Here is a 52,070-nt window from a genome sequence, read left to right as displayed (position 1 = left end):
GTCCATTAGCGACTACCTTCTACTTTTTAGCATGAATTTTGTCCATTACACCTAAATTTCTTATTAAATCAAAAATAATTGTTGCAATCATTATCAAACCCTCTATAATACTGCACCTATGGAGTCGTGGCAGAGCGGTTGAATGCACCGGTCTTGAAAACCGGCAAGGGTTCATAGCCCTTCGAGAGTTCGAATCTCTCCGACTCCGCCAGATACAATAAAAACCAACTAAGTAATTAGTTGGTTTTTTTTGCCTAAAATATAAGAAATATATTTATTATTTCATCGTTAAAAGGCTTTCTATATATTCTCAATAAGTTACCCTTGCATTCATTCAAAAAATGATTATAATAGTCAACCTATTGGAGTCGTGGCAGAGCGGTTGAATGCACCGGTCTTGAAAACCGGCAAGGGTTCATAGCCCTTCGAGAGTTCGAATCTCTCCGACTCCGCCAAATTTAAAAAAGGTCAACTTAATATTAAGTTGACCTTTTTTTTGGTTTTACGGTTGCTATATTTTATTAATTTTGATGCCTATAACCGTTACCACTAATAAACTGTTACTACTAATATTTGTATTAAAAGCCTTTATAACTAATCCGCTCAATAAAAAATTAAAAGACTTGTATTTTCAAGCTTTATTTTGTTTGTTGTAGATACAGACACATGTCTAATAAGCGATTGGCATAACCCCATTCATTGTCATACCATGCAAAAACTTTCACTTGTGCCCCAACCTGCATTAATTGCTCACCATCAATGATAAGCGACTCAGGCTGGTGGATAAAGTCACTTGATACTAAAGGCATGTCGGTATAACCCATGATGCCGTACAAAGAGCTACTCGGCTCGCAGGCTGCCTTTAGCACAGCTCTAACTTGCTCTATAGTGACGCTCTTCTCAAATACAAAGTTAACATCGATAGCAGCCACATCAATGGTCGGTACTCTTATCGAATGGCCATTAATTTTGCCCAACATATTTGGTAGGGTTCGCTCAGTAGCTGCAATACTACTTGAAGTAGTAGGAATAATATTATGCCCCGAAGCTCGCGCTCTACGTTTGTCACGGTGTGGTTGATCCAGCACGTTTTGGTCTGCGGTAACTGCATGAATCTCGGTCATCATCACTGATTGAGTACCAAAAGCCTTGTCTAATACATAAATTAAAGGCACTAAAGCTTGAGTCGTACAAGATACACTGGAAATAATAGGAAGGTCTCGAGTTAACAAATTGTCATTAACGCCCATTACAATACTGGCATCTACTTTATCAAAAGGTGCAGCACCAATAATGACCTGTTTTGCGCCTGCTTTAAGATGCTGGCTGGCATCGTCATACGAACGGAAATGACCGGTGCATTCCAATACCACATCTACGTTTAATGTATGCCATGGCAACTGCTCAGGAGAGTCTATCGCTATTAAATTTATACAATATACCTCCCCTTCTTTGGCCAAACAGAGTTGATCACGACCTGAAGCATTTGTTTTGATAGTGGCCTCTACTCCGATTCTACTTAATCTGCCGTGAGTACTATCAAAATTTAATAAATGCAGTAAAGTATCAGCATCTGCAACATCATTGATCGCCACAATATGTACTACGCTGCCTAACACTTCAAAACGCTCAATCAAAGCCCGCAGTACGTTGCGCCCGATACGACCAAATCCATTAATAGCTATCCGTAAAGGGATATGGGATTGCTGCGTTTGTTTGACAGCGGATATAGAAGAGAAAGACATAGACACAACTTAAAATCGAATGAGGAATAAATAGCAAAAGTGACACTACTTAGTGAAAAATAAAACTATTAGACTTTGACTAATCAATAAATATTAGCGCCAATCGTATAGTATTATAGTCTATTTCCTCTTTCAAATATTCAAATATAGGACGAAGCTTGATTCTGTCTTTAGTAAAGGGTTGATCCGCATGAATAGTATCCTCTGCTGTTTTAATGCCAGATGACTCAGCTTGGAAGTTGTTCGGATCTGATTCTGCCACTATCGATTCAACGGCTTGACTAACTTTATCCAAAGTTAATACATCAGGACGAAGATGCTCAAAGTTTAAGCTTGGGTCCTGACGCTTAAGAAGAGACACATGTCCCATAATCGTAGCCTGTGCTAAGCCACGACTCTGCGCAATTTCAGCAATGGTTAAACTTTCCTCTAATAGCAATTTGGTAGTCATTAAAGTGCTATCTGATTGATCACTTAACTGATTACTAAGTTTGTCTTTTTTAGCCAATATTTGAGCTTGTTTCTTTTTAAGACTCTTTGAGCTTTTTTCAAAAGCATCTATATGCGCTTTACTAAGTGTTCCTCCTGACGTTAGGATAAAACGGTCATGCGTCTCTTTTAATACCTCATTTTCTAAAGATTCAAAAACCTGCTGTGCTTCAGTTGACAATACTTGGAATCTTGAATCGGCCCCACGTGCCAATGGATCTAGTCTTAAGCTTAAATCGTTCATCCCCAGTAGCTTAAGCCCTTGTAAAGATTTAAGACGAGATAATGCAACATAGCCTTGACCTAACTCAAATGTTTTGGATAAGTCAATTTCAGCGGCTTCTAACGTCATACCTTGTGACTTATGAATGGTAATGGCCCATGCTAGGGTAAGAGGAATTTGAGTATAACTGGCTAAAACCTCTCCATTTTCATCTTCAACGACCCACTCTTCACCCTCAGCAATAACTTGCCGGCCTGAATTGAGCTTAATTATGGGATATCTATCGGTTGAGACTAGCGACTTATTATCTTGAGAATCCGACTCTACCGAAAGCTGCGCCACATTACTGTCGTCATCTGTATCAGCATCAAGTACTCGCTTACTGTCTGCATCAACATTAGGTGTATCATCACTATCTTCATTAACTTCATCGTTAGGATTTTGCACTTTGTCACTTGCATTACTAGCAGATTTTAAAGGTTTAATGGTGGTAAAGCCTATCAATTCGCCCATAGTACCGTTAGAGACACCAAGCTCATTATTATTCTTAATAAACATCACTTTAGCCCCAACTTTTAGGGTCAACTCATCACTGGTACGTACAGACTTTTTTAGGGTTTCAACCAATTTATTGTCACCATGGGCAATGGCATTATAGATAACAGTCTCGCCATTTAATAAGGCCAATTCGTGCTCATTGATTTTATTAACATTGACATTATGCGTAAATAAGCGGGTTCTATTAATATCAACATTCTGATAAAAGGTACTTTGCAGCGCTTCAATTGCCTCTGCGGTTACCCCATCTTCTCCCCGTATTTGGTTGAGAATGCTGTCTAAATTAATAGATTGATCTTCAATATCGGTATTCTGACGATGTTGCTCAGTTAAATAGCAAATTTTAAATCCTGCTTCCAACCAGGCATCTGACATGAATGCAAACTTCTCACGGTTGCTCTCACCTCGATTACCCACTGGAGGCAACTGAAAGAAATCACCTGCCACCACCACTTGAATACCGCCAAATGGATCGTCACTTTGACGCATATGCTTTAAAACTTGATTGACTGCATTCAATTGCTTAGCATGAAGCATAGATATTTCATCTATGATAAGAACAGCAGTTTCTCTAAGACGATCTTTGAGTATTTTCTTTCTAGATAAGTTAGTAAGATCCCGTTCCGTAATCTCATCTTTGATACCGATGCCTGACCAGCTGTGAATAGTTATACCATTCATATGAGTGGCTGCAATTCCAGTACTTGCAGTAGTTGCCACTGGGACACGTCGAGCACGTAAATAGTGGATATATTGATTTAAGGTATAAGTTTTGCCTGAGCCTGCTGAGCCAGTTAGGAATACATTATTACCCGTTTTTAAGATGTCCAGTGCGGTCGCTTGTTTCATCAGTTAAGTCTTATATTGTAGAGTATTTGAAATTTGTCATTAAATCAGAACGGTTAATGCACAATAAAACAAAGCCACATCAAGTTATGTGGCTTTTGTATTTAATTTGATTGCTTTATGAATCACGCGCTTGTGAAAATCTTAGCCAATAATCTTTAGCAGATTATCGCATATTTAAGGCAATAATTGCTTAAAGCTTAAAAAGCAATTGTTAGCCTCACCATCAGTACACCATCTCATTTTGTTTTTTTGAGGTTGATAATCAACATAAGCAATGATAGCTTCGCCTTTTTGATCAATTTGGATACCAGAGCAGTCAGGCTGGTTGTTATCATAAGTTGTGGTAATGGCTATGATAGGTAAACCTTCATCAGGATAATGGTAAATGTACTTACCGTAGGTCCATTCTTCACCACTTGTCGTTCGCACCACATTGTCAGCGCCAAAATTATAACGCTCCCGGCAATCTGGACTTCGAACAGCAGCTTTGATAGGTTCAACATTCGTTTCTATCTTATCACTGCTACTATCGGCTGAATTGTCAACTTGATCGGCAGCTGCCTGTGCTTCATTAGACAAACGGCTAGATGCTTCCACTGCTAAAATTAAGTTTTCTAAATCTTTATCCCTAGCACCGCCTACTCTCTGGCTACCCTTAACTTTAGTACTTGGTAAAGCAAAATCAGGCGTCTCTTGATAATCCAACTCCCAAACGCCTGCTATTTCGGGACTCACATGTGTGCCAATCTTAGCTTCCTCGATAATGCCACTATTCGTTGAAAACGATGATAACACTGAAGCCAAAGTCATAGGTATAAATGAAAGTAATTCCATAATTTAACCTTTTCTAATTTCTACTTTATAATATTTAGTCACTTATTATCATCAGGTTAAGCAATTTACTTTCAGTTAACAAGAGAGCATTCGTTAACTTTGGTTTGTTTACGTCAAGTACTGTCGTTAGTAAAATTCAGTAATTTTAAAATTTTTAATGAAATTAGTTAATTTTTTTGCTTAGGCTATTTACATAGACTTATCGATAATTTAAAACATGATTAAAAAAATTCATTTATAAACGATACTAGCCCATACCCAATTCAATGAGACTAGCATTGCCACCAATGGCAGTAGTATTCACCGTTTTGACACGCTCAGTGCAATATCGCTCAAGGTAGCCAGGTTGGAACATTTCACTACATCCCTCCAAGTCTGTTACAGCAACTAATTGGGTCAAAATGCCATCGGTTTCAGCCATATCTTTACCGATAGACATCAGCTCTTGAGTCGTTCCTACAGCACCAATAACGGCCAAACGACTAATGTTAAGTAACGTTGTCAACTCAGAATCATTCGTAATGCTCATCACACCTGCATAAACGCCAGACTGATTAAGAGCAGCCATAGCATCTTCACAAAGCTGTTGTTGACTTGGGAAACGAATAAACACTTCGTTACCTGCCAGTAAGGCTGCAATTAACTGCCCTAAAAATGCAATACGATTGGCTGATTGAGTTCCTAATATCATTGCTTTACCACGAGGTGCTAGGTACAACTGGTTTGACTCACCCGTTGCCCCCTCTAAGTTAATGATTTGATCCAACCTTTCGGCTTGAGCCAACAAATAATTGAACAAGCGCTGTGCTTGCTCAGTATTGGAACTGATAGCAGCTAATTTCACACTGGCTTCAGCTAGGTGTATACTGCGATGTACTGCGCCTAGTTGTGCCCAAGCTTGACACTGCTGCGCTTGATTCTGTTTAAATACTTTGGTCATTAGCTATCCTTTATATCATGTCTAAGTAGAATTTTATTGGTTTCAGATTTCAGGCATTAAACTTGGTCTAATACTCAATTTTAAACCTATTGCCACTTGGTCAATCTGGCCACATAATGAGGACCACCGGCTTTTGGTCCGGTTCCTGACAATCCACATCCCCCAAAAGGTTGTTCACCAACTACCGCCCCGATTTGGTTACGGTTGATATAGGTATTGCCCACCTTTGTACGGCGCTCAATATGATCAGCAACTGTTTCAATCCTACTGTGAATACCTAATGTTAAGCCATAACCTGTAGCATTAATCTCGTCGATAAGCTCATCAAGCTTACCTGCTCTATAGCGTATAATGTGTAAGATAGGTCCAAAATGTTCACCGCCAATAACATCAATACTGTCAACTTCGATAGCAGTGGGTAATACAAAGGTGCTATTGCTTAAATAGTGGGCAGACTCTGAACTGATAGGCGTCTGCGCAACAATACGAGCACGTTTACTTTTACGCATCTCCTCAAGGTGTGAACGCAATCCTTTTTGTGCATCTACATCAATTACTGGTCCCACATCTGTTGTCACATTTGAAGGATTACCCACCACCAACTGCGCCATATTTCCCTTAAGCAATTCGATAACCGAATCTGCAACGTCTTGCTGCAAACAAAGGACACGACACGCTGAACAACGCTGACCTGCAGATCCAAAAGCAGATAACACTGCATCTTTTACCACTTGTTCTGGCAGTGCCGTTGAATCTACAATCATAGCGTTCTGACCGCCCGTTTCAGCTATCAATAAAGGTAGATCTTTAGATAGGTTAACCGCAGTATTGGTTTGAGCGGTTCTATCTGCGCTATAAAGAGATTTATTAATGGCCTGCGCTGTCTGAGTGGAGCCTGTGAATACTACCCCATCAATCAATGGCGATGAAGTTAAGGCACCACCAACTTCACCCGCTCCCGTCACAAACTGTAATGCATAATCAGGTACGCCTGCTTGATACATAAGTTGTGCACCAAGATAAGCAATTAAACTAGTCTGTTCCGCAGGTTTAGCTACCACTGTATTACCCGCGGCTAAAGAACCGACAATCTGTCCGGTATAAATAGCCAATGGGAAGTTCCATGGACTGATACACACTATGGTGCCGCGTGCCACGCGATTTTGGGTTACTTCTTGACCCGCTAAATCGGTAAACGTATTGATCTGCATGCTAAGACGTTCAGCTTCATTGGCATAAAATCGACAGAAATCTACTGCTTCACGAATCTCATCTATACTGTCTTGAAGTGTTTTACCGGCTTCTTTATGACATAAAGCCACCAATTGCGCGAAATTTAGCTCATAAAGATCAGCAATCCGCTTCAATATAGCTGCACGTTCCTTAACGGTTACTTGCTGCCACAGGCTCTGACCGGCTACTGCCGCTTCAATGGCTTTACTAGCAAGCTCTGCATCTGCATATACTACTTCGCCAGCTACAACCTCATGGTTCCAAGGCGCCACAACCTTATTGACTTGTAAGCTACTCACAGTTGACGTATCAATTTGCTTAGCATTTATAACTGGGTTAGCAGTCCAAGTATTATTAAGATATTTATCGACTTCTGTCTTAAAAGGTTGCCACTGAGAGTCAACATAAATGTTTGGACCAAAGGAGGCCAATCTATCTTCATAGATTTCAAGCGGCATTGGAATAAGCGGATTATGTAGCGTCTCATGTTCGGTAAGCTTGTCATAGGGATGCACAGTCAACTGCTCAACAGGATGGCTCTTATCCAACAGTTGATGTACAAACGAGCTATTGGCGCCGTTTTCAAGTAAACGTCGTACTAAGTACGGCAGTAAATCTTTATGGGCTCCAACTGGCGCATAGATACGTACTGGAATGTTGTAAGCCTGCAAGATATGATCATAAAGCGCATCGCCCATGCCATGCAATCTTTGAAATTCAAAATCTTTATGTGCACTCATAATCATTATTGAGGATAAAGTATGGGCGTTGTGCGTAGCAAACTGAGGCCATAGTACACCGCGAATCTGTTCAGTTAATAAAAATCTTGCACAGGCCAGATAAGCCACATCGGTTCCCTCTTTACGGGTCCATACTGGGTAGCCAGTAATGCCTTTTTGCTGAGCCAGTTTAATTTCATAATCCCAGTAAGCGCCTTTTACTAAACGTACTGGGACACGGTCACCGACTTCTTTGGCCAAGCTTGCCAACCAAGCTAATACCGCCAAAGCACGCTTTGAGTACCCTTGTACTACCAAGCCTAACCCGTCCCAATCTTGAGTCATGGTATCGCGGTATAAGGATTCAAATAACTTCAAAGATACCTCAAGACGATCCGCCTCTTCAGCATCAATACTAATATCAACATCCACCTCACGAGCCGCCTCAATTAATAAAACACAGCGTTGACGAAGTAGACCCAAGACTTGATTTATTTGGGTAGCTTCATAGCGAGGATGCAATGCAGAAAGTTTGATTGAAACCGAAGGCTTAGGCATACCGTCTTTAACTTTTACGTGAGCGGCAGAACGAATAGCATGTAAGTAATCACTAAAGTATTTTTCAGCATCATTATGAGTGACCGCAGCCTCACCTAGCATATCAAATGAATAGGTATAGCCTTTATTACGATACGGCTGACTATTGCGATTGGCTTCCTCAATGGTCTCACCTAGTACAAACTGATGACCCATAATTTTCATCGCGCGCTGCATAGCACTACGAATCACAGGCTCACCCATTCTTTTGGTCATGCGGTCCAAAATGCCTGCTGCACTGGTAGCACTATCGATACTGACCACACGGCCTGTCATCATCAGCCCCCAAGTAGAGGCATTTACGATAAAACCATTGTCATCTTTTAAATGCTTTTTCCAATCCGCTACACTCATTTTATCGCGAATCAGCGCATCTGCTGTGGCGTTGTCTGGCACACGAATCAAAGCTTCAGCCAAACTCATTAATAAGATACCTTCTTGAGTATCTAAGCTATATTCTAATAATAAGGAGTCAACCATTTTCACAGCTTTATCATTGCTGCGTACATGCTCAACCAAGCTTTTGGTCTGATCACTAATGGCTTGTCGCTCACTTCCCTCATTATTCGTCTTAGGCTGAGCTAATGGAAGTAACTGACTTAACCACTCGTCTTCATCAGCACTATAAAGAGGCGAAATTAATTTGAATAACTCTTTAGAAGGTCGATTGATAAACTCTGGGTTTAATACGTCCTGAGCTGAGAACTGAATAGGGTTTTGGGGGTAAAAAGGGTTTAGCATACTCATACCTACTCCATTGAGACTAAAAAAATTAAAATTTAAGGCAATATGCCTATTGAACCGCCTAATAGCTACTTTAGTGAGTTTTTCAAATACAAAAAAAACACCGCCTTACCCATAGATTAATATGCAGTAAGACGGCTATAGTTAGTTCGAGCTAAATAAGACTATAAATAAAAATTTAAGAATATCGAGGCTTAGTAAACTCAAGCTGTCTTACTTTTTGACCAGTTGCTGATGATCGATCGATCAATAAATAGTAATAAGTATTAAGCAATTATCAATGACCACAGACAACGCAGGTTTAAGTAATAACAAACTCACTAATGCCTTCTTCTTTTGATAGGATTAATATTTTGATAGGGTTAACTATTAACAGTACCCGATAACTCACCTAAAAGAAAAACCTCTACGGCGTTGCTTGAGGTTATGAGCTTGATTAATAAATGTTATCATAGTTATTAAGCCCATTGTTAAACAATTCTACAGATTTTAAAATTGTGATTTAAACAAATAAATGTTTAAGCGAATAAATGATTTAAGCGAATAAATTTAAGACTATGTGTATAGCATTAGAATTTAAAGGTATATAACTTCTGCAAATAACTCAATAATATTTAACTAATATCTTAAAAATCAAAAATTTATACTTTCTAAATTATCTAATACTTATTACTTGGGCGTGTCCCTACTTGGATTATGAGGCTAAAAATGAGATAGATTTTTGTCAAACACGAATAATTCCGAAGATAATATAGGCATATTAGCTAGAAATTAGACACAGTTTGGCGAAAATATAGCCATTTTTAGACCATAACTTATTTAAGTTGTAAATAGGGACACGCCCTAACTAGATAACTAATTAATAACAACGATTTTTTAATGACTAACTGCTATGATATCTACACATTAACCTCAACTATTGCCAAAATTTTGGCTTAACATTGAAATAGTAGAACCACCTTAGGTTCAGGTATAATGTAGCGCTGTTAGCGTAAATATCATCCAAATTTTTGCCAATTTTATTTTTTGCTTGTTTTAATTCCCTTTTATATTTAGTGTTTTATCTCATTGAGTGAGTCATTCATGTCAGAGTTGCCAGATTCAATAAACCTTATTAGCCTTATTAGTCATGCTAGCCTACTCGTTCAGATTGTTATGGGGATTTTGTTGTTAGCCTCAATAATTTGTTGGGTGCTAATTTTTCGTTTAAGCGCTCGATTGGGCACAGCCAAACGTCAAGATCAACACTTTGAAAACTGGTTTTGGTCAGGTGAGGATTTGGCAAAGCTTTATCAAGGCATCCAAAATTCCCCTGATCGTCATGGATTGGCCAATATATTCTACGTGGGTTTTTCAGAATTTTTACGAATGAATAAAAAGCGTCAGCCAAAAGACCATATCATTGATGGTGTTGAACGTAAACTTCGTGTAGGACTGGGCCGTCAACAACAGACTTTAGAGTCAGGTTTGGCAGTATTGGCAAGTATAGGTTCAGTATCGCCTTATATCGGTCTATTTGGTACAGTTTGGGGGATCATGAATGCTTTTATCGGTCTATCTAAAGCCTCTCAAGTTAGCTTATCTGCCGTGGCGCCTGGTATCGCTGAAGCCTTAATTGCCACCGCAATGGGTCTATTTGCAGCTATTCCTGCTGTCTTAGCTTATAACCATTTCACTGCAAAAGCGGCGGGTATCTATGACAGTCGTGCCTTATTTTGTGATGAGATGACAGGTATGCTACAGCGTGAGACCCATGAAACAGTAGCCACATCAGCAGATGACACCCTGATTGGCAGTCAGAACGTTCGGTCGCCACTGGTATAAAAGGAGCACTGTATGAAAGCTAGCCCCTTTTCTCGTCATAAAAAAGAGCTTAATGCCTCTATGAACGTGGTGCCCTATATTGATGTAATGCTGGTACTGTTGGTTATCTTTATGGTCACTACGCCTATGCTAACTACTGGGGTAGATGTCGATTTACCTAAAGCAAGCACTGAGAATATTGCTTCAGGGGCTCAAATGCCTGTCATCGTTTCGCTAAAGAGTAATGGTGAAATCTATATGAGCTATGAAAACAATATAGATATGCCAGTGCTTGAAGAAGCTTTAATTGAAAACTTAATTGCTTTACAAAAGAACTCAAATGGCAATGATGTTCAGGTGATGATAAATGCAGACCAAAATAATCAGTATGGCAAGATTATGCAGCTCATGGCCAATTTACAGAAAGCAGGGGTCAAAAAAGTAGGCTTATTAACTGGCCAACCCCTACCTTCTGATATCAATCAATAGTAAGTGAGACTAGTACCGTGTTAAATCGAGCGCCCAGCGTATATGTACCTGTAGAGCCAGAGGACAATGGTATCGCAATGCCGGCCATTTTAAGCTTAATTGTACATGGAGCTGTCTTGGCTTTGATATATTTTACCTATCAAGTTCCTGAGATTGATAATAAAGCTATCGAAACCACTATTATAACCCCAGAGGAGCTTGCAAGTCTCGAGGCTAATATTAAAGCTAAACGTGAGACTATAGCTGCTGGCGGGGTTCCTGAAACACCTGAAATCAGTACTGAAACTGTACCATCTACAAGCAATGATTCATCCTCCAGTGCTGATGACTCCGTATTTTCTAGAAGCCTCTCATCTGTCTTTGGTCGTACGCCTGATAGGCCTGAAGCCGCTTCAACCAACAGCATAGACAATGAACCAGTTTACGAACAAACAATTGAACCAGATGTTTCACCTGCAACAGAAGAGGCGCCAACGCCTTCTTTAGCATCAGATAATACAGAGAATCCGCAGACCAATAAAAGCCCTTCTAACAGTACTACAGAGAGCGCTAAAGTAGGTCAACTTGAAGCTCAATTTCCGGCCACTTCGGTAGATAAAGGCGCAAAAGGTTCAGCTTCAACCAAAAGCAAGGGTCAAATCGCCTCTGACCTGCTAAACTACATTTCCCCCAGATGGAATCCTGATCAAAAATTTGTTGGTACTAAAATTACAGCCTATATTAAGGTTGATGATAATGGTAATGTACTTTCAGTGACTACCAATGCAAAAGATAAGGACCTTGGGGATTCGCTTATTGAAGCGATTAAACAAGCCAGTCCATTAACGCCTATTGCTGGATCAGGATATACAAAGCTAGAGCCAGTATTTGTCGTTACTAGAAAATAAAAACCAAGCTGTTATTTTTCTTCATAGCGTTATCTACAAGCTTAAAAAGCTTAATTTATTAAAATAAACTTAGAATCTATTGGACTTTTATAATGATTTCACTTTATCAAAGACGCGCATTTTCAAATAAACTTTCAGCTATATCTGCGATAAGTATTGTTATAAGTAGCTTAACCCTGCCAGTAATTGCACTTGCAGCAGATGAAGATGATGACGTTATTCGTTTTACAGTAGAGAAGCAAGTAGAAGTTGCGAATACCCAAGTGGCTTTCGTACCTTTTGCTGGCGATCGCAATGTCTCCAACATTATTCAGTCTGATTTACAAGCATCGCCTTTACGAGTCACAAGTGAAGGCTTAATTGGTCAGCCCCATAGCCGAGATGAATTGGCCGCTACACTACCTGCATGGCAACAATTGGGTATTCCTTTCATGGTTATCGGTAGAAGTAACACTGTTGGAGACAATACAACCCTTACTTTTGAAGTTATTGAAGTATCAAAAGGCAGAATCATTAAAGGCACCCAAACCGTTACTGATGCCGATAGCAAGACTGCCGCCCGTAAAGCTTCTGGTCGTATCTATGAATTAATTACTGGTAAAAAATTAGATTTAAATGCGCGTATTATCTATGTCGAAGAGAACGGTACCGGTAAATCCAGAACTTCATCCCTCATATTAATGGATGCTGATGGCAGTAACAAACGTGTGCTCGCAAAAGTGGTTGATGCTATAATTTATAGCCCTTCGGTGTCACCTGATGGCCGCTTTGTAGCCTATTCTGTACAGTTAAAAGACAATACGGCCAATTTATGGAAACAAGACCTTAAGACTAACCAACTGACTCATCTTGTAGACCTAAAAGGCAGTAGCCTCAATCCTAGCTTCTCTTCAGATGGCAGTAAAATTCTTTTTTCAAGTACAATAAGTGGTGATGCAGATATTTACCGCATCAATAGCACTGGAGGTAAGCCTGAGTTGGTAATGTCTGGCCCATATGACCAAGTTACCCCAACTTATGCGCCTAACGGTAGCTTTGTTTATGCCTCAGATCATGCCAGCCCTAATCGTCCTAGCTTATACCGCTATAATTTCTCCGGTTCTCCAGTACAAATTTCACGTGGTGGTTACTCAACCAATCCGAATTATAGCCCCGATGGTACTAAAATTGGTTTTTTAAGTGGACGAAGTGCGGCGATTATGAGTAGCAACGGCGATATTATTGCAAATTATGGAGCAACGGGGCTAGATGAAGCCCCTAAATTCTCACCTACTGGAGAACGCGTGGTTTACTCTCAAGGTGCCAAGAAAGGCAATATCGTAATTCGATATATAGACGGTGGAAAGACTATAACGCTACCTATTGACGGTATTGCCAAGTCGCCTACCTGGGTACCAAGTGGACAATAGCCTTAACTTTTTAATTGTTTAAGAAACACTTATACTCTAATGATATGAAACAACCTTGGTTCAAACTAAAGTTGTTTCATAGTTTTATTATTCATTGTTTTAAGCTTTAGCTTGCCGCTGTTCTTTGGCAATGTGAGTGGTTTGAGATAATGTTAGCTTTTTATCTATTTAATAAGAGATTGACTATGTATTTAACGGCTAAGAATTCTTTATTTATAATAGTCATATCTTGCTTAGGCATTATTTTATCAGGTTGCCAAAACATTCAACTGGCAGAAAGCCCAATTCCTGTAACCGCAGAATTTAAGACCTTCACTACTTATAATGCTACTTCTAACTCATATATTTCATATAACGCTAATGCTTCAAAGTAAGTAAAACCAAACTGTCAAACATGCCTTAAGCCATAAACTTAGGAGGCTGGTTTATTAATGTTTGTGCCAAGTGCTCCCCAAATAACTTTGCGGTATTGATATCCCCCTCTCCTGGCGTAATCTCAGGGGGTGCGTCACCGGATTGGGTCATTAAACCTAAGAAACTTGACAGACGATTTATGTCATTTTCTGTATGGCCGGTTGGCATTACCGGTAATCCTGCCCAGTTCATACCGTGCTGCATGCTGAACAAACAAATTTGCTGAAGTACTGCTAGCTTGTCCCCACTTAGACCGCCAGAGTTGGCAAAACCTGCCGCCCACTTGCCATGCCATTTACGGTGATACCAACGTTTAGAAGTACTGTCCATAAAAGTCTTAAATTCAGCGGTAATACTTCCCATATATACCGCACTACCAAATATTATCATTTGCGCAGCATCAGCAAACTCCCAATCCATGTCATCAATATCCAGTGCTCGGACCTCAACTTTATCCATAGCATACTCTTGAACACCTTTCTCAATAGCATGGGCTACTTTGCGGGTATGCCCAAAATTACTGTGATAAATAATAGCAATCTTTAAGGCCTCAACTGGCGTGCTCGAATTTATAGAACTTGAGTTATCAGTCATGAGTGGGATACATCCTATTTTGATATAAAGGGCCGTGTTAAAGCAAATAATGTGCTTTTTGACCTAACTTAATGATATAAGGCGCTATTTAACCTAACCTGAGCTGATATTGCAAATTTAGCTAACAATCTACTACACAGCTAACTTAGAGCTAGCTTTAACCCGTTCAGGCGAATTTGATAATCAATAAGGCCATCCGACCAGTATTATTTTCACCCAAATGAGTTTTTCTACGATATGAGTAATAGCGGCTGTCTGCATAGCTACAAGCCAATGCAGAACTTAACTCTTGTCCGTCTTTCTTTTCATCAAATGATGCCTCAGCTGATGAACCAATTGGAGCTTCAACTTGTATACCCAACTGGTTTAGCTGTAATTTAGCAAGCTTCGGCAGATCTAGCCATGCTTTATTGGGGTCATCATGATTGCCAACAATTTTGTGTCGAACCATTTCAATGTCCATGCCCAATTTTTCGCATCCCATCACTAACTTATCAACCACTTCTTGGGAGACTTCATAACAAGCTTGACTAATACAAGCACCTATCCAAGCTTGCGGTGTAGTTTTAAGTAGGCAAATGCTAGATGTAGCGGAGTTAGAGGTGCTAGTATTTAATTCCTCAAGAGCTGAAGTTTGCTTATTACAACTGATCTTATGTTTATTAAGCTCATAAAAAGTTTCAAAGATAACGCCGTTTGCCAACCCTTGCCAGCCGGCGTGAATTGCAGCGGTTTGTCCTGATTTTGGGTCATAAATCACAATAGGCACACAGTCAGCAGTCATAATGGCCAAAGCTTGGTTGACATGATTTATGATCATTGCATCAGCTTCAGGTGCACTTAATGACCCTTTATATGGCTCATTTTTATCAATGCGAATAACTTTATTGCTATGGATCTGACTCAGCCAATGTATCACTTCAACGGTTGACTTATGATGACTTGTTGCTAAGTACTCATTAATTAACTGCAATAGTTGAGCTCTATTATGCAGCACATTTATAGGATCATCATGGACATGCAGACCCAAATTAAAAAGTCCATAACTATTACTTTTCGCAGTAGCATCGGATGCCAACTGTACGCCTGCATTGGTCTGAATAATCAAAACCTTATCACTGTGAGCTAGTATTTGAAAAGGCTCTTTATGAGTTAAAATTGGCATAGTCATCACCAGTTAATATAGTCAATAAGCATCACACTCTACTATCGCCTACTCACGTAGGATTTCTGCTAATTTAAGGATATCTTCGGGTAAGGGCGCCGTTACCTCAATATCCTCACCTGTCTCTGGATGCACGAACCCTAGCTGATACGCATGCAAAGCTTGACGGGGAAAACTTAAAATCGCTTCACGCTGTTCTTGTGTCAGACCTGCTCTTAACTGCTGACGGTTACCATAGACATTATCACCAATAATAGGATGACCAATATGGCTTAAATGCACACGTATTTGATGGGTGCGACCTGTCTCTAGCTGTACATCTAGCAAGCTATAATTATCATTTAATGGCGTGATGGTCATAATATGAGTTATGGCGGGTTTGCCCACACTGGTAACTGTCATTTTGGTGCGCTGATTGCGATGACGTCCTATCGGAGCATCAATAGTACGTTGCCTTTTCAAACTCGCAGCATCGCCAGCCACGATACATTGATAATGACGATAAACTGTTTTATCTCTTAATTGATCCTGCAACTTCAGTTGCGCCGCTTTGGTCTTACCTATTACCAGTAACCCAGAGGTGTTTTTATCAATGCGATGCACCAAACCTGCTCTGGGTAGATGAGCTTGATGTGGATAATGATATAATAACCCATTCACTAAGGTACCAGTCCAGTTACCAGCGCCAGGATGCACCACCATACCCACGGGCTTATTAATCACTAGCACACTGTCATCTTCATAAATGATATCTAAAGCTATATCTTCAGGTTGATCGGAGCCATGTTGCTCAAGTTTCGCCTTTAGTAAAATATGGTCGCCTTCTTTCACTCGATACTTTGGTTTCTCAACTTTGCCATTAATAGTCAAATTGCCTGATTTCATCCACTCTTGAAGTTGAGAGCGAGAATGATCAGCAAATAGGTCTGCCCCAAGCTTATCAATGCGCTGACCTGCCTCTTCATTAATGACCATATGTTCAGCATGTACGTCTACTATTAGATTCTCAATGGTACTTAGATTTGATTGTTCATCTTGGCTGTCTATATCCTCTAATTCATCATCTAATTCGTCCTCTAATTCATAATCAAAGTCTTCCGCTTCAAAATCTTCCTCCTCTACGTCCAGATCCGATTCACAGTCTTTATCCAATAGTAAATCTGCTCGGTCTAAGGCTTCATCCTTTGAAGGTGGCACAGTTTCTGAAGCTATTGTATTTGACGAATTAGTTTGTGAAGACATTGAATTGGAAGAATTAGTAATTGAAGACATAGCAAATGGGACCAAATTAAGTGATATATTAATGTGCTAAGTGTAGCATGATTTGGACTTTTCTTACTGCTTTACCTTTAATGCTTAAACCATTTAGAAAAGCTAAAATAAATGTTTTCAAATGAATTAAACCTTTAAGTTCGTCATTGTTAAAGTTTTATCATGTCATATACTTATTGACTAACAACAATACAAACACCATTGAGATAGCAATAGCTTTATAATGCTATACCAAAATATTATGGTAGCGTGCTACACTAGACCCACTAAAATTTGACTAAAATATTCTGCGGAGATTTCCATGCAGCGTTCTTCAACTTATTTGATTACTGCATTAACCCCTAATACCCCTTATTCTTTTCGTAAGACAAAGCTAACTTTGGCATTATTAACTGCTGGTATGTTGAGCTTATCGGGGTGCCAAACGCTAAAAAATATTACTGGCAAAGACTCGGATGCGGTCGCTTCTGCACAAAAAACAGATGCTCAGTATTATAAAGAAGCGGTTGATTCGATAGACAAAGGACGCTACCTTTATGCATCAGAGCAGTTAACAGAACTACGTACTTTTTATCCAACTGGTCCCTATGCCGAGCAAGCGTTACTAGATTTGATGTATAGCCAATTTAATACAAAGGAATATGCGTTGGCGGCAACCAGTGCTGAACAATTTATTAAACTATATCCTCGTAACTCACAAGTTGATTATGCCTACTATGTACGCGGCGTGGCTAATATGCAGGAAGGTACCAGTAGTTTATTAAGTATCGCTAAATTACAACAAGCGCATCGTGATACCTCTTATTATCGTTTAGCATTTAGCAATTTCCAAGAATTATTGGCACGTTTTCCTAATAGTAGCTATGCCCCAGATGCTGCTCAACGTATGATATACATATATAATCAATTTGCCGAAAGTGAACTATCAGCAGCTCGTTGGTATATCAAGCGTGAAGCATATGTGGCTGCAGTGAACCGTGCAAGATGGGTGTTTCAGTATTATCCTCAAAGCCAACAAGTTCCTGAAGCAATCGCCATCTTAGCTTATAGTAATGAACAGCTTGGTCTAAATGATTTGGCACAGCAATATAAGACTTTATTACAAATTAACTATCCTGAATGGCTCACACGTGATGGTAAAGTACGTATAACCAATAACCGTGCCGGTAGCTTATTAAACAGAATAACTTATGGTAAATTAGGGCGTTCTGATAAAAATAATGTTTCTGACACAGCTCAAAACTCTGAGTACACCGGAGCTACCAAACTCCAAGTCATTGAGCAAGCTGCTCAGTTACAGCTTCCGTCAGACAATGCAGCATTAACTAACCGAAGCTTACCTACTGTAGATACTAACCGTCAGGGCGTTAAACTTGGTCTTGGTTTACCTCAAGATACAGCTACTGGTCCTGGTACAGGAAATGCAACGATGCCACAGACCCGCATTGCTAGTCCTAAAGATATGTACCCTGAAAACATTAATAATCAATAAACTGGCGTCTGACTAACCCTTGAACGCCACGCTGTAAAATTAATACTTATAAGCCACTTTATAGGCATATCCTTTAAAGTGGCTTATCTGTTTAAAAAATTGCAATTTAACTTTATTCATCCAACTTTTTTGCAAATCAGTTTTATCAAGTAAGGCCAAACATAGTTATGAGCATCCCTAATCATATTCTTGATCAATTAAATAGCCAAGCCGATCTGGTAGGGATTATTGCTAAACACACCACTTTAAAACGTGCTGGTAAAGAATTTAAAGGTAACTGTCCTTTCCATGGTGAAAAGACACCTTCTTTTTATGTTAATCCGCAAAAAAATGTTTATAACTGTTTCGGTTGTGGCGTGGGTGGCAATGCCATCAGCTTTTTGCGGGATTACGAAAATCTAACTTTTATGGAAGCGGTAAGAGAATTATCTCGTCAAACAAGTATTGAGATACCTAAAGAAGACAATAAAGATTTACGTTATAAAAAAGGACCAAGACAAGCTGTTTCTGTTCAAAATAATGAAAATTCGCAGCCCGCTCATTCTAATCCTAGTTCGCCGCGCCATTTAGATTCTTTGGGTAATCCATCTAATCCTCCAATCGAACCTAGCAATTCGATAGCTACTAAAGATACTTTTAACCGTGATCATCAAGGTGTTGTGACGCAAAATGACTCCGCGCCTTCTGTCCTTAACAATCTTGGCAATCCTGACAATAGCAATATTAGCAATTCAAATAGCTATCCAAATAACCCTAACCATCCAAACAGCCATCCGAATGCTAAAACCGATAAAGATAACGGTGGCTATATTGATGAGAGTAGCTATTATAACTCAGCGCCGCCTTCGGACTCTGTTTCAGACCCAGTTTCAGACTGGGACATTGGCTTTTATTCAAATGATGTAGGCGGCTTCGAACCTAGCCTAGATTCTAGCCTTGATTCTAGCTTAGATTCGATGCCTGACTATCCAAACTCAGCATCGCACCCACACGCTCAACTTGAGCCTCAACATCAATCTCAACAACCTCAAGCTCAACACCCTCAAGCTCGATTACAACAGGTCAACCCTGTCAAAAATCAAGAAGGTGACCTGTACGACCTATTGATTAGTATCTGTCAGTTTTACCAAAATAATTTGCAAGAAAATTCGCGCGCTATGACTTATTTTAAAGAGCGCGGTTTAACCGATAAAATCATTGATGAGTTTAAACTCGGATATGCCCCTACGGGCTGGCAACATTTAGAGCAAGCTTTTCCACGAGATATAGAAGGTTTGAAGGCTTTAGGATTAGTGCGTCAATCCGAAAAAGGGCGTGATTATGACTTATTACGCGACCGAGTTATTTTCCCTATCCGTGATAATCAAGGGCGGGTTATCGGCTTTGCTGGAAGGGCTTTAGACAATGAAGTAAAACCTAAATACATCAACTCTAGCGACTCTCCTGTATTTCATAAGCAGCATGTTCTATACGGTTATTTTGAGTCAAGACATCATCGAGCCAATGATTGGCTAGTGGTTGAAGGCTATATGGATGTCATCGCCTTATATCAAGCAGGCATATATGGGGCAGTAGCCTCGATGGGGACCTCTATCAATGAGAGTCAAATTGCTCGTTTATTGCAAATGAACCCCACTTTAACCTTATGTTTTGATGGTGATAGCGCAGGTCAAAAGGCTGCTTGGCGAACCCTCGAAGTTGCTTTACCAGTTTTAAGCGATGACAAAGAACTGCGCTTTTTGACCTTACCTGGCGGGCATGACCCCGACACTTATGTGGCCATGCACGGAGTTGATGCCATGCGTGAGCAGATAAAAAACGCCATGCCTTTGTCCCAGTATATTTTTGCTTATCTAAGCGAGCGTTATGACTTGAGTTTGGCAGAAGGCAAAGCCAAACTGATGTCGCAAGTCAGACAATTGACCAATAACTTGCCTAAAGGCTCAAGCTTTAAGTATTTGCTTAACAATGATATCTATCAAAAACTTGGTGGTCGAAAAGGTCAAAAAAATTCAGCACACGATGCGCTATTGGATTTTGACAGTGACATGACGGTCAGCCGAATGCTTGAACTATGTTTATTGTTTTCACCTAATTTAATGAAAGAAGACCCTATTGAACGCATATGGCAAGAGTCTGGTGTTACAGATATTGAGCTGTGTGAGAAACGTTCAAAACAAAAAACAGCAGATAATGCACCAGCCACTTCCCCTATTGAGATGTCTATTGACTCAAGCGATAATAAAGCTTCTATACAAGCGCCACCTCTACCCAGTTGGCAAGATTTTGATAATACTAGTTTGGTCCAGCTTACAAAAACAATCAGCTCTTTAGAGTCTTATTTACCGAAGGATACCAATGCTGCCGCTCACTTTATACTTGCCAATCTGCCAGCCAATACTCAACAATCCTTGGCCAAACGTTGGCACCCATTTTGGTCCAATTTAAACCAGCGCGGTATCATTGATGTCGATGAACTGGTTGATGATTTGCTGATACAGCTTATGTTAAATGCCTTATCAAAACAAATGTCACAATCGAAGAGTATTATTATCATCAGACACCTAAATCGTCAACGTCAGACCTTAATGAATTGGTCAAAACAACAGCAAGCTATACAAGCCAATAAAAAGGTTTAAAGTCGCTACGATGGACTTTTTGATCCATGCTAAGTTATTGGTTCTAAACACAATATAACAAATGACTTTAAAAAAACGTTTATGCCCCCATATTATTATTATCACGGGGTTGAACAAAAGTATTTATAAGACATATTTACAGGTTTGTTTTTACTAAGAATATCCTTATTTGCGGTGCTGTTTTGGATATTATGTTATAATGTCGGACTAATATTTTTTCTTTGGCTACAGATTTGGTTGCTCAACTTACCATAAATAGCATTTGCAATTAATGCAACGATAAGACAACAATCTGGCCTATTAAAAACTCATTGCACCCTAACTCTACCTTTAACCTACATCTTCTATTGCAAGCGAGATATTATGACCGATAAGGCAGCCTCTCAATCTACCTCTCAATTAGCCACCCTTATTCAAATGGGTAAAGAGCAAGGCTATTTGACTTATGCTGAGCTGAACGACCAACTTCCCGCCTCAATTACCGAAAGTGACCAAATTGAAGATATCGTTCAAATGCTTACGGATGTTGGTATTAAGATTTTTGAATCAGCACCTGATGCTGATGATATATTAATGAACGATGGGGCCAATGATGATGAGATGGCCACTGATGAAGCAGCGGCTGTATTGGCTGCTGTAGAAACAGAACCTGGCCGTACCACTGACCCTGTTCGTATGTATATGCGTGAAATGGGTACTGTCGATCTACTGACCCGCGAAGGCGAGATTGTTATCGCTAAGCGTATTGAAGAAGGTATCCGTGACGTTCAGCATGCTATGGCGTATTGGCCAGGTACCGTTAAATTTATTCTTAATGAATATGACTTAGTTGAAGCAGGCGAGAAGAAACTTTCTGATGTTATTACAGGTTTCTTAGATCCTGAAGAGCTTGAGCCTGTTGAAGTTGAAGAAGAAGAAGTGCCCGTTATCACGACTAAGTCTATCGTTAAAGACTTAGATGTGGATGATGAAGACGAAGATGAAGCAGACGTTGAAGATGAAGAGGATGCCGAAGAAGCTGGTGGCCTAGATCCTGAACTAGTTCGTCAGCGTGTTGAAGAAATTCGTGAACTATTTGTAACTGCAAAACAAGCTTTAGCAGATTATGGCCGTGGTAGTCCACAAGCCCAAGAAGCGTATGCGCAGTTAGCAGATCGCTTTATGCTATTAAAACTAAATAACCGCATGTCTGATAACGTTATGGCAATTATGCATGACGTGTATGACGATGTTCGTAAGCAAGAGCGCCAAATCATGCGCTTGGTGATTCGCCGCGGTAAAATGCCACGTAGTGAGTTTCGTAAGACTTTTCCAAGTAATGAAACCAACGTTGATTGGTTATCGGATCGACTTAAAGGCAATCCTAAATTTTCAGATAGCTTGGCTAAAGTGGTTGATGATGTGGTTGTATTACAGCGCCGTATCCGTGACCATGAAGACAAATTAGGCATGCAAATCAACGAGATGAAAGAAGTGGCTCGTCGTATGGCCATAGGTGAAGCTAAAGCTCGTCGTGCAAAAAAAGAGATGGTTGAAGCCAACTTACGTCTGGTTATTTCTATTGCTAAAAAATATACCAACCGTGGATTACAATTCTTAGACTTAATTCAAGAAGGTAACATTGGTTTAATGAAAGCGGTTGATAAATTTGAATATCGCCGTGGTTATAAGTTTTCAACATATGCTACATGGTGGATTCGTCAGGCAATAACTCGTTCAATTGCTGACCAAGCTCGTACCATTCGTATTCCGGTGCACATGATTGAAACTATCAATAAAATCAACCGTGTATCTCGTCAGCTTCTTCAAGAAATGGGTCGTGAACCAACACCTGAGGAATTAGGCGAACGTTTAGAAATGGACGAAGGCAAAGTTCGTAAAGTGTTAAAAATTGCCAAAGAACCTATCTCTATGGAAACACCTATCGGTGATGATGAAGATTCACACTTAGGTGATTTTATTGAAGACCAAACCATTTCAAGTCCTGTTGAAGATGCAACTTCAGCCGGTTTACAAGAAGCCACTAGAGATGTATTAGGCAATTTGACTGAACGTGAAGCAAAAGTATTGCGCATGCGTTTTGGTATTGATATGCCAACAGATCATACCTTAGAAGAAGTTGGTAAGCAGTTTGATGTTACTCGTGAGCGTATTCGTCAGATTGAAGCCAAAGCTTTACGTAAGTTACGTCACCCTTCTCGCTCTGAACATTTGCGTTCATTCCTAGAAAACGACTAATATGTAACATGACTACACTTTGAAAGAAAAGCTGAGTCATCTCAGCTTTTTTTATGATTAAAAATAGCTTAAATTGTCTTTATAGACTTTTATTAAGCTATATCCAATACAACTATGGATACCAGACGGGAACCTATCTATGTCAAACAATAATCCAAATTTAAATATTAACCAAGGTTTAACCTTACACTCAGACCCTACTGCTAAAAAAACCGATATTCAAAATATGCATCTTTGGGAATTCCCAATGGATTATCCAATGAGCATTATTGGTCATGAAGGCGAACATGACACCCTTCTTAATGAAGTTAAGCTAATTTTAGGCACTCAGTTTCCACAATTCGATACTGAGACTTTAGTGGTCAAAAAATCTAGCACGGGTCGCTTTACATCAGTTCGTGCTAAGCTGTATTTTACTGATGCACAACAAGTTAATGACCTATATGCAGCTTTACACAAGGCACCAACAGTTCGCACTGTGGTCTAAACCTGTTAGAAATATTTCCATTGATTTTATTTAAATGGCATTCTTCTAATATAGTTTATACAATTTAATGTAATGTACTTATAATCTAAATATTTCTAAATATATTTTCTATTTAATAGAGCAGTTTATTCTGCTCTATTTTTTTTGCTAAAAATTCAAACTGTCTTTTAGCTATCAGTTTTAACTAAACCTTCTAATTAGCACTTCTAACTATCACTTCTAACGGTCACTTCGAACTGCACTTCGAACTGTTACTTTTTTTTGATTATTTTTACATACGACTATGACGGTTACAATTTTTTTAAAAAAAATTTTTATTAGATATTTTTCAATTAATTTACTTGACACGTTCTGTAAGCGATACCCTATCGGCAGTTGCAAATTTGCAACTATTCATGATGGCTAAATGTTCATTTCAATCAGGGTAATTGAGCTTGTAAGTGTCACTTTGTCAAGATAGCAATTTTAGTTTTTTTCCTTTATATTGTGCCTACATCACATAAACCACCCTATATCTTGTGTTTCAATAAAATGACAGGCACTAAATATAGTTAGGTAATCTTTACCAACAGTGGGACGATTTAATCGGGTCACAAGGCATCAATTAGCGGAGACAGCAATGACAAATATGGATAAAATTAATGTAATGAAACGAGACGGCCGTTTAGAGCCAATCGATTTAGATAAAATTCATAAGGTCATAACCTGGGCTGCTGAAGGATTAAATAATGTTTCAGTTTCTCAAGTAGAATTGAAATCTCATATCCAGTTCTATGATGGTATCAAGACTCGTGATATTCATGAAACCATCATTAAGGCTGCTGCCGATCTCATTAGTGAAGACACCCCTGATTATCAATATCTAGCAGCACGTCTTGCTATCTTCCATTTGCGTAAGATTGCCTATAATCAATTCGAGCCACCACATTTATACGACCATGTGGTCAAATTAACTGAATCTGGCAAATACGATCAGCATATTTTGCAAGACTATTCACGTGAAGAGTTTGATCAATTAAACGAGTATATTGATCACTGGCGTGATATGACGCTAGCCTATGCAGCTGCCGAACAGATGGCCGGTAAATATTTGGTACAAGACCGCGTTACCAAGACCGTATTTGAAAGCCCTCAGTTCTTATATATGCTAGTCGGGATGTGTCTGTTCGCTTCGTATGAGAAGTCTGAGCGTATGCACTATGTGAAGCGCTTTTATGATGCCAGCTCACAATTCAAAATATCACTACCTACTCCGATTATGTCAGGCGTTCGTACCCCTTCTCGTCAATTCAGCTCCTGCGTATTGATTGAGTGCGGCGATAGCTTAGACTCTATTAACGCCACTACAAGTGCTATCGTACGTTACGTATCACAACGTGCCGGTATCGGTATCAATGCTGGCAATATCCGTGCTTTAGGTAGCCCTATCCGTGGCGGTGAGGCACAGCACACTGGTTGCATCCCTTTTTATAAGCTGTTCCAAACTGCGGTTAAATGCTGCTCTCAAGGGGGTGTTCGTGGTGGTGCAGCGACCTTATTCTATCCACTATGGCATTTAGAAGTAGAGTCATTATTGGTACTTAAAAACAACCGTGGTGTAGAAGACAACCGTGTGCGTCATATGGACTATGGGGTTCAAATTAACCGCACTTTATACACACGTTTAATCAAAGGTCAGAACATTACTCTATTCTCTCCTTCAGATGTACCAGGTTTATACGAATCTTTCTTCGCTGATCAAGACAAGTTTGAAGAGCTCTATACCAAATACGAACAAGATGAAAGCATCCGCAAGCGTCAGATACCTGCTACTGAATTGTTCAGCCTAATGATGCAAGAACGTGCCAGCACTGGTCGTATTTATATTCAAAACGTTGACCACTGTAATACCCATAGCCCATTTGATCCAAGCGTGGCCCCTATTCGCCAGTCCAACTTATGTATGGAAATTGCTTTACCTACCAAGCCATTAAACAACATCAATGATGAAAATGGTGAGATCGCTTTATGTACTTTATCAGCGGTTAACTTAGGTGAAGTTGAAAACCTTCAAGATATCGAAGAGCCAGCGGAGTTAATTGTCCGTGCTTTAGATGCATTACTTGATTATCAAGACTATCCGGTAAAAGCGGCTGAGAATGGCAGCATGAGACGCCGTACTTTGGGTGTTGGCGTGATTAACTACGCTTATTATCTAGCTAAAAATGGGGTTAAGTATTCTGACGATTCAGCGCTAGGTCTTACCCATCAAACATTTGAAGCGCTACAGTATTATTTATTAAAAGCGTCAAACAAGCTTGCTAAAGAAAAAGGTGCTTGTCCTGCATTCAATGAGACCACTTACTCACAAGGCATCTTACCGATTGATACCTATAAATCTGACCTAGATAAAGTGTGCAACGAGCCACTGCGTTTAGACTGGGAAGCCTTACGTAGCGACATCGTCGAGCATGGTCTACGCAACTCTACCTTATCTGCGTTAATGCCATCTGAGACGTCAAGCCAAATTGCCAATGCTACCAATGGCATTGAGCCACCACGCGGTTTGGTATCTGTTAAGGCGTCTAAAGATGGTATCTTAAAGCAAGTTGTGCCTGATATCTTGAACCTAAAAGGTCAGTACGAACTATTATGGCAAATGCCTAACAATGATGGTTACCTGAAGCTGGTTGCAATTATGCAGAAGTTCATTGACCAGAGTATTTCTGCCAACACTAACTATGATCCCACGCATTATGAGGGTCAACGTGTGCCAATGAAGATATTGCTAAAAGATCTTCTCACTGCTTATAAACTTGGTGTGAAAACCTTGTATTACCATAATACCCGTGATGGTGCTAATGATGCACAGGCCGATATTGATGATGGTTGTGCGAGTGGGGCTTGTAAGTTGTAGTATTTGGTAGCTAATCCTGCCATCCGCTTGTATCTGCTGACGACAATGGCGTGCGAACTATCGTGTCTAGGTGTGTTGCTGTTATCACGACACCACTCCTATCCACAGTTCGCATCGCCATTGTCGTCAGCAGGATACCGCTCCTGTCAGGGCTATTGGTTTTCTCGATGACTATTTATTGATATAGGTTAAGTTATGTTCGTTGTACCAATTAAAATGGTTAGTACTTTACAAACTTTAAAGTTTTTTAAACCAGTCGCTAGAGTTCTCATGGTCATGGTTGCTGAAAATAAAAAGCTCAAGTTTATAAAGTTTTTAAAATATGTAAATCTCAATCTTGAAAATATGTCTAAGGAAGAACATAGAGAATTAAAAAAAACAATAAACTCTAATGAAGGTCGTAAATTGTTATTTAAGTACCTTGAAGAAGTGACCAGTATAGATAGTGATATTGCTATGATGGCACTAACATTACTTTTTTGTGAAGATCCAGAATTTGATTTTGACTTATTTTATGAAGTATTGATCTTGAAAGCATTAAAACAATTAGATGACCAAACAATTAATTTTTTTATTAGAGCTACTAGAGATGTTGAGTTACAGAAGAATAAAAAACTACCTTATGACCGTGTAACTGTTTCATCAAATAGCTGTCTTTTAGATGAAAATTGGAATCAAGAATCAGTTGGAATTGTTATAAGACAACTTCAAGAACTAAACTTACTACTGCCTGATCCTTGTTCAACTTCACCTTATGCAGGCAGTGATGACAACTGGATGGTTGAATACGGTATTAGTGATAATACTAGGAAAATTGCAAGTCTATTTGATAAGGCAAGATTATTGAGTAGTGAATATGAATTACAGCAAGCATAGCGTGGGTGCAACGAAGTGAAACCCACGGATTGAATAATAACTACGTTTACAAACAGTTCAATGAATCTATAGATAGAGTAGGAAGATTGGTTTCGGAGAATAGCCTAGCTCGTCGTGGGTTATCACCCACGCTACCGTAAATCGAACAAAAGCTCAGCCAGCCATAAGAAACAACCCGAAATATTAGACAACCTTACAACCTAATTAGAGTTATGCAGAATTTGTAGCGTGGGTGCTACGCAGTGAAACCCACCAAATAAAAAACTCCACATCAATGGTTATCGCCCACCCTATTATCTAAATACTTTTAATGAAGTCCTTTAAATATAAGTATTTAGATAAGTCAGCTCATAGTTATGATACGATGATGTAAACCCTATAGGCTGATCTAAGGCAGATTTATTAAATGGATAAAATTAAAAGGCTAGCGGATAAAGCCGATTACTCATTACAAACTGCATATGACATTTTAGATGCTAATACCCTATGTCATATCGCTTTTATTGATGATGACCGTCCTATGTCGATCCCAATGGCTTACTGGCGTATAGACAATAGTATATATTTTCATGCCGCTAACAAAGGTCGATTTGAAAAATCCACAATCGGTAAGAAGATATGTGTGTCTGTTGCGACTGTAAAGGAATTTGTACTAGCAAGAAGTGGCTTTGAGCATACTTATAATTATGAGTCAGTTGTAATACATGGTGTACCCACTAGTGTTGACAACTCAATAGAAAAATATGAAGTATTAAAAGCGTTTATTGAAGGGCTATACCCAGATCGATGGTCACAGCTGAAAGCAATTAAGGACTCTGAGCTAAGAGCGACTAAAGTACTGAAATTGGATATTGAAAATTTTGCCTGCAAGGTACGACAAGGTGCTCCAGATGATACTTCAATGGGTACTGACTACCCTGTCTGGGCAGGAGAGATACCCATTAATCAATCATTGGGTAAGCCTATTCAGGATGGCATATTAAAAAAAGGCGCACCAGATAGTCCTCTATCTTTTGTTTACCTTGAGACTTTAAAAAGGTTTGAGCATTGAGAGCAAACGCACACTACTTAAAAGATAAGGTATCAAAATGTTCATTATCAACCTAACCTATAAAACCGAACTCGAAAATATTGAACGATTTTTGGATAAACATATTGAATTCCTAAACGAGCAATATGAATTGGGCAATTTTTTAGCGTCTGGCGCCAAATTACCAAGAACGGGCGGAATCATTTTATCGAATGTAAAATCAAAATTTGAACTAGAATCAATTATTGAAAAAGACCCGTTTAAAATAAATGACCTAGCGGATTATGAAATGATTGAATTTATACCTAGCAAAACTTCTAACGAATTGACATTTTTAATGGAATAAAAAGAACCGTAGCATGGGTGCAACGCAGTGAAACCCACGGATTGAATAGCGATTACGTTATTAAATAGTTCAATCAATTTATAAATAGTAAGTTCAATTTTGCATAATAGTTTAGCTTGTCGTACGCTATCACCCACGCTACTATACTGTTTAAATATAAATAAAGAGCCCATTTGGGCTCTTTTTTTTGGTTTGGTGTTTACTCGATTTGTACGGCTACGGCTATTATAGGTTAAAAATGAAATTTAACTAACGCACTAGGTGCGCTTTGATTGACCCCATCGATACCGTATTTATTGTTCCAATAGCTGTATTCGACGCCAACTTCCAAACGATTATCAATATCTAAAGCGTCTTGTAAGTTGTATTTGATTTGCGGATTAATATGGATGTTGTCTTCACGGTCATCATTGTTAAAGGCATAGTCAACATAACCTTCTAGTACAACGTTATTTTTCTCCCAACCATAGGTCAAGGTAATTTGTTGGTCGTCATCTGTATTGTCATTAAATGCATGATATAAGGTGGCTGACGCATATTTCATATTAGGAATTGGCAAGTTTAAGTCTACCCCGATACCTACTAAATAGTTGTCTTGGCTAAAGCCGCTACTGTTTGAACCAAACTCATACGTACCCGCAAGGTTTATTTGTTTAATAAGGCCGTTTTTGTAGTTCCCAAGTTTAAATTTGGGAGACAGCTCACCGTATGTCTCTTTAAAAGTGGCGCCTTCATCATTTTTGTCGCCTTGATGACGGTCTACAAAGAAGAACACCCCACCCCAATCATGTGCTGAGACATGCTCTAGCGTAACCGTGGTTAATTCTCCATCCTCTACCAGCTCATAGTCACTGCCGTATAAGGCGGATATGCTGGTGTCAGAAAAAAAGGTTTTGGCTTGAGCAGTGCTCATCAACCCTAGGGATCCAATAGTGACGGTTGCTAACATCACTGATTTTAAACAGACTAGATTAAGTGTCGATAGTTTACAAGCGTTTGCATGCGCTTGCTTTGATACGTTGTTTGGGTTGTCAAAATGCACAGTATATCCTTTTAATTTGTTAGTTTGTGCATGAAACAAAGCAAAATTTGAAATAGGATTTCCCTATTCTTTTCATTGCAATAATCATGCCTTACTATTTTTAAGGTTTAGATTCCGTTAGTATGGCTAATGTCCTATTCAAGGTGTTTTAATACGATAAAATATAAATATCTAAGAGAAAAATATATCGAATATAGTGTGAAAAAAACTTCAATTTCACTTATTTATCTATATAAAACATAGTCTTACGATAAATTTGATATAAGGCATTTACTAACAGAATGGTGGTTAACAACCAAACTTTTTGATGAGTTATATTAGGTTTAGAATTCTGAAAAGCGGTTAAAAAATATAACTGACCATTTGGTCAAGATTGATACTACTACAAAAAATATACATTTGGTAGGGTTTTTGTCATAAAAATGATAGAAATTCTATCAAGTGCATCAAAACTTACTTTTCGTTATCTTAAAAACTCTGGTGGTTAGGCAACCTATTCTCTATAAATCAAAGTTGCTAATATGCTTGTGAAGTTAGGCATTAGAATAGTTATAAAGTTTAGATTTATTTGTATACATTGATAGATGACTATGAACATAGTAAATGCGGTAAGGCTTGCTTGGGTTTTAGCAGAATAAATATTGAAGTAGATATGAGCTATTGAAGCTATTCTAAGCAGGCATGGTATGAGTGCAACGCTTTGAAAACCTCGTGTTCAACTTCGCATCGAGCAAAGCTTGATTGACTCGACGATAGCCGCCTTGGGGAGTGGTTTAGCCCCGATTGAAACGGATATACTTGGCGCAACACGGCGATGCAGGTGCTTAGCCAGTGGCGGTATCGTCGCGCAGGAACGACACTGGCTATTAGCACCTGCTGCCGTGCCAGCCAAGATAGTAGTGAAAAGCGGGATTAGCTCTAAGTAAATGATATAGTGAGCGTAAAAAAAGGGTCTGTTGGCATACAACAGACCCTTTTACTATTTAAGACTTCAACTTAGCATCATAGTAAGGCTGTCATACCAAACACAGCTGGGAATACCGCAATTAACATCAACACAAACACTTGAATACCAATAAAGGGCAGCACCCCTTTATAAATTTGGGTTGTTTTAACCTCTGGCGGTGCGACCCCCTTTAAGTAAAATAGTGAAAATCCAAATGGCGGGGTAAGGAAGGAGGTCTGTAGGTTCATCGCGATTAAAATGGCAAACCATAATGGGCTGATACCTAGTATCACAGATACGGGCAATAGAATAGGCACGATGATATAGGCTATTTCGACAAAATCAATAAAGAACCCTAGGATAAAGATCGCCAGCATGGTGAATATGACAAAGCTCCATTTTCCATCACCCGGTAAGTTAAGCAAGAACTGCTCTACTAGCTCTTCTCCACCCGTGTAATTAAACACCATTGAGAACGCCGTCGCCCCAATTAAAATGGCAAAAACCATTGAGGTAATTTTAACCGTTTCTTGCGCAGCGGTTTTTACGATATCAAACGAGAATTTCCTATATAGTGCGCCCAGTACCAATGCACCGACACAGCCAACGGCTGAGGACTCTGTGGCGGTTGCCATACAAGAGAAGATAGAACCGAGCACCAATACGATAAGCGTTAATGGGGGCACAATGTTTTTTAAGGCTTCAAAGATTAAGGCTTTTTTATTGGTCGCGCCTAATTCACTGGCAGGTATGGCAGGGGCTGCTCCTTTTACGAAGAATGCGAAAACTAAAATTTAAACAATATACAGACCAACTAATAATAAGCCAGGCCATACAGCCGCTTTAAATAAATCACCCACCGGTACCTGAAAGACATCCGCTAAAATAATCAGTACGATAGAGGGCGGGATAATTTGTCCTAGCGTACCAGAGGCACAAATGGTACCGCAGGCAAGCTCTGGGCTGTATTTGTGCCTTAGCATAATCGGTAAGAAGATGACCCCCATCGATACCACTGACGCACCGACAATACCGGTTGAGGCCGCTAACAAAGAGCCTACCAATACGGTTGAGATAGCAAGACCACCACGGATTTCGCCAAACAGCTTCGCCATCGACTCTAGTAGCTTCTCTGCAAGACCTGTTTTTTGCAAAATGACGCCCATGAAGATAAACATAGGTACGGCCATTAAGATGGTATTTGTCATGATAGACATGATACGAAACGGCATAAAATCAAACATATCAAGCGCTGAGGCAAAGCCGTCACCGAGATTAAAGTCTGTTTCTACTAGCCCTGCAATAATGGCAAACATTAACGCCACCGCCGCAAACGTAAACGCCACAGGAAAGCCCATTAGGAGCATGACTAAGGCGGTAAAAAACATAATAATACCAATCATGACTTTTCTCTTTTGAGCGTATTTTCATTTAACTTATATTCTTGTAAGAGGTTTATTTGTTTTATCAGAAAACCTATGGCTGATATAACAAGACATAAAAAACTCAAAGGAATGAGTGATTTTATTAGCCAGCGATGGGTTAAGCCTCCCGGATTACCACTTGCCTCAGCTGATTGATAGGATTCTATGACATAATCTATAGATCCATAACCAATAATTATGGCAACGGGTATTATAAAAATTAGCGTACCTAAAATATTGATATAGGCTCTTTTGGGTATGTTTAAGTTGTCGTAAATTAGGTCGACTCTCACATGAGCATCTTGTTGTAGCGTGTAAGACATGCCTAATAAAAATACGATTGAAAAGAGGTGCCATTCTAGTTCTTGAAAACCAATGCTACCTACGTTGAAGAAATATCGCATCACCACATCATAAAATACGTTTGCAATCATCAATACTAGAATAACTGATGTTAAATTCCCTATTGCGATACCAAAGGTATCGAATCCTTTTTCGATTTGCTTGAGCATATATCCTTTATCCTTTTTAACAAATCTTTTGTAAAAAACACCAAAAATGCAAATGTGCATTTTGGTGTTATAGTCCTTTTTATAGTTTTTAGATGTTGAACATAAACAAACTCATAGACTATTGATTGTCTTGAATATATTGATAATCAGACATTTTGCTCCATGCTCGTGCTTTTTTCTGATACGCGTTTTGAGAGTCGATAATCTCTTTCATGAGCGGGTTATCTTTCACCATTTCGCCGACGAGTCGATTGTTAATTTTTTTGAGTTCATCCAGTACCGCAGGTGGCATGGTTTTTATTTGCACATTGGGTGCTTCAGATTTCATCTTATCCAGAAACTCAGCACTCATATACTGAGTTCTTACTGACATATCATCTGCAGAGACACGCATAGCCGTTTTTAAAATTTGTTGCAGGTCTGCTGGCAACTTGTCATAGGCTTTATCGTTAACAAAATAATGTAGCTCTGCACCTGGCTCATGCCAACCGGTGTAGTAATATGGCGCAATTTTATGAAAGCCCATGGTAATATCCATTGATGGGCCTACCCACTCAAGCGCATCAATAGTACCGCGATCTAAAGCCGTGTATAACTCGCCACCCGGAATGGTGGTTGGCACCGCACCCGTTTCAGCAATAACTTCACCTGCAAAACCAGGTATACGCATTTTTAGACCTTTAAAGTCGTCTACCGTGTTGATTTCTTTTTTAAACCAACCTCCCATTTGCATGCCTGTGTTACCCCCTGGGAAAGGAATAATATTATGCGGTTTATACACTTTTTGCATCAGCTCCAAACCACCACCGTAGTACATCCAACCTTGCTGTTCAGTTGCGGTTAGACTAATGGCATTGCCGTGAATGGTATTGTAGCTATATCCTTGCCTTTGTAATAATAGGACGCAGTGTGACCCATGTCGTATTGGCCGGATTTTACTAAATCGAGTATGCCGAGGGCGGATTTGTGTTTATTAGAAGGATCGACTTGGATTTTAAGACGGCCGTTTGACATCTCTTCTGCAAGTTTAGCCATGTTGCGGTTAGCATCAATAAATGGCGTCAGTGTTGGACCCCATGTTGCCGCTAATTTAAGCTTATATACTTTGTCTGAATTGATAGAACCTGCGTCTTTAGCTTCAGTGTTTTCTGAATTAGAACCACATGCCGTGATTAGAAATGCGGTTGTCAGAATTAATGTTAGTTTTTTTAACAAGTTACTGCTCCTTTTTTAATACAACTCCCTGAAATATTTTTTAACTCTTCCGTTACAACTTAAATAACAAGATAACAAATATATACCTTTCATTCAACTATATTGATTTTTTATGCACTGTTAAAACTAATTTTATAAAAATTATTTTTAAGGTTAGCTAAATGTTGATAATTAACCCTAATACGCTTATGGTTTGTAAAGTTTTAATGATTATCTTCAAAGTTAATAATCTAGGTTAAGTAGATTATATTTAACTGACCTTTTGATGACTTGCTTGGACTTATTGAGGTCATATGAAGACATTGATACAACGATGACTTTTAACAATCATTTTGATTTAGACATACAAAGTCCATAACGTTATAATTATGCGTCGTCACCCCGCTTTAGTCACTACCGCAGCACTTAGTTCGATTAGATTTGTATGGATATTTGCCATAGAATTTTCGGATTCATTTAGTTATTTAATATGCGATCCATGTCATTAACTTAACGCCTAAAAGTTTGCATCTGAGACAAACTAGAATGTTTTAATTAGGTTATATTTAATTATTTATTAATTTTCTTAACTGATTTTAAAAATTATTAGTTTTTATATATGCAGATTATAGAGGCATACCATCGAACACTATAATTACACTTCAAACCGTTCTATACTGCATCACCCTAAATTGCTAATACATCAAAACACTTCAAATTTAAAGGTAATACCATGACATATTCAATCTTTTGCCAAACCAAAAATGATGCCCTAACAGAGCCGATGTTTTTTGGTCAGCCTGTCAATGTGGCGCGTTATGACCAGCAAAAACATCCAATTTTTGAGCAACTCATTGAAAAGCAGTTGTCATTTTTTTGGCGTCCAGAAGAGGTTGATGTATCAAAGGACCGTATCGATTACGGTAATTTATCAACGCATGAAAAGCATATCTTTATCAGTAATCTAAAGTATCAAACCCTGCTAGACTCTATACAAGGCCGTAGCCCAAATGTAGTGCTATTACCTTTGGTATCCATCCCTGAACTTGAGACTTGGATTGAAACTTGGTCGTTCTCTGAAACCATCCACTCTCGTAGTTACACTCATATTATCCGTAACATCGTTAATGACCCTGCTGTAGTCTTTGATGACATTATGAAAAACGAGCACATCCTACAACGTGCTGCAGACATTGCTTTTTATTATGATGACTTATACCAGCACTCACAGCTATATAGCCTATTTGGTCCAGGTACACATGTGGTCAATGGTGAAGAAAAATATGTCGATTTACGCAAACTAAAAAAACAGCTTTATCTGTGTCTAATGGCAGTAAACGTATTAGAAGCCATTCGTTTTTATGTGTCTTTCGCCTGCTCGTTTGCTTTTGCTGAACGTAAGCTTATGGAAGGCAATGCCAAAATTATTAAGTTAATTGCCCGTGATGAAGCTCTACACCTGACCAGCACCCAGCATATGGTGAATATTATGGCATCAGGTAAAGATGACCCAGAAATGGCTGAAATCGCTGCCGAATGCCATAACGAGAGCATAGAGATTTTCCGTAAAGCGGCCGAGCAAGAAAAAGAATGGGCAGGTTATCTGTTCAAAGACGGCTCTATGATTGGTTTGAACAAAGACATCTTGTGTCAGTACGTAGAGTACATCACCAACTTACGTATGGAGGCGGTTGGCTTGCCTGCTATTTTCCCACTGTCTAAGAGTAATCCAATTCCTTGGATCAATACTTGGTTGTCATCTGATAACGTTCAGGTTGCGCCACAAGAAACAGAGATTAGCTCTTATTTAGTCGGTCAAATTGATTCAGATCTATCTGACAGTGACTTTGATGACTTTGAGCTTTAGTGAATTAAGCAATAGTCATTAATTAGTTAAGCTGTAATAATTACATTACCTAAAAGATTTATAATGAATAGAAGGATTGTTTTTAATATACAGAAGGTTAAATGGCTTTAATAAAAGACCTAGGTCGATAAAAGATAACAGATAACAGATAACAGATAACAGATAACAGATAACAGATAACAGATAATAGATAATAGATAATAAAGCGTGGCATTATGAAAAATAACTGCACGCTTTTTGAGCCTGAGTAGTTCAAAAAGATACTATATATACTATAAAAACAATTAAAAATAAGTGACGCCATACTATGACTTGGGTATTACTATGACTTGGGTATTTACCTCAAAAACACGTTTTTATCTTCATGAGGATGAAACTTTGTTAGACGGGTTATTACGTACCGGACACGATATAAATTATCAATGCCGTGAAGGGTACTGTGGCAGTTGCCGAGTAACCTTAACCGCTTCTTCCTTGCCTGTAACATATGATGAACCTCCATTGGCCATGCTTGAACCAAAAGAGATACTTCCCTGCTGCTGTAAAGTAAAAGGTATGCTTCATCTTAAAGAAGTTCATTAGTTGAATATCGAAAAATATTTATTGAGAGCTTAAGTAATTAAATAAAACCAAAAAGTCCGCAAACAATTGCGGACTTTTATTTCAGGGTATTATTTATCAACTATTAAAAGCTTACAAGCTCATATGCCTTACTGAGGCAAAGGATCTACTTGAGGTCTTTCTCCTTTTTCAAACAGTTGAATCAGCTCTTCTCTTAATTGAGCACGCTGCTCATCAGTTAAAGAGTTGTTATTAATCTCAGGAGACTGTAACATTAATTCTGGATCTTCCGGTGTTTGCTCAGGCATAACTACTGTAGTTTGGGTAGGACGTTCGGCCAAAGTAATATCTATATTCATGTTCTCTGAGCCACGTACCACTTGCACTTTCAAAACGCTATTGGGCATTTTACGAGCCACATGCTGAATCAGACGATTTGAGTCCGTCATCTCTTCTCCATCTATCGATAAGATAACATCTCCAACTTTAAGTCCACTTTTAGCAGCAGGACTTCCGGGAATGATATTACGTACTATCACGCCAGTTGAGTTATCAATCTGAGTGGGGTCACGAAGCTGGGATAATACTTCGATACCTAGCCAGCCACGACTGACTTTACCATCTTTTATGATAGCATTCATTACCTGCTCAACTAATGAAGTTGGAATAGCAAAGCCGATTCCCATTGAGCCACCTGTGCGTGAGAAAATTAAGGTATTAATACCAACCAACTCACCACGAGCGTCAACCAATGCACCACCAGAGTTACCTGGGTTAATAGCTGCATCAGTCTGTATAAAGTCTTCAAAAGTATTTACCCCAAGACCCGTTCGCCCTGTAGCAGAGATAATGCCTTGAGTCACAGTTTGACCTACACCGAATGGATTACCAATGGCCAATGCCACATCACCTACTTCAATGGGATCCTTTCTAAAGGCCAAAGGTTCTAAACCAGACATGTCAACTTTAATAACTGCCAAATCGCTATCAGGGTCAGTACCTACTACCTTAGCTACTGCTTTACGACCATCGCTTAAAGCCACGACAATCTCATCAGCCTTTGTGATTACATGGGCATTGGTGACTATGTAGCCATCATTTGAGACAATTACCCCAGATCCCAGACTGGTTTCTTGATTGGCTTGAGGGTTTTGACCATGAAACTCATAAAAGCGTCGTAACACAGGGTCATTCATATATGGATCTTGACTAATGGTCTGCGTGGTATAGATATTAACCACGGAGCGAGATGCCTTTGCAACTGCATTATGATATGACAAAATAGGTTCTGGCTTATCTGCGTCTTTATTAAGAGCAATAGAAGTGCTGGAACTACGTGGAGGTTGCCACGCCGATTGTTGACTGGCCTTTTGGTCAATATAGACCCAAATAAAAGCCGCTAAAACAGCTATTAATAATAACCAGGGAAGAATTTTCCAGATAACACTGGTTTTTGATGATTCAGACATGTCACTCCTCGTAGATAAAACGTGTCAACGACATTAAGACTTTAAAAATTTGGTATATGACCTAAGCCTTAATCCAGTGTCTTCGTTTTTTGGTGCTAGTTTAATATGATTGTTTTAGGGTAGTTATGGCAATTTAAGTCGTTATAATATTTATTAATAATTAGAAATGATATTAGTTTAACATTTGTAAGCTCAATGCTGTTATACCACACCCTTTCTTTAAACTATATATTGTTCAATTTATGTTACTTAATCAGGCTATCAACTAACTTTAGCTATTATCTTCTTGAGTTAGCTATTAACTGATAAAAGCACAATTTTATAAAAGTTTTACTCTAATTCTTATTACCTATTTAATAAACTATTGAGCCAATTTTTTAATTAAGGTGAAACCTATGATCGAAATAAGTCCGTCAGCTTTAGAGCAGTGGTGCAATGACTATCTTAAAGCCAATGAATTCAAAGATTACTGCCCTAATGGTTTACAAGTTGATGCTGCTGTCCCTATAAAAAAAATCATCACTGGCGTCACAGCCACTCAAAACTTAATTGACGCTGCAATTGAACATCAAGCAGATGCTGTCTTAGTTCATCATGGCTATTTTTGGAAAGGAGAGTCCGAGCCTTTGACGGGCATGAAAGGTAAGCGCATACGCACCTTATTTCAAAACAACTTATCTCTACTGGCTTATCATCTCCCCTTAGATGCGCATCCAGTCGTAGGTAATAATGCAGTGCTTGCTAATCTTTTGGATCTTAAGATTATAGGTGCTTTATACCCTGAAGAAAAATATCCTGTTGGCAATATTGCTCAATGCGATCCTATATCTATTGATGATTTTATAGATAAAGTCAGGGTGAGATTACAGCGCAGCCCTACCCATATTAGTGCCAATAACCGCTTTATTTCAAAAGTGGGTATCTGTACTGGTGGCGCGCAAGATATGATTGAACAAGCTGCCAAAATGGGCTGTCAGCTATATCTCTCAGGAGAGATTTCAGAACGTACCACTCACTCAGCAAGAGAGTTGGGAATAGATTATTTAGCTTGTGGTCATCATGCTACAGAAATGGGAGGCATTAAAGCGCTTGGTGAAGTCATAAAAAATATTTTAGGGCTGGAAGTTACTTTTATTGATGATCCAAATCCAGCTTAAGTTATATCTTTGTTTTAAAGGTCCTAATATTGATGTAAATGATTTTTTACATAAGTCATTAATTTTAGTATAATACATTTTGAAACATTAAAAATGTGTTTGTTATTAAATCAGTTATTATCTGCTTTACTCTACTTTTAAATACATAAACTGCTTAAATCTTGATTTTTTTTAAACCTACCCCATATAGCTATCAAAATTGAATCAGTATAAATTACTGGTTAAATTTGAAAAAACTACCTATTTTAACAAACTATCGCAAGTGCGAATTTGACTTGTTTAATTTTTATTCAATTATGAATTAGTTCAAACAAGTCTATAGTTGGTTTGATGACAATTTTCTTATTACAATCTCAGACCGTATTAAACAAACGGTATTAAACAAACTGTATTTGGCAAATTGTTATCTTATCAATTAATAGTAAGACAAATGAGTGTTGATATGCAACTGGTCCTAAACGATTAAATTCGATACCAACTTAATGCAGATATTGAAAGCACTTTAAATAATAGTACTAAAATTGCCACTACTGAAATTGACAGTACTTAAATTTAATAAGCTTTAATCTTACATGCTATTTGTCTTAGTATATTTTAATTCGTCTTGCTAGCAATGTATCTGATTTTTATTCAATTAATTTTCCTGACGGTTATCTATTTAATTTAGATTAAGACGCAGATTTAATTTTTTTAAAAATCCAACCCTATATTATAACAGTGGCTATATTCATTTTTGCCATCTGTCACATATGTTTAATGGTATCTATTAAATACAAAATAATCATTTAATAATACTACAGCTGATTCGTTTTTTTGTATTGGCTTATTACAAGATATAGGGTGTTTACATTACTCATGCCTGTGGTTTTAAAGAGACTTTAATACAATGGTGTATTAATCTCTACACAGTATGGATAGTTGGATAATGGATACTTCCATGCTACGACTACGTAATTGGATAAATCACAAAAACAATCATCGCAAAAATACTCAGTGTTTTACGTCTAATGTATTTTCGATCCCATCAAGCAATGGCAAATATGTTCTACCGTTCATAGCACCTCCAAAACTTATTCAAACAGATTCAAAGCGTCCTAAAGTAAAAAAGAAGTTTGCCAAACTTAAAATGCTTATGCAAATTTCTAGCATCGCTCTACTGTCGTTGCCAGCCCAAAGTCTGACTACCGCTTTATTTACCAATGAAGAAGATGCTTATGACAGTGTCTTGGCTGCTAACACTTTAACTTTAGCTTCCGTTAAGGGCAATAGCACCTATTTTTCAACTGATAGATTTGAACATGGTTTTGGCTATGATATTGCTCGCTCATATGCCTATACACTTGGCGTTGAGTTAGTTGTTAAAGAGTTTCAAACTGATGCTGAAGCTTTAAATGCTTTACGTGATGGCGATGCTGATATGGCCTTGACAACTGCCAGTACCAAGCTACTTACAGAATCAGGATTGGCGTCAATGAATATCAGCTGCGGTTACGATAGCACTTTAGTTGATAATGGGTTACATCCTAAAACCAACTGGAGTTTTAGAAGTAACGCAGACCCGTTAGCCATAAAGGCAAGCCACTATATATGTGATGATGGCCAGTTGGTTAATACCGCAAAAATTGCAAATTTTTATGACCAAACATTATTAGAGGATGATTATAACCGTAAACATTTTGAGAAAGCTTTAACCACAAATTTACCTAGTTATAAATCCTCTTTTCAGAAGCAAGCCAATATATACAATCATGATTGGCAGTTGTTGGTTGCAATGGGCTATCAAGAGTCTCATCTAAATGCCAATGCCACTTCTCCTACTGGAGTGCGAGGATTGATGATGTTGACGAATAATACCGCTAAAGCGATGGGCGTATCAGACCGTGTTGATCCGTATCAAAGTATTGGTGGCGGTGCTCGCTATTTAGAGCAAATGAAAGAGACTTTTTCAGAAGTTCCTAATCCTGACAGATTATGGTTTGCGCTAGCTTCATATAATATGGGACCTAATGCTATTAAAGATATTCAGCAAAAACTAGCTAATAAAGGACAAAACCCAAACAGCTGGGCAAACGTTTATGCTTATATGTCTAATAACGCTATTCATAATTCACGCTATACTCAGTGCATGCATTATGTGACCAACATACGCAGTTATCTTGAGACTTTAAAAACCAGAACGGTTTAGAATTTATAGTTAATTTCTGCATAAAAAAAAGAGTTCAAATTGAACTCTTTTTTAACTTTAAACGCTTAGAACTATAGCTTTATTGAACAGGTACTTTTAGGGTCTGGCCCATTTGCAACATGGTATTGCTACTAATACCGTTTAACTTAGCAAACTCATCTGGAGTCATACCATACTTCTTAGCAAGTCCAATCAAGCTATCTCCAGACTTAACCTTATAATCTGTGGTTGTCGCTGGAATAGTTATTTTTTGACCTACTTGTAGATCTGCATTATTTTTCAAACCATTAGCGCTAGCCAATTGACTGATACTTAAACCATTTTGACTGGCAAGTCGTGTTAGCGAATCACCAGATTTAACCGTGTAATTGCCACTAGTCGTAGCGACTGGTTTTAACGCTACACTACTTGATGAAGATGCGTTACTTGAAGAAGATGAGTTTGAAGATGACGCTGATGCCTTGCTACTAGGTACTTTTAGTGTTTGGCCCACAAGTAAGCCAGCATTAGGGCTTATATTGTTGGCGGCGGCTAAGTCTTCAGTAGAAACATTATATTCACGGGCCAAGTTAATTAAACCATCCCCTGCCTTCACTTTATAACTACTGCTATAGTTAACTTTAGAATTTGAAGTGCTTTTTGATGAAGTATATGACGAGCTAGTAGTTACATTTTTTGAGGAGCTATTAGTTGAACTGCTTGCAGAGCTACTGTTGCTCGAAGTTGATACACTTGCACTACTACTAGGTATGGTAATGGTTTGACCAATTAATAAATTCGAAGTTGAGCTTATATTATTGGCAGTTGCAATATCACCAATAGATAAATTGTAATTACTTGCCAAACTGGTTAAAGAATCACCCGATTGAACTTTATATTTAATGGCCTTATTGTTCAATCCGCGTTCGACTTGCTGACTGCTTACTGGTAATTTAATGCTTTGGCCACTTTGTAACTGAGTCGCATCTGAAAAGTTATTAATTTCAGCGATTTGGGTATGAGACACACCAATCTTATTAGCAATTCCTATTAAGGTATCGCCAGACTGCACAGTATAACGTGTAGTTTGTCCTTTGTATGAACTTGAGGCACTATTGCTACTTCCATTGCTCTTATTATTGTTACTGCTATTGCTCTTATTATTGCTGCTGCTATTGCTGGAAGCAGCTGAAACTGAAGGTACAGTTAGACGCTGACCCACCAATAATTGCTCGGTCGGACTTATATCGTTGATAGCAGCTAAAGTATCGACTGGGATATTAAAACGTGACGCTAAGCCTATTAGACCTTCTCCACGCTGTACGGTATAAGTTTGAGTCTTGCCATTATATGCAGAGGCAGCACTATTATTAGAATTACTATTGTCACTGGTTTTAACCATACCTGGGATTAACCAAAGCTTCTGACCTGCACGTAATTGGGCATTCGTGGTTAATCCGTTATAAGTAGCCAGACGGGAGACACTTAGACCCACACGATTCGCTGTCCCAATTAAAGTATCACCTGAACGAACGATGTAAGTGTTCGGTTGTGCATTACTTTGCGTCGCGTCAGGCCTGGCTACTGAGCTATCTAAAGGTTTAACAGGATTTGCATTGTACAAATATAACGTGGTACCTGCTAACAAAGTAGAGTTCGGATTGATTTGGTTCCAATCCGCTATGTCACGCCAATTTAGTCCAGCACGTGAAGCAATATTTAATAGGGTATCGCCACGCTGAACGTTATAAACGCTTCGTTTACCACTTGGTTTAGTAGAAGGGTTGACGGCTTGCTGTGTAGTTGGCGCATCATATTTAATTTTCTTATCTTCACCACGGGCCTCTAAAATAGACTGCTGAGTCTGAATAGCATCAAGTCTAATATTGCCATCTACTGGGCTAACCACATCACCAACTTCTGGTGATTGCTGCTGAATTTGTTTAGAGATAAAGCTTTTCTCTTCAGCCGATAAAGGTGGCTCTTGAACAATGGTAGCATTCCTTGTCAATTGCGCAGACGTGGTAGGTAATGTATTTGAAGCTGCCAGTTCTGATTCAATACGTTTCTTTTCACTAGCGCTAAGAGGTGGCTCACTAACTTTAACACCGCTTGATCTTTGAGAAAGTGCAGGTGATGGTGCAATATAAGTACTAGTTTGCTTAGGAGCACGCGCTTGGTTAGCAAATTCAGCCAGACCGTCAGACGACTTAGCCAAAACTTGGTACTGAGAATCAGGAATAGTATAAGGAGAGTTACTGCCACCATTGCCTTTTAAAGTTCTTAATTTGGAGTCAACCAAAATATTAACTTGGTTTGGTATAATAACGCGATTTGGGCCTGAAGAATCTACTATGTCGTTAGTTAATGAAGGGTTTAACGCCTTTAGATCATCATAGCCGACACCCGTTAATTGAGACACCTCCATCAAGCTTACGCCATAATTTACAGGCACACTTCTAAAATGCTGACGGTTAGCAATAGCAGGAAGATAGATGCTATATTGATTGGTATCTTTAATGATTTGGGCAACTGCCATGAATCTAGGGACATAGTGCATAGTCTCTGTAGGAAGAGATAAAGACCAATAATCCGTCGGTAAGCCTCTAGCTATGTTAGCATCTATAGCATTTTGAATACGACCTGGACCAGCATTATAAGCCGCTAGAGCCAGCTCCCAACTACCAAACTGATTATACAGTGACGTTAAGAAATCGTAAGCGGCACGTGTAGATTCAATAACATCACGGCGGCCGTCATAAGTAGGCGTTTGAGTTAAACCATAAATACGACCTGTACTGGGTATAAACTGCCATAGACCTGCAGCTGCAGCGTTACTAGTACCTGTAGGATCGTACGAGCTCTCGATAACTGGTAACAGTGCTAACTCTGTTGGAATATTACGACGTTCAGCTTCTCGGACTGTATGATATAAATAGCGACTGGCTCGAGCGGTTAATCGATTAATATATTCTTGACGAGAAATAAACCAGTTCTTTTGTGCATCTATACGCTGCTGTTGACCAAAGCCATAACTTTGGTTCATGCGGAAGCCGGCACGCATTCTATCCCATAAGTTACCGTATTGCTGAATGGCCAACTTATCATCTTCCACCATTTTCATATCAGTGGCTTCTAATAAATTCTCTAATTCAGAAAGGCTCTCGTCATCCAATAAAGAAGTGCTATAAGCGCTGGTTGCAGGAACATTAGATACCGCTTCATTTTGTGCAACTGGAATACGAACCCCTGGTTGCGTACCTTGAACTGGCGCTGTGCTATTACATCCTGCTAATATAACAGAGCCTATAGCAACAACTAAAGGTAGCTGACAAAATCGCATAGTGGTATTTCTAAAGTTCATGACAATAACAACCCAAAATAATAAGTGAATAATCACTTTATAATAAATATAATTTATAAGATTACAAAACGTCGCAGTTTAAATAATTGATATAGTGTAATTCAAAATGCTTGAGGCAAAAGTATATCAGCAATTTCATTAAGACTAAAAACAAAAAAGTTTGTAAATATTACAAACTTTTTACTACAATTATATTAATTGTCTTATTCAATAGTCACTTGAGACACCGCTCTCAAAAGTACAGCATTATCATTAGCAGATTTCAATGTCGCTCTCGAAGTAGTACTCATCGTTCTTTGCTGACCATCTTTTACCCAAGTTTCAACTGTCTTAACATCTGCTTTAGCTTGTTCGCCGCTAATCACAATATTAGAAATAATAATATCATAGCTATAATTACTTGATTCAGCCCAACTGTCTTGTAAAAGCTTTAAATAGGCAGGTTTATCTAGACTTGTTGTTTTTCCTCGTCGGGATAAGGAAATCAAAGCTTCGTCTGCAACCAAACTTGAAATCTTATTAACATTTCTGCTATTAGCTGCCTGCTTCATTTGCGTAGCATAGTTTTGAACGGCAGCTTCATTAATGGCTGCTTGTGCAGAAGTAGCAACGAAGCTGATAGCAGCAGCAACTACTACTGGTGTCAAAATGCTTTTTAGAGATGTTCTATAGCCATACAAATTTTTCATAATCGTGACTTCCTTAATAATTACCTTATGGATTGAAGCTTAAGACTACAAAAATATAAGATTATAGTTCTACCTGTCTTAACCTATGATATATATTACTATAATTGAAGTTGTCTTATCCTAGGTGATTATTAATCTCTTGTAATATTTAGTCACAAAATAAATTTAAAATATTAGTCACTATACATATTACTGTTGTTTTCATCTTCAACCAACATGCCCAGACGTGCTGAACGGCGTTGCATCATTTGACGAGCCAATACTTGCATGTCCTCTACCCTATCTACTTCATCGACAATCTCTAACCCTAATAATGTCTCTAGTACATCTTCTAAAGTAACTAAACCCTTAACCTCACCATATTCGCCAACCGTTATAGCAATATGAATTCGACTATTTAACATCAAGTCTAATAAATCAAATAACTTCATTTTGGAGAATACAAAAGTAATCTCACGCTTATAACTTTCTAATGGTTTATCCATATGGTTATTGGCTTTAGCCAATAAAATATCAGACTTTAATACAAAACCAGTGACTTTATCTAAGTCCTCATCATAGATAGGCAGGCGTGAAAACATAAGTTTTGGACGATTTGCTAATAATTCAGCTACTGTTATTGACTGATCAAACGCATGCATTACTGATCTTGGTGTCATAATATCTTCGACCTTAATGGCACCAAATGCCAAAAGGTTACGAATAATACGAGACTCTAAAGGATCAATTTGACCAGATTGTTCGCCGACACTTGCCAAAGCTGCAAACTCATTGCGACTAAAAGTATGCGCTTTTTTGCCTTTAGTAAGCAGCTTGGTAATTCTTTCTGAAAACCATATGAGCGGATATAAAACAAAAATGATTGCTTTTACAAAATAAGCAACCGGACCAGATAATTGTCGCCAATATAAGGTACCAATTGTTTTTGGAATAATCTCAGATCCAATCAAAATCACAAGAGTCATTGCAGCAGAAAAAATGCCAAACCACTCATTACCAAATACGATAGTAGCTTGCGCACCAGCTCCTAATGATCCGACTGTATGTGAAATAGTATTTAATGTCAAAATAGCAGCAATAGATTGGTCAATCTTATCTATCTTTACATCTTTCAACATATCAGATTTCGAGGGATTCTCTTCAGCAATAGATGCCACATAAGATGGCGTCATAGTTAGCAAGACCGCTTCTGATACAGAACAGACAAAGGAGACAATTACGGATAATAGGATAAAACCTATGAGTAAAATTACATGAACACCATAGGCTGATGTCTGAATAGCAACATCTGGAGTACCACCACCGGCAGCATAAGCAACCAATGGTAATGCGGTGATTAGTGTCAAAATTGTAATGTTGCGGGTAAAGCGTGATGATGTTCTAAATCTAGCTTTCAAGTCAAACACCTAATGTAGTGAAACCAATGTAGTTAAACATATTTATGAAATAGAATAGTTATAGGATATCATTAAACGCATTACGTTTATATCCATTTATCATTAACGCCTTCACGTAAAGCTTTGCCCGGTTTAAAATGAGGAATGGATTTTTGTTCCACCAGAACCATTTCGCCTGTTTTTGGATTGCGCCCTTGTCGAGCTTCACGATGATGTAAACAAAAAGTTCCAAACCCGCGCACTTCAATTCTATTGTTTTCGATTAACTTTTCAGATAATAGTGCGATAATTTCTCTAACTGCATCATCTACCTCTATATCGGATATATAATCGCAACGAGCAGAGACATCTCGTATTAAATCTGATTTATTTATAACTTTTGTCATATCCTTGTGACCTTAATAAATTATGAATTAAATACTTTAAAGGTTATAGTCCTTTAAAACCTAAAAAGCCATTGGATCATCATCTTAATCTAGAGTGTATTGATTAAAAGTTTTTAATTACGCTATAAATTTATAAATTGAGATCTAAACCTATTATATTCATCAATTTAAGAAATTTAATAGCATATTGATATTAAATCATAAGTTAGTATAACTATGAAACTAATATTCAAATATATTGTAAAATATCAATAAATTATGTATAAAAAAGAGCACCCGAAGGCACTCTCTTTTTTATACAGATGTTAAGAGCAACTTTATAAGAATGATTAATCTTCTTGCATTTGCTCTTTGATTAAATCACCAATAGTTTTTGGCTGCGCTTCAGGAGCAGCAGCTTGTGTACTACCAAGCTCTTTAATGGCTTGACGCTCTTCAGACTCATCTTTTGATTTAACTGATAAGCTAATAGCACGAGATTTACGGTCAACGCTAATAATCTTAGCTTCAACACTATCGCCCACATTAAGGTGCTTAGTAGCATCTTCAACTTTATCGCGTTGAATTTCTGATGCACGTAAGTAACCTTCAACTTCATCAGCTAAAGTAATCGTTGCGCCTTTAGCATCTACTTCTTTAACCGTACCTGTTACGATTGAACCACGGTCATTACCCACTAAGTATTCATTGAATGGATCAGAACTTAACTGTTTGATACCAAGGCTGATACGGTTGGCTTCAGCATCAACTGATAGAACCATAGCTTCCACGGTGTCGCCTTTGTTATAGTTACGGATAGCTTCTTCGCCAACTTCGTGCCATGAAATATCAGATAGGTGAACCAAACCATCAATCCCACCGTCAAGACCGATAAAGATACCAAAGTCAGTGATTGACTTGATAGTACCCGTTAGCTTATCGCCACGATCAAATTTCTTGTCGAACTCTTCCCATGGATTAGGTAGAGTTTGTTTAATACCTAGGCTGATACGACGACGTTCTTCATCGATATCTAAGATCATAACTTCAACTTCATCACCAATCTGGACTACTTTTGATGGGTGGATGTTTTTGTTAGTATGATCCATCTCTGATACGTGTACTAAACCTTCAATACCATCAGATATTTCAGCGAAACAACCGTAATCAGTTAAGTTAGTAACGCGAGCTTTAACGACACTACCAACTGGGTATGTACCACTTACGTTATCCCAAGGGTCAGTACCTAACTGCTTAAGACCTAGGCTAACGCGGTTGCGTTCACGATCAAACTTAAGAACTTTAACTTTAAGATCTTGACCCACTTCTACAACTTCAGATGGGTGCTTGATACGGCGCCATGCCATATCAGTGATGTGTAGTAGACCATCGATACCACCTAGGTCAACGAACGCACCATAATCAGTTAAGTTCTTAACAATACCTTCAACCTCGATACCTTCTTCAAGTTTATTAAGTAGCTCTTCACGCTCAGCTGAGTTCTCAGCTTCCATAACCGCTTTACGGCTAACAACTACGTTGTTACGTTTCTGGTCTAATTTAATAATTTTGAATTCAAGTTCTTTGCCTTCAAGGTGCGTAGTGTCACGGATTGGACGAACATCTACTAATGAACCTGGTAGGAAAGCACGTACTGTACCAATATCTACAGTAAAACCACCTTTTACTTTGCTTGAGATGATACCTTTAACAATTTCATTACCTTCGAATAGCTTCTCAAGCGCATTCCATGTTTCAACACGTTTTGCTTTTTCACGTGACAGTAAGGTCTGACCCATACCATTGTCAACAGCTTCAACAACAACATCAACGCTATCGCCCACTGCTACTTCAAGCTCGCCATTTTCGTCTAAGAACTCTTCACGAGCTACAACACCCTCAGACTTCAAACCAGTGTCAACTGTAATCCAATCGCTATCGATTGCTACAACAGCACCGCTGATTACTGAGCCACGCTCAATATCAAGACCCTGCTCTTCTAGACTCGCTTCAAATAGTTCAGCAAATGATTCCATTATGATTACCTTAATATAGCCGTATCCTGTCCAGCACAGTACGGTTCAAGTTTATGAAGATAAAAGATTGACGCTGGTTTTACTCTTTTTATCTTCATTTAATAAAACGTTTAATTTGTTGGGTTAACCAAATCTAATTAAGTGGCTAACCGTTTTTCATCTAGCTAAAAGGGTAATAAGTTTGGTTTTAGTAGACTACCTGACTTGAATACCATACCTATTGGTCAAAACATATACCCTTAGTTTGGCAGAACGCTTTGATTTTAAAATACACCTCATCAGCATTCATTTCAGAGCTGTCTAATACTAAAGCTTCTTCATGAGGTTTAGACGGAGAGACACTTCTATTCTCATCACGCTCATCTCTTTGCTGAATGCTTTTTAATATCGCTAGATAGTTAGCTTTTTGTCCAGCTTGCTCTAATTGAGTTACTCGGCGATCAGCACGAGCTTCAGCACTTGCTGTCAAATATACCTTGGCATCCGCATCAGGAAAAACTACCGTTCCCATGTCACGACCATCCGCAATTAATCCTGAATGGTTTGCCATATTTTGCTGCAATTGTAATAATGCTTCTCGCACCTTAGGTAAAGCTGCAACTATAGAGGCATAGCTACCAACCGTTTCGTTTCTTATCTCGCCGGCTACACTAATGCCATCTACTATTATATCTACTTCGCCACTTTGACGAGGTATAAACTGTATATCCAAATGATTGACTAGTTGAGTAATTTTATCTTCATCTTTAGCGCTTAACTCACTTTCAGCGCTTGGTTGATCACTTAATAAACCAGCTTGATTCGCTTTTAGCCCGACAATACGATAAAGCGCTCCAGAATCGAGCAAACGATAATTCAAAGCTTGGGCTAACCTTAAACAAATGGTACCTTTCCCTGCTCCACTAGGACCATCAATTGTGATAACAGGAAAACTCATTGGTTTATTACTCGCCGCTTTATTAATTAGCTATTCTGGATTAATTTCAAGTTAGCTATTTTTGTCTAAATTTAGTCAGGATTTACAAGTTAATAGTCTTAAAATCAAGGCGTAAATACAAATAGTGCAAGATTATAACAAATAATAAGAAGTATCACTAGATTTAATTGAATATTGATACACAATAAGTAATAAATAACTTTCAACGTATTTTAAATTTTTTATCGTAAATTAATATGAATTCTTATTTTTCTGATTTCTTTTATTTCTAAAGAACGATTTCAAAATTTGTTGACTATGGCTCTTCAACAAGCCATTATTAACATCAATTTTATGATTATAAAAACCCTTCTCTAGCAAATTTAACTGACTCCCTACAACACCCGCCCGTGGTTCATGAGTTGCAAATACCAACCTTGACAATCTTGCATGAATTAAAGCACCTAAGCACATAGTGCAAGGCTCTAACGTAACATATAGCGTTGTATTTTCTGGTAATCTATAATTTTGTAATGAGATACACGCTGAACGTAGTGCCGCAATTTCAGCGTGAGAGGTAGGGTCACAAGTCGAAATGGGTTTATTAAACCCTTCACCGATAATTTTATCATTATGGACTAAGACAGCCCCAACTGGAACTTCGTCATTTGTAGCTCCTAGTTGCGCTAAAGCCAACGCAGCTCGCATATACCTCACATCATTAAGAGACCAAAACTTAGCGACGCTCAAATAATTGGCATAGTTGTTATTGTTATTATAATTATTAAAGTTAATCAAGTTGTCATGATCATAATTTTTGATATCGTTATTGATATCCTTAGTAATAAAGTTATTGGATTTTGGCTTTAATAACGGTTTATTTATCATTACTTACTATTCAAAAGTGAGTTTAAAGGCATTAGCTTTAATTAGCCACATTGGCTAAAGACGCTTCACTTAGCAAAGGCTATTCACCCTATTGAGGCAACTGCCAGTCGATAGCACTTTTACCATGTTGTCGCAAATATTCGTTAGCTTTTGAAAAAGGCTTTGAACCAAAAAAACCGCCTCTATTGGCTGCTAATGGTGAAGGATGTACGGCCGATAAAATTAAATGCCTTTCGGTATCAATGAACTTACCCTTAAGCTTAGCGTGACTGCCCCATAATATAAATACAGTATTGAATGTCTGCTTATTCACTACATCAACAACTGCATCGGTGAACTGTTCCCAACCCTTACCTTTATGACTGCCAGCAATGCCTTCTTCTACAGTCAATGAAGTATTCAAAAGCAAAACTCCCTGCTGTGCCCAATGTGTTAGGTCACCATGTCTAGATGGCACAGTACCAATATCATCTGCCATCTCTTTTAGGATGTTATTGAGTGAAGGTGGCTTAGGTATTATCTTTGGCACCGAAAAAGACAATCCCATAGCTTGACCAGGACCATGATAAGGATCTTGACCCAATATCACTACCTTTACTTCAGACAATGGCGTTAAATTAAAAGCATTGAACATTTGGCTAGCTTTGGGATAAACACTTTTACCAGACCCATATTCCTGTTTCAAAAATTCACGTAATTTATCCATATTCTCAGACGTTAATTCTTCTGCTAAGGCCATCTTCCAGTCTTCTGGCATTTTAACTTTGGCTAAAATAGCCTTCTTTTCCGCTTCACTTTTTTGTGGTGATTCTGAATCAAATAACTGCATAGATAGTCTCTTTTAGATCATTAAAAAGCTAGATAATTAGATAGTAATGTTAACAATAAATATTATTCAGCAAAACTTAATATTGTTATATATAAGGTTGTCTTATAAGTTGTGACGAATACGTAATAAATCAAGTTTTTAATTTTATAACACTGATTAATCATTAACTATGACAGATCAATTATTACAATAAACTGATCACTTATAAACTGACGACTTATAAAAGGATCCTTAGATTCAACGATGAAGTGCAACGTTTAGAAATGATGAGAAGAAGAGTAA

Annotated in this window: 37 protein-coding genes, 2 tRNA genes and 1 pseudogene; 18 read left to right on the top strand and 22 right to left on the bottom strand. The window is 38.5% G+C overall.

Annotated features, from left to right (window positions below; translation table 11 throughout):
* Window positions 1-120: 120 nt before the first annotated feature.
* A tRNA-Ser gene (locus QZ265_RS00760) sits at window positions 121-211 on the top strand.
* A 153-nt stretch (window positions 212-364) separates the two neighbouring features.
* Window positions 365-455, top strand: a tRNA-Ser gene (locus tag QZ265_RS00755).
* A gap of 183 nt (window positions 456-638) precedes the next feature.
* On the opposite strand, the gene QZ265_RS00750 is transcribed toward QZ265_RS00755, so the two are convergent.
* From QZ265_RS00750 to putA, 5 genes are all read right to left on the bottom strand, one after another.
* Entirely contained in the window at window positions 639-1,745 is a 1,107-nt protein-coding gene (locus QZ265_RS00750) for a type I glyceraldehyde-3-phosphate dehydrogenase (protein ID WP_296402400.1), read from the bottom strand.
* 79 nt (window positions 1,746-1,824) lie between these two features.
* Window positions 1,825-3,864 (bottom strand): AAA family ATPase, encoded by a 2,040-nt coding sequence (locus tag QZ265_RS00745; RefSeq protein WP_296402398.1) that lies wholly within the window; start codon window positions 3,862-3,864, stop codon window positions 1,825-1,827.
* Between the two features lie 174 nt (window positions 3,865-4,038).
* Entirely contained in the window at window positions 4,039-4,698 is a 660-nt protein-coding gene (locus tag QZ265_RS00740; protein ID WP_296402396.1) for a hypothetical protein, read from the bottom strand.
* Between the two features lie 247 nt (window positions 4,699-4,945).
* Complete coding sequence (locus tag QZ265_RS00735; RefSeq protein ID WP_296402394.1) at window positions 4,946-5,638, bottom strand: 1-pyrroline-5-carboxylate dehydrogenase; 693 nt, start codon at window positions 5,636-5,638, stop codon at window positions 4,946-4,948.
* 86 nt (window positions 5,639-5,724) lie between these two features.
* Complete coding sequence (putA, locus tag QZ265_RS00730) at window positions 5,725-8,934, bottom strand: bifunctional proline dehydrogenase/L-glutamate gamma-semialdehyde dehydrogenase PutA (RefSeq protein WP_296402392.1); 3,210 nt, start codon at window positions 8,932-8,934, stop codon at window positions 5,725-5,727.
* Window positions 8,935-10,014: 1,080 nt separating this feature from the next.
* Between putA and tolQ the strand changes: the two genes are divergently transcribed.
* The 4 genes from tolQ (at window position 10,015) to QZ265_RS00710 (ending at window position 13,519) form a co-directional block, all read left to right on the top strand.
* Window positions 10,015-10,755 carry a protein TolQ gene (gene tolQ / locus QZ265_RS00725; RefSeq protein ID WP_296402391.1) on the top strand — a complete coding sequence of 247 codons (741 nt, stop codon included), beginning with the start codon at window positions 10,015-10,017 and terminating at the stop codon, window positions 10,753-10,755.
* A 12-nt stretch (window positions 10,756-10,767) separates the two neighbouring features.
* Window positions 10,768-11,223, top strand: a complete 456-nt coding sequence (gene tolR / locus QZ265_RS00720) for a protein TolR (protein WP_296402389.1) — start codon at window positions 10,768-10,770, stop codon at window positions 11,221-11,223.
* 17 nt (window positions 11,224-11,240) lie between these two features.
* Window positions 11,241-12,110 (top strand): cell envelope integrity protein TolA, encoded by an 870-nt coding sequence (locus QZ265_RS00715; protein ID WP_296402387.1) that lies wholly within the window; start codon window positions 11,241-11,243, stop codon window positions 12,108-12,110.
* Between the two features lie 92 nt (window positions 12,111-12,202).
* A complete protein-coding gene (locus tag QZ265_RS00710) occupies window positions 12,203-13,519 on the top strand; it encodes a hypothetical protein (RefSeq protein WP_296402385.1) in 1,317 nt (438 codons plus the stop codon).
* A 399-nt stretch (window positions 13,520-13,918) separates the two neighbouring features.
* Here QZ265_RS00710 and QZ265_RS00705 read toward each other — a convergent pair whose 3' ends face one another.
* From QZ265_RS00705 to QZ265_RS00695, 3 genes are all read right to left on the bottom strand, one after another.
* Window positions 13,919-14,527: a flavodoxin family protein gene (locus tag QZ265_RS00705; RefSeq protein WP_296402383.1), complete on the bottom strand. Its 609-nt coding sequence runs from the start codon at window positions 14,525-14,527 to the stop codon at window positions 13,919-13,921.
* 166 nt (window positions 14,528-14,693) lie between these two features.
* A complete protein-coding gene (locus tag QZ265_RS00700; protein WP_296402380.1) occupies window positions 14,694-15,692 on the bottom strand; it encodes a polyphenol oxidase family protein in 999 nt (332 codons plus the stop codon).
* A gap of 48 nt (window positions 15,693-15,740) precedes the next feature.
* Window positions 15,741-16,964, bottom strand: coding sequence for an RluA family pseudouridine synthase (locus tag QZ265_RS00695; protein WP_296402378.1), 1,224 nt, complete (start codon window positions 16,962-16,964; stop codon window positions 15,741-15,743).
* Window positions 16,965-17,265: 301 nt separating this feature from the next.
* Between QZ265_RS00695 and QZ265_RS00690 the strand changes: the two genes are divergently transcribed.
* The 8 genes from QZ265_RS00690 to QZ265_RS00655 all read left to right on the top strand — a co-directional run bounded on the left by QZ265_RS00690 (window position 17,266) and on the right by QZ265_RS00655 (window position 28,968).
* A complete protein-coding gene (locus QZ265_RS00690; protein WP_296402377.1) occupies window positions 17,266-18,456 on the top strand; it encodes an outer membrane protein assembly factor BamD in 1,191 nt (396 codons plus the stop codon).
* A gap of 167 nt (window positions 18,457-18,623) precedes the next feature.
* Complete coding sequence (dnaG, locus tag QZ265_RS00685; protein WP_296402375.1) at window positions 18,624-21,095, top strand: DNA primase; 2,472 nt, start codon at window positions 18,624-18,626, stop codon at window positions 21,093-21,095.
* Window positions 21,096-21,458: 363 nt separating this feature from the next.
* Complete coding sequence (gene rpoD / locus QZ265_RS00680) at window positions 21,459-23,333, top strand: RNA polymerase sigma factor RpoD (protein ID WP_296402373.1); 1,875 nt, start codon at window positions 21,459-21,461, stop codon at window positions 23,331-23,333.
* 226 nt (window positions 23,334-23,559) lie between these two features.
* A complete protein-coding gene (locus QZ265_RS00675; protein WP_296402403.1) occupies window positions 23,560-23,820 on the top strand; it encodes a DUF493 domain-containing protein in 261 nt (86 codons plus the stop codon).
* 619 nt (window positions 23,821-24,439) lie between these two features.
* Window positions 24,440-26,716 carry a class 1a ribonucleoside-diphosphate reductase subunit alpha gene (gene nrdA, locus QZ265_RS00670; protein WP_296402371.1) on the top strand — a complete coding sequence of 759 codons (2,277 nt, stop codon included), beginning with the start codon at window positions 24,440-24,442 and terminating at the stop codon, window positions 26,714-26,716.
* Window positions 26,717-26,911: 195 nt separating this feature from the next.
* Complete coding sequence (locus QZ265_RS00665; RefSeq protein ID WP_296402369.1) at window positions 26,912-27,592, top strand: hypothetical protein; 681 nt, start codon at window positions 26,912-26,914, stop codon at window positions 27,590-27,592.
* A 406-nt stretch (window positions 27,593-27,998) separates the two neighbouring features.
* Window positions 27,999-28,643, top strand: a complete 645-nt coding sequence (locus tag QZ265_RS00660; protein WP_296402368.1) for a pyridoxamine 5'-phosphate oxidase family protein — start codon at window positions 27,999-28,001, stop codon at window positions 28,641-28,643.
* A gap of 37 nt (window positions 28,644-28,680) precedes the next feature.
* A complete protein-coding gene (locus QZ265_RS00655) occupies window positions 28,681-28,968 on the top strand; it encodes a YciI family protein (protein WP_296402366.1) in 288 nt (95 codons plus the stop codon).
* Between the two features lie 232 nt (window positions 28,969-29,200).
* Here QZ265_RS00655 and QZ265_RS00650 read toward each other — a convergent pair whose 3' ends face one another.
* The 5 genes and pseudogenes from QZ265_RS00650 to QZ265_RS00630 all read right to left on the bottom strand — a co-directional run bounded on the left by QZ265_RS00650 (window position 29,201) and on the right by QZ265_RS00630 (window position 34,107).
* The gene (locus QZ265_RS00650) at window positions 29,201-30,010 is read right to left on the bottom strand and encodes a DUF5020 family protein (RefSeq protein WP_296402364.1); all 810 of its coding nucleotides are present in this window, start codon (window positions 30,008-30,010) and stop codon (window positions 29,201-29,203) included.
* A 1,002-nt stretch (window positions 30,011-31,012) separates the two neighbouring features.
* Window positions 31,013-32,314, bottom strand: a pseudogene (locus QZ265_RS00645) (TRAP transporter large permease subunit).
* 41 nt (window positions 32,315-32,355) lie between these two features.
* The gene (locus tag QZ265_RS00640) at window positions 32,356-32,892 is read right to left on the bottom strand and encodes a TRAP transporter small permease subunit (RefSeq protein ID WP_296402363.1); all 537 of its coding nucleotides are present in this window, start codon (window positions 32,890-32,892) and stop codon (window positions 32,356-32,358) included.
* 118 nt (window positions 32,893-33,010) lie between these two features.
* Window positions 33,011-33,709, bottom strand: coding sequence for a TRAP transporter substrate-binding protein DctP (gene dctP, locus QZ265_RS00635; RefSeq protein ID WP_296402361.1), 699 nt, complete (start codon window positions 33,707-33,709; stop codon window positions 33,011-33,013).
* Window positions 33,710-33,732: 23 nt separating this feature from the next.
* On the bottom strand, window positions 33,733-34,107 hold the full coding sequence (locus QZ265_RS00630) for a hypothetical protein (protein ID WP_296402359.1): 375 nt from the start codon (window positions 34,105-34,107) through the stop codon (window positions 33,733-33,735).
* Window positions 34,108-34,819: 712 nt separating this feature from the next.
* Here QZ265_RS00630 and nrdB point away from each other — a divergent pair.
* Window positions 34,820-35,953 (top strand): class Ia ribonucleoside-diphosphate reductase subunit beta, encoded by a 1,134-nt coding sequence (nrdB, locus tag QZ265_RS00625; RefSeq protein WP_296402357.1) that lies wholly within the window; start codon window positions 34,820-34,822, stop codon window positions 35,951-35,953.
* Window positions 35,954-36,277: 324 nt separating this feature from the next.
* Window positions 36,278-36,535 carry a class I ribonucleotide reductase maintenance protein YfaE gene (gene yfaE / locus QZ265_RS00620; protein WP_296402355.1) on the top strand — a complete coding sequence of 86 codons (258 nt, stop codon included), beginning with the start codon at window positions 36,278-36,280 and terminating at the stop codon, window positions 36,533-36,535.
* 128 nt (window positions 36,536-36,663) lie between these two features.
* Here the strand turns inward: yfaE and QZ265_RS00615 are convergent, their stop codons facing one another.
* Complete coding sequence (locus QZ265_RS00615; RefSeq protein ID WP_296402353.1) at window positions 36,664-37,983, bottom strand: trypsin-like peptidase domain-containing protein; 1,320 nt, start codon at window positions 37,981-37,983, stop codon at window positions 36,664-36,666.
* Window positions 37,984-38,378: 395 nt separating this feature from the next.
* On the opposite strand from QZ265_RS00615, the gene QZ265_RS00610 reads away from it, so the two are divergent.
* Both QZ265_RS00610 and QZ265_RS00605 read left to right on the top strand, forming a co-directional pair.
* Complete coding sequence (locus QZ265_RS00610; protein ID WP_296402351.1) at window positions 38,379-39,140, top strand: Nif3-like dinuclear metal center hexameric protein; 762 nt, start codon at window positions 38,379-38,381, stop codon at window positions 39,138-39,140.
* 925 nt (window positions 39,141-40,065) lie between these two features.
* Complete coding sequence (locus QZ265_RS00605) at window positions 40,066-41,325, top strand: transglycosylase SLT domain-containing protein (RefSeq protein WP_296402350.1); 1,260 nt, start codon at window positions 40,066-40,068, stop codon at window positions 41,323-41,325.
* Window positions 41,326-41,404: 79 nt separating this feature from the next.
* On the opposite strand, the gene QZ265_RS00600 is transcribed toward QZ265_RS00605, so the two are convergent.
* From QZ265_RS00600 to QZ265_RS00565, 8 genes are all read right to left on the bottom strand, one after another.
* Entirely contained in the window at window positions 41,405-44,668 is a 3,264-nt protein-coding gene (locus QZ265_RS00600; protein ID WP_296402348.1) for a LysM peptidoglycan-binding domain-containing protein, read from the bottom strand.
* A gap of 203 nt (window positions 44,669-44,871) precedes the next feature.
* Window positions 44,872-45,357 carry a hypothetical protein gene (locus tag QZ265_RS00595; protein WP_296402346.1) on the bottom strand — a complete coding sequence of 162 codons (486 nt, stop codon included), beginning with the start codon at window positions 45,355-45,357 and terminating at the stop codon, window positions 44,872-44,874.
* A 173-nt stretch (window positions 45,358-45,530) separates the two neighbouring features.
* The gene (locus QZ265_RS00590; protein ID WP_296402344.1) at window positions 45,531-46,754 is read right to left on the bottom strand and encodes a hemolysin family protein; all 1,224 of its coding nucleotides are present in this window, start codon (window positions 46,752-46,754) and stop codon (window positions 45,531-45,533) included.
* A gap of 86 nt (window positions 46,755-46,840) precedes the next feature.
* The gene (locus QZ265_RS00585; RefSeq protein WP_296402342.1) at window positions 46,841-47,140 is read right to left on the bottom strand and encodes an HU family DNA-binding protein; all 300 of its coding nucleotides are present in this window, start codon (window positions 47,138-47,140) and stop codon (window positions 46,841-46,843) included.
* Between the two features lie 329 nt (window positions 47,141-47,469).
* Complete coding sequence (gene rpsA, locus QZ265_RS00580; protein WP_296402340.1) at window positions 47,470-49,155, bottom strand: 30S ribosomal protein S1; 1,686 nt, start codon at window positions 49,153-49,155, stop codon at window positions 47,470-47,472.
* A gap of 217 nt (window positions 49,156-49,372) precedes the next feature.
* Window positions 49,373-50,092, bottom strand: a complete 720-nt coding sequence (cmk, locus tag QZ265_RS00575) for a (d)CMP kinase (RefSeq protein ID WP_296402338.1) — start codon at window positions 50,090-50,092, stop codon at window positions 49,373-49,375.
* A gap of 231 nt (window positions 50,093-50,323) precedes the next feature.
* Complete coding sequence (gene tadA, locus QZ265_RS00570; RefSeq protein ID WP_296402401.1) at window positions 50,324-50,788, bottom strand: tRNA adenosine(34) deaminase TadA; 465 nt, start codon at window positions 50,786-50,788, stop codon at window positions 50,324-50,326.
* A 259-nt stretch (window positions 50,789-51,047) separates the two neighbouring features.
* Window positions 51,048-51,788 carry a uracil-DNA glycosylase gene (locus tag QZ265_RS00565; protein ID WP_296402336.1) on the bottom strand — a complete coding sequence of 247 codons (741 nt, stop codon included), beginning with the start codon at window positions 51,786-51,788 and terminating at the stop codon, window positions 51,048-51,050.
* Between the last annotated feature and the right edge of the window lie 282 nt (window positions 51,789-52,070).

The sequence above is a fragment of the Psychrobacter sp. genome (genome assembly GCF_018260395.1).
Taxonomy (GTDB): Bacteria; Pseudomonadota; Gammaproteobacteria; order Pseudomonadales; family Moraxellaceae; genus Psychrobacter.
Note: the sequence above shows the minus strand (reverse complement) of the source record. Positions and strands in the feature narration are given on the sequence as shown.

Excerpts from the sequence above, each read along its gene's own strand:
- QZ265_RS00750 (WP_296402400.1), bottom strand. The coding sequence starts at position 1,745 with ATGTCTTTCTCTTCTATATCCGCTGTCAAACAAACGCAGCAATCCCAT.
- QZ265_RS00745 (WP_296402398.1), bottom strand. The coding sequence starts at position 3,864 with ATGAAACAAGCGACCGCACTGGACATCTTAAAAACGGGTAATAATGTA.
- QZ265_RS00740 (WP_296402396.1), bottom strand. The coding sequence starts at position 4,698 with ATGGAATTACTTTCATTTATACCTATGACTTTGGCTTCAGTGTTATCA.
- QZ265_RS00735 (WP_296402394.1), bottom strand. The coding sequence starts at position 5,638 with ATGACCAAAGTATTTAAACAGAATCAAGCGCAGCAGTGTCAAGCTTGG.
- putA (WP_296402392.1), bottom strand. The coding sequence starts at position 8,934 with ATGAGTATGCTAAACCCTTTTTACCCCCAAAACCCTATTCAGTTCTCA.
- tolQ (WP_296402391.1), top strand. The coding sequence starts at position 10,015 with ATGTCAGAGTTGCCAGATTCAATAAACCTTATTAGCCTTATTAGTCAT.
- tolR (WP_296402389.1), top strand. The coding sequence starts at position 10,768 with ATGAAAGCTAGCCCCTTTTCTCGTCATAAAAAAGAGCTTAATGCCTCT.
- QZ265_RS00710 (WP_296402385.1), top strand. The coding sequence starts at position 12,203 with ATGATTTCACTTTATCAAAGACGCGCATTTTCAAATAAACTTTCAGCT.
- QZ265_RS00705 (WP_296402383.1), bottom strand. The coding sequence starts at position 14,527 with ATGACTGATAACTCAAGTTCTATAAATTCGAGCACGCCAGTTGAGGCC.
- QZ265_RS00700 (WP_296402380.1), bottom strand. The coding sequence starts at position 15,692 with ATGCCAATTTTAACTCATAAAGAGCCTTTTCAAATACTAGCTCACAGT.
- QZ265_RS00695 (WP_296402378.1), bottom strand. The coding sequence starts at position 16,964 with ATGTCTTCAATTACTAATTCTTCCAATTCAATGTCTTCACAAACTAAT.
- QZ265_RS00690 (WP_296402377.1), top strand. The coding sequence starts at position 17,266 with ATGCAGCGTTCTTCAACTTATTTGATTACTGCATTAACCCCTAATACC.
- dnaG (WP_296402375.1), top strand. The coding sequence starts at position 18,624 with ATGAGCATCCCTAATCATATTCTTGATCAATTAAATAGCCAAGCCGAT.
- rpoD (WP_296402373.1), top strand. The coding sequence starts at position 21,459 with ATGACCGATAAGGCAGCCTCTCAATCTACCTCTCAATTAGCCACCCTT.
- QZ265_RS00675 (WP_296402403.1), top strand. The coding sequence starts at position 23,560 with ATGCATCTTTGGGAATTCCCAATGGATTATCCAATGAGCATTATTGGT.
- nrdA (WP_296402371.1), top strand. The coding sequence starts at position 24,440 with ATGACAAATATGGATAAAATTAATGTAATGAAACGAGACGGCCGTTTA.
- QZ265_RS00665 (WP_296402369.1), top strand. The coding sequence starts at position 26,912 with ATGTTCGTTGTACCAATTAAAATGGTTAGTACTTTACAAACTTTAAAG.
- QZ265_RS00660 (WP_296402368.1), top strand. The coding sequence starts at position 27,999 with ATGGATAAAATTAAAAGGCTAGCGGATAAAGCCGATTACTCATTACAA.
- QZ265_RS00655 (WP_296402366.1), top strand. The coding sequence starts at position 28,681 with ATGTTCATTATCAACCTAACCTATAAAACCGAACTCGAAAATATTGAA.
- QZ265_RS00640 (WP_296402363.1), bottom strand. The coding sequence starts at position 32,892 with ATGCTCAAGCAAATCGAAAAAGGATTCGATACCTTTGGTATCGCAATA.
- dctP (WP_296402361.1), bottom strand. The coding sequence starts at position 33,709 with ATGTACTACGGTGGTGGTTTGGAGCTGATGCAAAAAGTGTATAAACCG.
- nrdB (WP_296402357.1), top strand. The coding sequence starts at position 34,820 with ATGACATATTCAATCTTTTGCCAAACCAAAAATGATGCCCTAACAGAG.
- yfaE (WP_296402355.1), top strand. The coding sequence starts at position 36,278 with ATGACTTGGGTATTTACCTCAAAAACACGTTTTTATCTTCATGAGGAT.
- QZ265_RS00615 (WP_296402353.1), bottom strand. The coding sequence starts at position 37,983 with ATGTCTGAATCATCAAAAACCAGTGTTATCTGGAAAATTCTTCCCTGG.
- QZ265_RS00610 (WP_296402351.1), top strand. The coding sequence starts at position 38,379 with ATGATCGAAATAAGTCCGTCAGCTTTAGAGCAGTGGTGCAATGACTAT.
- QZ265_RS00605 (WP_296402350.1), top strand. The coding sequence starts at position 40,066 with ATGGATACTTCCATGCTACGACTACGTAATTGGATAAATCACAAAAAC.
- QZ265_RS00600 (WP_296402348.1), bottom strand. The coding sequence starts at position 44,668 with ATGAACTTTAGAAATACCACTATGCGATTTTGTCAGCTACCTTTAGTT.
- QZ265_RS00595 (WP_296402346.1), bottom strand. The coding sequence starts at position 45,357 with ATGAAAAATTTGTATGGCTATAGAACATCTCTAAAAAGCATTTTGACA.
- QZ265_RS00585 (WP_296402342.1), bottom strand. The coding sequence starts at position 47,140 with ATGACAAAAGTTATAAATAAATCAGATTTAATACGAGATGTCTCTGCT.
- rpsA (WP_296402340.1), bottom strand. The coding sequence starts at position 49,155 with ATGGAATCATTTGCTGAACTATTTGAAGCGAGTCTAGAAGAGCAGGGT.
- cmk (WP_296402338.1), bottom strand. The coding sequence starts at position 50,092 with ATGAGTTTTCCTGTTATCACAATTGATGGTCCTAGTGGAGCAGGGAAA.
- QZ265_RS00565 (WP_296402336.1), bottom strand. The coding sequence starts at position 51,788 with ATGCAGTTATTTGATTCAGAATCACCACAAAAAAGTGAAGCGGAAAAG.